Annotated in this window: 42 protein-coding genes; 23 read left to right on the forward strand and 19 right to left on the reverse strand. The window is 59.2% G+C overall.

The features are described 5' to 3' along the window. Positions 1-347: 347 nt before the first annotated feature. The 6 genes from tilS to glmM all read left to right on the forward strand — a co-directional run bounded on the left by tilS (position 348) and on the right by glmM (position 8350). Complete coding sequence (gene tilS / locus LAP85_22505; GenBank protein MBZ5499179.1) at positions 348-1751, forward strand: tRNA lysidine(34) synthetase TilS; 1404 nt, start codon at positions 348-350, stop codon at positions 1749-1751. Positions 1752-2077: 326 nt separating this feature from the next. Continuing rightward, the gene (gene ftsH, locus LAP85_22510) at positions 2078-4000 is read left to right on the forward strand and encodes an ATP-dependent zinc metalloprotease FtsH (protein MBZ5499180.1); all 1923 of its coding nucleotides are present in this window, start codon (positions 2078-2080) and stop codon (positions 3998-4000) included. A gap of 182 nt (positions 4001-4182) precedes the next feature. Further along, positions 4183-5055: a dihydropteroate synthase gene (folP, locus tag LAP85_22515; protein ID MBZ5499181.1), complete on the forward strand. Its 873-nt coding sequence runs from the start codon at positions 4183-4185 to the stop codon at positions 5053-5055. Between the two features lie 26 nt (positions 5056-5081). Further along, entirely contained in the window at positions 5082-5882 is an 801-nt protein-coding gene (cdaA, locus tag LAP85_22520) for a diadenylate cyclase CdaA (protein MBZ5499182.1), read from the forward strand. Between the two features lie 174 nt (positions 5883-6056). Beyond that, positions 6057-6998, forward strand: a complete 942-nt coding sequence (locus LAP85_22525) for a hypothetical protein (protein MBZ5499183.1) — start codon at positions 6057-6059, stop codon at positions 6996-6998. Beyond that, on the forward strand, positions 6998-8350 hold the full coding sequence (glmM, locus tag LAP85_22530; GenBank protein ID MBZ5499184.1) for a phosphoglucosamine mutase: 1353 nt from the start codon (positions 6998-7000) through the stop codon (positions 8348-8350). Before LAP85_22525 ends, glmM begins: the two co-directional genes overlap by 1 nt. Before the next feature lie 5 nt (positions 8351-8355). On the opposite strand, the gene LAP85_22535 is transcribed toward glmM, so the two are convergent. The 3 genes from LAP85_22535 to LAP85_22545 all read right to left on the reverse strand — a co-directional run bounded on the left by LAP85_22535 (position 8356) and on the right by LAP85_22545 (position 10266). Continuing rightward, on the reverse strand, positions 8356-8667 hold the full coding sequence (locus LAP85_22535; GenBank protein MBZ5499185.1) for a hypothetical protein: 312 nt from the start codon (positions 8665-8667) through the stop codon (positions 8356-8358). Continuing rightward, positions 8612-9103, reverse strand: a complete 492-nt coding sequence (locus LAP85_22540) for a DinB family protein (GenBank protein ID MBZ5499186.1) — start codon at positions 9101-9103, stop codon at positions 8612-8614. Before LAP85_22540 ends, LAP85_22535 begins: the two co-directional genes overlap by 56 nt. Positions 9104-9177: 74 nt before the next feature. Continuing rightward, positions 9178-10266: a hypothetical protein gene (locus LAP85_22545; GenBank protein MBZ5499187.1), complete on the reverse strand. Its 1089-nt coding sequence runs from the start codon at positions 10264-10266 to the stop codon at positions 9178-9180. Between the two features lie 21 nt (positions 10267-10287). Between LAP85_22545 and rfaE2 the strand changes: the two genes are divergently transcribed. The 5 genes from rfaE2 to LAP85_22570 all read left to right on the forward strand — a co-directional run bounded on the left by rfaE2 (position 10288) and on the right by LAP85_22570 (position 16884). After that, complete coding sequence (gene rfaE2 / locus LAP85_22550) at positions 10288-10794, forward strand: D-glycero-beta-D-manno-heptose 1-phosphate adenylyltransferase (protein MBZ5499188.1); 507 nt, start codon at positions 10288-10290, stop codon at positions 10792-10794. 81 nt (positions 10795-10875) lie between these two features. Beyond that, complete coding sequence (mfd, locus tag LAP85_22555) at positions 10876-14373, forward strand: transcription-repair coupling factor (protein ID MBZ5499189.1); 3498 nt, start codon at positions 10876-10878, stop codon at positions 14371-14373. 179 nt (positions 14374-14552) lie between these two features. Beyond that, complete coding sequence (locus tag LAP85_22560) at positions 14553-15527, forward strand: peptidylprolyl isomerase (protein ID MBZ5499190.1); 975 nt, start codon at positions 14553-14555, stop codon at positions 15525-15527. Further along, on the forward strand, positions 15524-16504 hold the full coding sequence (locus tag LAP85_22565; GenBank protein ID MBZ5499191.1) for a SurA N-terminal domain-containing protein: 981 nt from the start codon (positions 15524-15526) through the stop codon (positions 16502-16504). The genes LAP85_22560 and LAP85_22565 overlap by 4 nt, the downstream gene beginning before the upstream one ends. Further along, positions 16501-16884 carry a BlaI/MecI/CopY family transcriptional regulator gene (locus tag LAP85_22570; protein ID MBZ5499192.1) on the forward strand — a complete coding sequence of 128 codons (384 nt, stop codon included), beginning with the start codon at positions 16501-16503 and terminating at the stop codon, positions 16882-16884. The genes LAP85_22565 and LAP85_22570 overlap by 4 nt, the downstream gene beginning before the upstream one ends. Positions 16885-17347: 463 nt before the next feature. Here the strand turns inward: LAP85_22570 and LAP85_22575 are convergent, their stop codons facing one another. Next, a complete protein-coding gene (locus tag LAP85_22575; GenBank protein MBZ5499193.1) occupies positions 17348-18109 on the reverse strand; it encodes a hypothetical protein in 762 nt (253 codons plus the stop codon). 191 nt (positions 18110-18300) lie between these two features. On the opposite strand from LAP85_22575, the gene dusB reads away from it, so the two are divergent. Continuing rightward, entirely contained in the window at positions 18301-19272 is a 972-nt protein-coding gene (gene dusB, locus LAP85_22580) for a tRNA dihydrouridine synthase DusB (protein ID MBZ5499194.1), read from the forward strand. A gap of 75 nt (positions 19273-19347) precedes the next feature. Here dusB and tatC read toward each other — a convergent pair whose 3' ends face one another. Together tatC and tatA are read right to left on the reverse strand one after the other, a co-directional pair. Next, positions 19348-20145: a twin-arginine translocase subunit TatC gene (gene tatC / locus LAP85_22585; GenBank protein ID MBZ5499195.1), complete on the reverse strand. Its 798-nt coding sequence runs from the start codon at positions 20143-20145 to the stop codon at positions 19348-19350. Continuing rightward, on the reverse strand, positions 20142-20378 hold the full coding sequence (tatA, locus tag LAP85_22590) for a twin-arginine translocase TatA/TatE family subunit (protein ID MBZ5499196.1): 237 nt from the start codon (positions 20376-20378) through the stop codon (positions 20142-20144). The genes tatC and tatA overlap by 4 nt, the downstream gene beginning before the upstream one ends. A 213-nt stretch (positions 20379-20591) precedes the next feature. Here tatA and LAP85_22595 point away from each other — a divergent pair, with 213 nt between their 5' ends. The 4 genes from LAP85_22595 to LAP85_22610 all read left to right on the forward strand — a co-directional run bounded on the left by LAP85_22595 (position 20592) and on the right by LAP85_22610 (position 26906). Next, positions 20592-22274: a S41 family peptidase gene (locus LAP85_22595; GenBank protein MBZ5499197.1), complete on the forward strand. Its 1683-nt coding sequence runs from the start codon at positions 20592-20594 to the stop codon at positions 22272-22274. Positions 22275-22293: 19 nt separating this feature from the next. Next, complete coding sequence (locus LAP85_22600) at positions 22294-24177, forward strand: LysM peptidoglycan-binding domain-containing protein (protein MBZ5499198.1); 1884 nt, start codon at positions 22294-22296, stop codon at positions 24175-24177. A 167-nt stretch (positions 24178-24344) separates the two neighbouring features. Beyond that, positions 24345-25655, forward strand: a complete 1311-nt coding sequence (locus LAP85_22605; GenBank protein MBZ5499199.1) for an ABC transporter permease — start codon at positions 24345-24347, stop codon at positions 25653-25655. A gap of 3 nt (positions 25656-25658) precedes the next feature. Further along, a complete protein-coding gene (locus LAP85_22610; protein MBZ5499200.1) occupies positions 25659-26906 on the forward strand; it encodes an ABC transporter permease in 1248 nt (415 codons plus the stop codon). On the opposite strand, the gene recQ is transcribed toward LAP85_22610, so the two are convergent. The 8 genes from recQ to LAP85_22650 form a co-directional block, all read right to left on the reverse strand. Beyond that, positions 26897-28717: a DNA helicase RecQ gene (gene recQ / locus LAP85_22615; GenBank protein ID MBZ5499201.1), complete on the reverse strand. Its 1821-nt coding sequence runs from the start codon at positions 28715-28717 to the stop codon at positions 26897-26899. The two genes, LAP85_22610 and recQ, sit on opposite strands and share 10 nt — an antisense overlap. Before the next feature lie 526 nt (positions 28718-29243). Then, a complete protein-coding gene (locus tag LAP85_22620; protein MBZ5499202.1) occupies positions 29244-29660 on the reverse strand; it encodes a DUF59 domain-containing protein in 417 nt (138 codons plus the stop codon). Between the two features lie 5 nt (positions 29661-29665). After that, positions 29666-30118, reverse strand: coding sequence for an SUF system NifU family Fe-S cluster assembly protein (locus LAP85_22625; protein MBZ5499203.1), 453 nt, complete (start codon positions 30116-30118; stop codon positions 29666-29668). After that, on the reverse strand, positions 30118-31377 hold the full coding sequence (locus LAP85_22630; GenBank protein ID MBZ5499204.1) for a cysteine desulfurase: 1260 nt from the start codon (positions 31375-31377) through the stop codon (positions 30118-30120). Before LAP85_22630 ends, LAP85_22625 begins: the two co-directional genes overlap by 1 nt. A gap of 20 nt (positions 31378-31397) precedes the next feature. Beyond that, complete coding sequence (gene sufD, locus LAP85_22635) at positions 31398-32732, reverse strand: Fe-S cluster assembly protein SufD (GenBank protein ID MBZ5499205.1); 1335 nt, start codon at positions 32730-32732, stop codon at positions 31398-31400. A gap of 76 nt (positions 32733-32808) precedes the next feature. After that, positions 32809-33573, reverse strand: a complete 765-nt coding sequence (gene sufC, locus LAP85_22640; GenBank protein MBZ5499206.1) for a Fe-S cluster assembly ATPase SufC — start codon at positions 33571-33573, stop codon at positions 32809-32811. A 110-nt stretch (positions 33574-33683) separates the two neighbouring features. Then, complete coding sequence (gene sufB / locus LAP85_22645) at positions 33684-35129, reverse strand: Fe-S cluster assembly protein SufB (protein MBZ5499207.1); 1446 nt, start codon at positions 35127-35129, stop codon at positions 33684-33686. A gap of 33 nt (positions 35130-35162) precedes the next feature. Next, complete coding sequence (locus LAP85_22650; GenBank protein MBZ5499208.1) at positions 35163-35627, reverse strand: SUF system Fe-S cluster assembly regulator; 465 nt, start codon at positions 35625-35627, stop codon at positions 35163-35165. 228 nt (positions 35628-35855) lie between these two features. Here LAP85_22650 and trpS point away from each other — a divergent pair, with 228 nt between their 5' ends. Continuing rightward, positions 35856-36878 (forward strand): tryptophan--tRNA ligase, encoded by a 1023-nt coding sequence (gene trpS / locus LAP85_22655; GenBank protein MBZ5499209.1) that lies wholly within the window; start codon positions 35856-35858, stop codon positions 36876-36878. Positions 36879-37141: 263 nt separating this feature from the next. On the opposite strand, the gene LAP85_22660 is transcribed toward trpS, so the two are convergent. Continuing rightward, positions 37142-38551 carry an aminopeptidase P family protein gene (locus tag LAP85_22660; protein ID MBZ5499210.1) on the reverse strand — a complete coding sequence of 470 codons (1410 nt, stop codon included), beginning with the start codon at positions 38549-38551 and terminating at the stop codon, positions 37142-37144. Between the two features lie 438 nt (positions 38552-38989). On the opposite strand from LAP85_22660, the gene LAP85_22665 reads away from it, so the two are divergent. Further along, entirely contained in the window at positions 38990-40045 is a 1056-nt protein-coding gene (locus tag LAP85_22665; protein ID MBZ5499211.1) for a PLP-dependent cysteine synthase family protein, read from the forward strand. A gap of 91 nt (positions 40046-40136) precedes the next feature. Here LAP85_22665 and LAP85_22670 read toward each other — a convergent pair whose 3' ends face one another. Beyond that, positions 40137-42527, reverse strand: coding sequence for an EAL domain-containing protein (locus LAP85_22670; GenBank protein MBZ5499212.1), 2391 nt, complete (start codon positions 42525-42527; stop codon positions 40137-40139). Positions 42528-42939: 412 nt separating this feature from the next. Here LAP85_22670 and LAP85_22675 point away from each other — a divergent pair, with 412 nt between their 5' ends. Both LAP85_22675 and LAP85_22680 read left to right on the forward strand, forming a co-directional pair. Beyond that, positions 42940-43524, forward strand: a complete 585-nt coding sequence (locus tag LAP85_22675; GenBank protein ID MBZ5499213.1) for a porin family protein — start codon at positions 42940-42942, stop codon at positions 43522-43524. 106 nt (positions 43525-43630) lie between these two features. Continuing rightward, positions 43631-44230 carry a hypothetical protein gene (locus tag LAP85_22680; GenBank protein MBZ5499214.1) on the forward strand — a complete coding sequence of 200 codons (600 nt, stop codon included), beginning with the start codon at positions 43631-43633 and terminating at the stop codon, positions 44228-44230. On the opposite strand, the gene LAP85_22685 is transcribed toward LAP85_22680, so the two are convergent. After that, entirely contained in the window at positions 44170-44901 is a 732-nt protein-coding gene (locus LAP85_22685) for a hypothetical protein (protein ID MBZ5499215.1), read from the reverse strand. The genes LAP85_22680 and LAP85_22685 overlap by 61 nt on opposite strands. A 62-nt stretch (positions 44902-44963) precedes the next feature. Here LAP85_22685 and LAP85_22690 point away from each other — a divergent pair, with 62 nt between their 5' ends. Beyond that, positions 44964-45221, forward strand: a complete 258-nt coding sequence (locus LAP85_22690) for a hypothetical protein (GenBank protein MBZ5499216.1) — start codon at positions 44964-44966, stop codon at positions 45219-45221. Here the strand turns inward: LAP85_22690 and LAP85_22695 are convergent. Together LAP85_22695 and LAP85_22700 are read right to left on the reverse strand one after the other, a co-directional pair. Continuing rightward, positions 45218-45703: a pyridoxamine 5'-phosphate oxidase family protein gene (locus tag LAP85_22695; protein ID MBZ5499217.1), complete on the reverse strand. Its 486-nt coding sequence runs from the start codon at positions 45701-45703 to the stop codon at positions 45218-45220. The two genes, LAP85_22690 and LAP85_22695, sit on opposite strands and share 4 nt — an antisense overlap. Before the next feature lie 460 nt (positions 45704-46163). Further along, positions 46164-49970 carry a carboxypeptidase-like regulatory domain-containing protein gene (locus tag LAP85_22700; protein MBZ5499218.1) on the reverse strand — a complete coding sequence of 1269 codons (3807 nt, stop codon included), beginning with the start codon at positions 49968-49970 and terminating at the stop codon, positions 46164-46166. Positions 49971-50675: 705 nt separating this feature from the next. On the opposite strand from LAP85_22700, the gene LAP85_22705 reads away from it, so the two are divergent. Then, positions 50676-52220, forward strand: a complete 1545-nt coding sequence (locus LAP85_22705; GenBank protein MBZ5499219.1) for a YifB family Mg chelatase-like AAA ATPase — start codon at positions 50676-50678, stop codon at positions 52218-52220. A gap of 99 nt (positions 52221-52319) precedes the next feature. Then, positions 52320-52955 (forward strand): transposase, encoded by a 636-nt coding sequence (locus LAP85_22710; protein MBZ5499220.1) that lies wholly within the window; start codon positions 52320-52322, stop codon positions 52953-52955. The last annotated feature ends 154 nt before the right edge of the window (positions 52956-53109 follow it).

A 53109-nucleotide genomic window follows, 5' to 3' on the forward strand; every position in this document is an offset into this window, starting at 1 on the left:
CATCGGAATTGGGATCGCCATCGCAATCGGACCTCATAGCCGGCAAAAACCGATAACGACCGCGATAGCGATTGCGATATCGATCCCGATACCGACGTTCACCAACCGGATAATATGAGCTTTTCATGCGTCATAAGGTGCGCCATGGCGCATGGGGGACTGCCTCGAAAATAGACGTTGCCGGGCGCGGTCGGGCCGCCCGCGCCCACCAAGTGGGTCGCGTCTGGCAGCCGCGACCCTCCCCATGTCTCCCGACATCGTCCCGATTTTCGTGCGCTGCAGAGTGCGGCTATCCCGCGCACAAAGGCCACGGATGTGGTAAAAATGTAAAACACATGAGAGAAAGGATGAGATTTGCAGCACTGGAACTCCGGGTGCTCAGGACCGTTCGAAAGTTCGGGATGCTGCGGCAGGGGGAGCACGTGCTGGTCGCGGCATCGGGCGGAGCCGACTCGATGGCGCTGCTGCTCTGCCTGCACGATCTGGCTGTTCCTATGAACCTGAAACTGACCGTGGCGCATTTCAATCACGGCATCCGCGGCACGGAAGCGGATGAGGACGAGGAGTTCGTGCGCAGGGTGAGCGCGGACCTCGGCTGGCCTTTCCTCTCCGAATCGGCCGATCTGAAGTCGGTCGCTGCCGCCGGGAAGAGAAACCTGGAAGAGGCCGCCCGCGAGGCGCGCTATGAATTCCTGAAACGCGCCGCGGCCCGCACAGGCACGGACAAGATTGCGACCGGCCACAATCTGAACGATCAGGCCGAGACGATCCTCTTCCGCCTGCTGCGCGGCAGCGGGCCCGGCGGCTTCGAGGGTATCCGCCCCGTGATCGGCGGCCGTATTATCCGTCCTCTGCTCGAATGCTCCCGGCTACGGATTCTGGAGTTCCTGTCCGAGCGTAAAGCCGCCTACCGCGAGGATTCGACCAACCGGGACCTGCGCCTGCGGAGAAACCGCATCCGGAAGGAGTTGATTCCTTACCTCGAAGAGCACTTCAATCCCCGGCTGATCGCCACTCTTGCCCGCGAGGCTGCACTGGCACGCGCGGCTGATGAATTCCTCGAACACCATGCCCGCATGGAATTTGAAAGCATGCGCACCGTTTTGCCGGACGGGGTCTCGCTGCCGGCGCCCCGGCTTCTGCAGCTGGCTCTCCCCCTGGGGCGCCAGATCGTGCGCCACGCGCTGCGTGAAGTCCTTGGATCGCTGCGGGGCATTGAAATGGTCCACATCGAGGAGATCCTGCGCCTTTGCGGGCCGGCCCGGAGCGGAAGGCGCATCGAGTTGCCGGCCGGGATCGGAGCCCAGCGCATCCTGGATGAGCTCGAGTTGGTCCGAAGGAGCCGCGAGGCGTCGGTGAGCTTCTCATATCAGCTTGCCGTACCGGGGCGTTGTCTGGTCCCGGAGGCGGGATTGGAATTCTTCGCTTCTCGCGAGCCGGAAGCGAACCCGGCCGCATTGCCGCAGAGCGAGGGGATCGCCTGCGCGCTCCTCAATCCGGATAATTTGCCCCCGGTACTGACCATCCGCTCGCGTCTCCCCGGCGACCGCTACGGAGGTCCCGGTCACCGGAAAGTGAAGAAGATGCTGCTCGCCGCCCGATTTCCGTTGCCTGCACGCGCTGGGCTTCCCATGGTCGTAGTGGGGGAAGCAGTAGTCTGGGTACCGGGATTCAGGCCGGCAAAAACCTTTGCAGCCAAAGCCGGTTCCGGCCGATCTATCCGTATTGAGGCCAGACGGTTGCCGATCTAAGGGCTACCCCGGATCCAGGGAGCGGTGAAGCGATTCCTCGATGAGAATAGTGTCAGGTGGCGCTTTCCTCCTGTCTCCTGACTCCTTGTAAGCGAAACTATTTGGTGATTTTGGCGTCTATAAGGAATGTGTGGGCAGGTGGAAGCGGTTCAATATGCAATGACTTAAAAACATAGAGCCTTGCAGGGTTATCCTAGGAAACCTTTCCCGGCGTCTGGTATAATCTGGTTTGTGGGTTTCGCAGCCCAATTTCTTAGTCAGCTCATTCATAGTACGCAGTGCGGAGCTGTTGCGGGGCGCAAAGGAACCCATCGGAGGTTTTTGCTTTGAGTGCCAATCTGAAAAACATCCTGGTGTGGCTGGCGGTGGTGGTCTCACTGGTTCTGCTGTGGGAACTCTTTTACACAGTGCGTGATGGCAACATCGAGGAGCGCAATTTCTCGACTTTCTACCAGGACGTGACCGCGAAAAAAATCAAGTCCGTCACGATCTCGGGGGAGGACCTCGAGGGCGAAGACATCAATGGCAGGAAGTTCAAGACGATCGTTCCCGGCGATCAGCAGCTGGACCTGTCGAACAAACTCATTGACAATGGTGCGACGGTAAAGCTGGAGAAGACCAGCAGCTCGTCTTTGATGTACGTTTTCCTCTCTTCGTGGCTCCCTTTTATCCTGCTGATCGGCTTTTGGATTTTCCTGATGCGGCAGATGCAGAGCGGGGGCAACAAGGCCCTCTCCTTCGGGAAGAGCCGGGCGCGGCTGATGTCGAGCCAGCAAAAGAAGGTGACCTTCAAGGACGTCGCCGGGGTTGAAGAAGCCAAGGAGGAGCTCACGGAGATCATCGAGTTCCTCAAGGAGCCGCAGAAGTTCCAGAAACTGGGCGGCCGCATCCCCAAGGGCGTGCTGCTGATGGGGCCTCCCGGAACCGGCAAGACGCTCCTTGCGCGCGCGATCGCGGGGGAGGCGAACGTCCCCTTCTTTTCCATCAGCGGATCGGATTTCGTCGAGATGTTCGTCGGGGTGGGCGCCAGTCGTGTGCGCGACCTGTTTGAGCAGGGGAAGAAAAACGCTCCCTGCATCATCTTCATTGACGAGATTGACGCCGTCGGCCGCCATCGCGGCGCCGGCCTGGGCGGCGGCCATGATGAAAGGGAGCAGACACTCAACCAGCTGCTGGTTGAGATGGACGGCTTCGAATCCAATGACGGTGTGATCCTGATCGCAGCGAGCAACCGGCCCGATGTTCTGGACCCGGCGCTGCTGCGGCCGGGCCGTTTTGACCGGCAGGTGGTAGTGCCTCTGCCCGATATCCGCGGGCGGGAAGGCATTCTGAAAGTGCACACCCGCAAGATTCCGATCGCCGACGACGTGGATGTCACCGTCGTCGCCCGCGGCACCCCGGGATTCTCCGGCGCCGCTTTGGCGAACCTGGTAAACGAGGCGGCTCTGAATGCGGCGCGGTACAATCGCAAATTCGTAGTGATGTCGGATTTTGAAGGTGCCAAGGACAAGGTACTCATGGGCAAGGAGCGCAAGTCCATGGTCATCACCGAGAGCGACAAGAAAGTCACGGCCTATCACGAAGCCGGGCATGCGCTGGTGGCTTACCTGACCGCGGGAAGCGACCCGCTGCACAAGGTCACGATCATCCCGCGCGGCATGGCGCTCGGCCTGACCCAGCAGCTGCCCGAGAATGACAGGCACAACTACAGCAAGGAATTCGTCGAGGGGCAGATCTCGATCCTGATGGGCGGGCGCTGCGCGGAGAAGATGTTCCTCGATACGGAAACCACCGGCGCCGCCAACGACATCGAGGTCGCCACCGAACGGGCGCGCAAGATGGTGACCGAATGGGGCATGAGCCCGCTCATGGGGCCGCTGGCCTTTGGAAAAAAGGAGGAACAGATATTCCTGGGCCGGGAGATTTCACAGCACAGGGATTACAGTGAAGATACCGCCATACAGATCGACAGAGAAGTGAAGCGCATCGTGGAAGAAAGTTATACCCGCGCATGGAACTGCCTGGAATCCAACCAGGAGCACCTGATTCACCTTGCCGAAGCATTGCTCGAGCGCGAGACGCTCGACAGCTGGGAAATCGAGGCCATCGTCAAAGGCCTGCCGCTGGGAAAGCCGAAGCCGGCATCCGACAGCGACTCTGAGGGCAGCCCGGTAAAGGAAAAAGGCCCATCCCCCCACGGACCATTGCCGCAGCTCATCAATCCCAAAGGCAAACCGGCACCGGCTTGATATTTTGGGGAGTGCGGGGGCATGACGCCGCTTTCTATCAGCTTGGGAATGTCGACGGTCGTGATTTTCAAAGCGGCGTCATGACGCCGCACTTCAAAGTTACCGCAGCTCGAAGTTGTGACGTCAATTAATAATTGACCGCGACCTGGGGAAAGGGCGCGGGACATCGCCGAACAATACGCATGCCCTACGCCGGCTCCCGCAGGCATTTTCGAATCAGGGCCCGCGACACGGTCCTGGATCTCGGATCCAGAACCCTGATCATGGGTATTCTCAATGTCACGCCTGATTCTTTTTCGGACGGAGGTGCGTTCTTCGAAACCGCCCGGGCGGTGGAGCGCGCCTGGCGCATCGCGGAGGAGGGCGCCGACATACTGGATGTCGGCGGTGAATCGACGAGGCCCGGGTCGCAGGGAGTGAGCGCCGAGGAGGAGCTGCGCCGCATCCTGCCGGTGCTCGAGGCGCTGATGGAAAAGTATCCGTTGCCGGTTTCGATCGACACCTCCAAATCCGAGGTCGGCCGCGCCGCCTTGGAGAGAGGCGCCGTCCTGGTCAATGACATTACGGCCTTTGGGAAAGATCCCGCGCTGGGGGAGGCAGTGTCCTCCTTCGGAGCAGGCGTCATTCTCATGCACATGAGAGGGGAACCAGGCACCATGCAGAAGCTGCCGCCGAGCCCCGACATCCTCGGGGAGATCGAGGAGTGGGCGGGCCGGGTGTCGGACCGGGCTCAGGCACTGGGCGTGGCGCGGGACAGGATCATCCTGGATCCCGGGATCGGCTTCGGCAAGACAGTGAGCCAGAATCTGCAGATCATCCTCAACCTGGACCGCCTGGCTGCGGCCGGATTTCCGGTTCTGGTCGGCACCTCCCGGAAGTCGTTCATCGGCAGAATCCTGTCGGATCCGGCGGCGGACCGGATCTGGGGAAGCGCCGCAGCCGTGGCCGCATCCATTCTCAGCGGAGCTCACATGGTCCGCGTCCACGACGTGGCAGCGATGCGCGATGTCGCGCGCGTCACGGACGCGCTCCTCAGCGAAAGGGTGAGCGAGTGACCCCGTACTCTGACATCATCTCGGGATTGTCGCAGTACGCTCCCCGCACGTTCCGCGACCTCATCGACATCCTGATCGTTGCCTTCCTCATATACCGCTTCCTCCTGCTCCTGCGCGGAACCCGGGGCGCGCAGATGACGCTCGGCCTCGTTGTCCTGGTGTGCTTCTATGCTCTCACCAAGTACTACCGACTGCGTACCCTGGAGTGGCTCTTCACCAACCTGTTCACTTATGTGGTCTTCGCCATCATCGTGCTCTTCCAGAATGAAATCCGGCGCGGGCTGGCGGGCATCGGAAGGACATCCTGGTTCGGCGGACATCGCAGGAGCCCCGCCAAGGAGGAATTCGAGGAGATCATCCTCGCGGCAACAACCCTGGCTTCGAAAAAAATAGGCGCCCTGATCGTCGTGGAACGCGACATCGGATTGAAGAACTACGCGGAGAGCGGCATCGCCCTGGACTCCATACCGACCTATGACCTGCTGGTCACGATCTTCAGCCCGAACACGCCGCTTCATGACGGCGCGGTCATCGTTCAGCAGAACCGGATTATCGCCGCCGGGTGCTTCCTGCCGCTGACGCTGGATCCGCACCTCAGCAAGGAGTTGGGAACCAGGCACCGGGCCGCCATCGGCATCACGGAGGAGACCGATGCCGTCGCCATCATCGTATCCGAGGAAACCGGCACCATCTCCGCCGCAATCGAGGGGAAGATCACGCGCAACCTCGACGGCGCCGGTCTGCGCGACGTTCTGCTGGCGGCCATGCAAGGCAAGTCCGCGGGTGCCGACGAAGAACTTGTGACGGAACGGCAGCAAGTCGTATGACCCGGATTATTCATGAATGTGCGACCAAGATGCAGTTTTGGACGCGGAAAGACGCTGGCCGATGCCGACCGTTCGGTCTTGGCCGGCGTGCGATTCTGCTTCATGAATGATTCGGGATGAGTCATGAGTGATGAGTGTTCCTGCTTTTCCCTCATCCCTCATTCCCAAGAGAAAATGAGAGAAGCGTTCAGATTTATCAAAGACCTGATCTTGAAGAACTGGTGGCTGAAGCTGGCCGCAATCCTGTTGGCTTACGCGCTTTGGATCATGGTGCGCGGCGCCGAAGGGGAACGGGTTTTCACCGTGCCGTTGGTCGTGCAGATTCCCCGCGGCATGGAGATCGTGAACGAGCGCCCGAATTCCGTGGAGATTGCAGCGCTGGGCGCCCCCAATCTGACCGGCAGTCTGCCGAATCTGACGTACACGATCGATCTTCAGTCGGCGGGCGAAGGAGAGCAGACGGTGTCCTTGACTCCGGATGGAGTCCATGTCAGCCCGGGGTCTGGCCTCACGGTGATCCGGGTGAATCCGGCACGCGCAACGTTCGTCTTGGAGCGGGTCATCGCGAAGGATGTACCGGTCAGAGTCCCGATCCAGGGAAGTCCCGCCGCCGGGCTTGATATCTACACGGCGGCCTGCCGGCCGATTTCCGTGCATATCAGCGGGCCCCGCTCGGCCATCATTCCCATCAGGGGGGTGGAAACCGATCCCGTGTCCCTCGCGGGACAGAGACAGTCATTTCAGACGACGGTGAATCTGAATGTCCGGAATGCCGATATACATACCAGCCCGACTGCTGTTGAGGTGGATGTCGAGCTGGGACCGCACCGCGAGACGCGCACGCTGAGAATTCCGGTTACGGTGCTCGATGATGCAGGATATGATGTCAGCCCGCCGTCCCTTTCGGTGAGCGTGCTGGTGCCCGTGACTTTCAAGCGGCAGCTTGCGGCTGAGGATTTCAGCGCTACGGTATCGGTGCCGAACTCCGAGCCGCTCTCGAGTCGCATGGCCGCAAAGCCTGCTGTGGAGATTACCAAGGAACTCGGAACCGGGATTGTGATCAAACAGGTTAGCCCGCAGGAGGTTACATTGCTCCGGAGAGCAAGGAAGAAGTGATGGGGAGCTTATTTGGAACGGACGGGATCCGGGGCATTGCCGGAGAGCCGCCGCTTGATCGGGATGACGTGTATCGGATCGGCTACTGCCTGACGGGCTACCTCAGGTCGATGCACCTGCAGCCGAGGCTTCTGATCGGCCGGGACACGCGCATGTCGGGCCCCTGGATCGAGGGCCTGCTCCGGCACGCGATCGCAGATGCGGGCGGAACCGCCGAGATGTGCGGTGTGGTATCCACCCCGGCAGTTTCGTTTTTTACCAGGAAAACTGCGGCCCATGCCGGCATCATGATCAGCGCTTCGCACAATCCCTTCCAGGACAACGGAATCAAGATCTTCTCCGCGCACGGGATCAAGTTCAACGATGCGGTGGAGGAGGAACTGGAAACGCACATACTCACCTGCAGTCTCGCGGCACCGGCCGGGTTCAGCAGCGATCCCGGCGCCGTCGAACTCCAACTCTCCGTCGTACCGCGGTACCAGGATCTTTATGCGGACTACCTGAGTGCCTGCCTCGCTCCCGGTTTCAGCCTGACGCGGATGCGCCTGGTCGTGGACTGCGCCCATGGATCGCTCTCCTACATCGCTCCCTCGTTTCTGCGGGCCCTCGGCGCCGATGTGCATGCCATCCACTGCCAACCCGACGGGCGCAACATAAACCTCAAGGCCGGCACGCTCCACCTCGACGCGCTGCAACAGGAGGTTCAGGCGCGCAAGGCCGACATCGGCATCGCATTTGACGGCGATGCCGATCGGGCACTGTTTGTGGACTCCGCCGGACGGATCCACGATGGCGACGACGTGCTCTATCTGCTCGCCCGTTACTACGACCTCGAGGATGCGCCGCGCGTGGTGGTGGGCACCGTCATGGCGAACCTGGGCCTCGAGGTGGCGCTGGGGAACATCGGTTTCCACCTTGTGCGCACGGCGGTCGGCGATCGGTACGTGCTTGAAGAGATGCTGCGCCGCGGCGCCGTGCTCGGAGGCGAGCAGTCAGGGCACATCATCATGACGCGCCTGGCCCGTACCGGCGACGGCCTGCTTACGGCCTTGAAGGTTCTGGAAATCCTAGTAAAGCAGGACCAGGATTTTGCGGCCCTGTGCAGTCCTGTGAGACGCTTCCCGCAGGTGCTGCTCAATGTGAGCGTGCGCGAAAAAGTCCTCTTGGAAGACATCCCCGGCCTGCGCGACGCCGAAGCCGCCTGCAAAAAGAAGCTGGGCGCGCACAGCCGCATCCTGTTGCGTTATTCGGGCACCGAAAGACTGGCTCGCGTGATGGTCGAAGGTGAAAACGAACAGGCAGTGCAGCAAGCCGCACGACACCTCGCCGCCTTCTTCGAAAACATGCCTTGAAAATCTCACCGCAGAGAAAATAAACCGCGGATACCCCGCTCCGTGTACTCTGCATCCTCTGCGGCCTCAGCCTTGAGGCTTTGTTTCTCGTCTAATTTCCTGCCCGCGTTCAGATTGTCGAAATTCAGGATGGCGTTGAATACCAGGAAATAGCTGCCGTGGTTCGCGGCCAGGTCCGAAGTGTCATCGGAGCCGAGCAGCAGAGTGCCTGGCGTGCTCGTTGGTATGGGGATCCTTCGCTTCGTAAAGTTCTCCGAAATCTCAGCGGGCGGCGAGACGCTCGATCGCCGCGACGTGGTTCCGATCATGATCGACAAGATGGGTCACGATCTGTCGCAGGGTGAGTGCGCCGTAACTCGGGTGCTGTCCCCCTTTATTCCAGGCCGAACGCGGGAGCGATTTCAGCAACGCGATGTCGCCGGCGCGCAATACCTTGAAGCAGGCAAGCGCGCTCTTCATGGGCTGTTCCCGGTATTGAAGGTGTTTCGCCCATGCCTCCTGATCGAAGGCCATCAGGGTGGCGTGCGGCTCGGAAATTATCATGCGATAGCGCAGCCCGTACACCAGTTCGCAATCAGCCAGGTGGCAGACGATCTCTTTCGCCGACCATTTGCCGGGGGCAGGCCGGGCGGAGGCCTGCTTCGCGTTGAATCCCTGGGCGAGCCGGTCCAGGCGGCGTGGGGTGCCGGCCAGGCTCTTCAAAGCTTCGTCTATGGAATAGGCATGGTTCTTGTTGCACAATGGGCAGGACATATGCGGCTCCTTCGTCAGCATTTTGTCTTGAACGATATCATAAAAGCATTCTCTGCGCCCTCTGCGTTGAGAGGTCAGAGCGCCCGGAACCGGAAGACGCGGAGGCCGTCTTCGCCATCGGCCAGAAAGATGCGGATCGTGCCGCCAGATTCCGCTATGGCTTTCACGCCGAGGGATGTGCCGCGAGTCGGCACCTCCTTAACCAGGTGCGGGTGGCGGAGATCACGAATGTCGAGCACGGCAAGACCGCGCTTCCAATTGGCAACGAACAGGTAATTGCGGCACAGGGCGACGCCGTGAGCCCAGCCGCCGGTCTCCGGGTGAGGCGCATCCGTGGGATTGAGGCCGAGCGCGTGGCGCGCGATCAGGGAAGGGGTGCCGTCGGCGTCGAATGCCACGAGCGAGACGCCGCCGTGTCCCTCGGCAACCGCAGCGACGGTATTGCCCGCCGCTTCCCCAAGGGCGATGCAGATCGACGTCGCCGGCGAGGGGAGCGCAGCGATCTCCACCGGAGTTTCCGGCCGGCGCACGTCAACGACACGCAGCCCGTAGTTCCAGTCCGCCAGCAGCGCACGATCGCCCCAGAGCTTGACATCGTGAGACCACCCGGGTGTCGGCAGCTCGGCTAAGAGGCGGAGATCCGATTTGCCGAGGACCACGACGACCAGGCCGTGCGAGCCATAGGCGGCAAAGGCCAGTTCGTCCCTGGTCACGACGGCATTGGCGATGTCTCCGTTCGCAAACCGCGCCCGGACCGCCCCGGTTGGGGAGACAAGCACCAGCCCTTCGAAGCGGGCCGCAAGCAAAGGTCTGCCGGCATGGGGCGCCAGGGAGATGATATCCTGCACGGGGGCGAAGATCCGGGGTGCCGCCCAGCCTGCGGCCCAATCGAAAATCAGATAGCCGCCCTGGCGATCCGACACATACAGCAATTGCGATTCCACTGCGACATCGTGCGCCCACCCGGCCGTGTTATAGTGAGCAATCTCCTCGATGACCGGTCTGCGGCCTCCGGTGCATGCCGGCATCGCGCCGAGCACCAATGCTGCCGTCCAGATGAAAAATGACTTCATGGCACGAATCTTAACCACAAAGCCTGCGAAGACCTCAAAGAAATTACCATCATTCGTGGTTGTTCGTGGTTTGCTTTTAAAGAGGGGCATCTGCTATTCTCCAGCCTCGTCATGGCAATTCCCAAGCTGAAAACTCTCGATGAAGTGGTGCAGATCCGGAAGCGGCTGCGCCGCGAAGGGAAGAAGATCGTTTTCACCAACGGCTGCTTTGATCTCCTTCATGCAGGGCACGTGCGCTACCTCAATCAGGCGCGCTCCCTGGGCGACGTGCTGGTCGTCGGACTCAACAGCGACGACTCAGTCCGCGCTCTCAAAGGTGAGGGGCGTCCCCTCGTGCCCGAAGGGGAGCGGGCCGAGGTTCTTGCAGCGCTGGCGTGCATCGACTATATTTTTATATTCGATGATCATACGCCCGGGCGCGTCATCGATGCCATTGTTCCCGATGTTCTGGTCAAGGGTGCTGACTGGGGGGTCTCCGAAATTGTCGGCCGTGAAACCGTGGAGAACGCAGGGGGCACCGTCCACAGCATTCCTCTGGTAGAAGGCACCTCCACAACCGCCATCATCAGGAAGATCCTGAGCCGGTTCGGATCATCGAAAAAGCACACGAATGGTTGAAACCGCGAAGCACACGAAAGAAACGAAGACTCAATTCGTGGGTCTCGTATGTTTCGCGGTTTGTTTCCCTGCGGTCGGATCGTGCTTCATCTGAAGAGGGTGTTTGAGAGCGCAACGCAGAGCGGCGTGCTGCGAGACATGTCGGCCCGCCTGCAGCAGGGGATTCGCGCGCTCACGATCGAAGGGCCGGTAACCGGGGTCAAGGGACTGATCATCGCCCAGGCAGCCCTGGCCGAGCGGCGGTCCATGGCGGTCCTCACCGGAACGAGCACTGAAGCGCGCAATCTGGCGCAGGAGCTCGGCTTTTTCCTCGCTCTGCTTTCTTCGGCGCCGCCGCGCGTGGTTCTTCTGCCCAGCCTGGAGGTGGATCCCTATCGCGGGCTCTCGCCGCACCCCGATATTGCGGCGGCCCGCGCCCAGGCGGTCTGGCAGCTTCTGCAGGACAGCCCCGCGGTCGTGGTCGCCTCGGTGAGGGCTGCGGCGGTACGATTGCACAGCCCGGAACGTTTCCTCTCCTACTGTCTCGAGCTCGACAAAGACCAGCCCTATTCCCCGGAGCTCCTGCGCGACTACCTTCACGAAGCCGGCTACCTGGAGGATGACCCGGTTACCGATCCCGGCGAGTTTTCGCTGCGGGGCGGAATCCTCGACATCTACCCGCCCCACATGGAAAACCCGGTGCGCATCGAATTCTTCGGCGATCAGATCGAGTCGATGCGCCTGTTCGATGTGGATTCCCAGCGTTCCATCTCGGCGATCTCCAGGGTCGAGCTGATTCCGATGCGGGAGTATTGTGTGCGCCGCCCGCTCCTCGAACGGTGGGCGCAGGAAGCGCCGAAGCGCTGGGCCGGGCCTTTTCACAAGTTCCTGGAAGAGGAGCTGGCTCTGGCGCGCGCGGGGGAGCCATTCCCCGCGTTCGAGTTCATGCTGCCGGCAATCGATCCGCTCGACCGGACTCTTTTCGATTACCTCAAGGGTTACCGCCTGGTTCTGTCCGACCGCGACATTCTGGAAACGACGCTGACCAAATACCACACCGAACTCTACGAACGCTTCGTCGATCGGGTGGAGGCCTGCAAGCCTGTGCTCGCGCCGGATGAGATCTACGTTACCAGCGACGAGTTCCGCACTGCGCTGGGGCGCTTTCCGTGTCTGGCGGTCGAGGAGCTGAGCGTCGAGCGCAGGCTGGAGGAGGAAGCGCCGCTCTACTTCTCGTCTCAGGGCACGAGGAAGTATCACGGCAACATCCGCGACCTGATCGCCGACCTCGAGAAGTTCCGCGAAGCAGGGGAACGCATCGTCTTTCTCTTTGCCAATCCGGGCCGTGCCGAACGCGTTCGCGACATTCTCAAGGAGTATGAGATCCCGGCCCATCTGTGCCTGGGCGACGACGATGCCGGCGAAGCCCAGGTGCCGGCAGACGGCTCGGTTTTGCTGGGTGTGGGATCCGTGCATGCCGGCTTCTTCCTTCCCGCCCTGCCGCTGCGGGTGCTGACCGGGACGGACGTTTTTGACGAGTCGGAAGTAGCGGCGGCGCCGAAACGCGCGCGCAGCGCGGCCCGAATGTTCATTTCCGATTTCAGGGACCTGAAACCGGGAGACTGCGTGGTTCACATCGATCACGGCATCGGGCGGTTCCAGGGCCTGAAGTCCATCGACCTGCAGCAGGGGGCCAAGGAGTTCGTGCTGCTGACCTACCAGGACGACGCGAAGCTGTACGTCCCGGTCGAGCGGCTCGACCTCATCCAGAAATACAGCAGCGTGGACGGCGCGCACCCGACGCTGGACCGGTTGGGAGGAACCAGCTGGGAACGGACCAAGAGCCGGATCAAAAAATCGATGCGCGACATGGCGGGCGAGCTTCTGAAGCTCTACGCCGAGCGCCAGATGGTCCCCGGTTACAGCTACGCGGTCGATTCGGCCTGGCAGCGCGAGTTCGAGGACTCGTTCGAGTTCGAGCTGACGCGCGACCAGCTCGATGCCATCGGGGCGGTCAAAAACGACATGGAGGCGGCGCGCCCCATGGACCGGCTTTTGTGCGGCGACGTCGGCTACGGCAAGACCGAAGTCGCCATGCGCGCCGCCTTCAAGGCCGTCATGGACGGCAAGCAGGTGGCGATCCTGGCGCCGACCACGGTGCTCGCGTTCCAGCACTACAATACCTTCCGGCAGCGCTTCACCGCCTTTCCCGTACGCATCCAGCTGCTGTCGCGCTTCCGCAGCCCCAAGGAGCTGAAGCAGTCGATCGAGGATCTCGAAGCGGGGCGCGTAGACATACTCATCGGCACGCACCGGCTGTTGTCGAAGGATGTCGCGTTCAAGGATCTGGGGCTGGTGATCGTGGACGAAGAGCAGCGCTTCGGCGTCGCCCACAAGGAGCGCCTCAAGGCGCTCAAAACCCGCGTCGATGTGCTCACCCTGACAGCCACACCCATCCCGCGTACCTTGCACATGGCATTGATGGGACTGCGAGACATGTCCACCATCGAAACGCCCCCGAAGAACCGCCTGGCCATCCAGACCTCGGTGCTGAAGTTCAGCCCGGATGTGGTGCGCTCTGCAATCGAGCTCGAACTGGCCCGTAACGGCCAGGTCTATTTCGTGCACAACCGGGTGGAATCGATCCATTCGATGGCGGCCATGGTCCAGAGGCTGGTGCCGGAGGCCCGCATCGGTGTGGCGCACGGCCAGATGCCGGAGCGGGAGCTCGAGAAGGTCATGATGCGCTTCGTCGGGGATGAGGTCGACATCCTGGTCGCGACCACCATCATCGAAAACGGACTGGACATTCCCAGGGTCAACACCATCATCATCGATCGTGCGGACCTCTACGGCATGGCGCAGCTCTACCAACTGCGCGGCCGGGTCGGCCGGTCGGACCGGCGTGCTTACGCCTACCTCCTGGTGCCTTCCGATGAGGTGCTGTCCGACGTGGCGCGCAAGCGGCTCGCCGCCATCCGGGAGTTCAGCGATTTAGGCACCGGCTTTCGCGTGGCCGCCCTCGACCTCGAAATCCGGGGTGGGGGAAACATGCTCGGCGGGGAACAGCACGGGCACATCAACGCCGTGGGCTTCGACCTGTACTGCCAGCTGCTCGAACAGACAGTCGAGGAGTTGCGCGGGCAGAAGCCTGAGGTGGAGATCTCTTCCACCATAAAGCTGAATCTCGACATCCGCATCCCTGAATCCTACATCGCCGACGAGAGCCAGCGGCTGCGCATGTACAAGCGCATCTCATCCGCGCGCAGCCGTGACGAACTCGATGCCCTGCGCCAGGAAATGATCGATCGTTTCGGGCCCTATCCGGAGCAGGTGAACCACCTCTTCCGCTATGCCTCGTTGCGGCAGGAAACGCTCGCGCTCCAGATCCAAGCCATCGAACGCAGCCGAAGCCAGATCTTTTTCCGCTTTGTGGATCAGTCGAAAGTCAGCGCGCAAAAACTCCTCCAACTGGTATCGCGCAACAAGAACGCTTCCTTTTCACCCCAGGGCGTGCTGACCATCGAGACCGAAGAGTTGCCGCCCGAGAACTTGTTCGATTCCATCCACAAGATCCTCGCTCAGATCCGGGCTTCCTGAAGTCCATCCTGCGGTGATATTTTGAGTCCATCTGCCTGCAGTTATCGTTTATCATTAGTGAGATGTGCCGTCGGCCCCGCTGAGGTTTTCGCTGCATAGGGTGTGTACTTTGCCCGATCCATTCGATATCATTTTGATTTTGTCTGTGGGTGCCGATGCCGGGATTAGGAGAATCAGCCATGCCTGCCAAACGGTGGCACATGCTCGGCGTGATCTGCCTGCCAGCACTTATCTGCTTCGAAAGCTGCGGTTTGAAGGATAGAGCGCAAACGGAAACTGATCCCGTCGTCGTGCAGATAGGCAAGTGGAACTATAGCAAGGCTGATCTGGAGCAGTTCTTCGACAGCCGGTTGAGTGAATTTCGCGGCCCTGCGGCTACCGACGAGGAGAAGTCGGCCATGCTCGATTCGTTCATAGAGGAGAAGCTGCTGCTTCAAGAGGCGGAGGAGTTGAAGATAGAGCCCAGTCCAAAGACTCTCGATTCGATGCGCGACAAGCTGTCAGCCAGCGGCGGCGGAAGCAGCAACGACCTGAAGCGCGACAAGGATGTCGAGCAAAGCATGGCAGACAGCCTGAAGGTGCAGGCCTACATGCGCGATCACCTGTTCAAGGGCGTGTCGGTGACCAAAGAAGAATGCGAGGCTTACTACAAAGAGCATCTCGGCGATTTTGTCAGCAATGATGTCGTTCATGTACGCGAGATCCTTGTAGATAGTGCAGAGGAGGCGCAGAAGATCCAGGCCCTGCTCAAGGCGAATCGGAACAGGAATTTCAAGGATTTGGCCCGTCTGTACTCGAAAGCCCCGACTGCGTCCGACGGCGGCGATCTGGGAACATTCCAAAGGGGCGAACTGCCCGAGGAGTTTGAGAAAGCCATCTTTCCCCTGGCGTCCGGCACCATCAGCAGGATCGTAAGCTCGCAGTACGGGTATCATACGTTTTTTGTGGAAGAGAAAATTCTGGCCCACCAGCAGAAGTTTTATGAAGTAGAAGGCCAAATTCAGGAGAAACTGCTGCAGCAGCGGCAGCGGGCGGCGCTCGAAAAGGAACTGGAATCCCTGGCGCAAAAGGTTCCGATCCAGGTGGATCACGAAAAACTGGATTTCAAGTATGTCGGCGCCCGATTCGCCCCCCGCGGAGGGAAATCTCAATGATAAGATCCGTGTGGCTTGTAGCCTCGATGCTGATCTTCAGCTCGGGTTTACAGCCGCAAACCAAGCCCAAGGTGGTAGAGCGCATCGTTGCTCAGGTCAACGACGACATCATCACCCTGTCCGATCTCAACCGGGAAATGGCCAAACGCCGGCAGGAGCTGGCCGACCAGTACACCGGCGATCAGCTGGAACAGGAGCTGAAGAAAACAGAGGACTCCGTGCTCGAAGACCTGATCCGGAAAAGGCTGATTTTGCAGAAGGCCACGGAACTTGGCATGGGCTCGGGCATGGACGTCCAGGTGTCGGCTTACATCGAACAGCTGCGCAAACAGAATGGTATCAAGGACATGGACGAATTTGAACGCGCGCTCGAGCAGCAGGGCATGACACTGGCCGGCTTTCGCGAAGATATAAAAAAGGAGATGATCATTCAGGACGTCAAGGGTTATTTTGTTGACTCGCGGATCACCATCCTTTCCGAAGAGATCGAACGCTACTACAAGGATCACACCAAGGACTATTCGTCGCCGGAAGAGGTGACGCTCAGCGAGATCGTGGTCCCCAGCAACGGCCCCGATCCCCAGGCGGAAGCCCTTGCCAACGAATATCGCAGGCGAGCGCTTCAGGGGGAATCGTTCGCGACGCTGGCGAGCCAGTACTCCAAGGGGGGCACCGCCGGCAAAGGCGGCGGCATCGGCACCTATCAGGTAATGAAACTCAAACCCGACATCGCCAACGCTGTCACCGCCGTGAAGGAAGGAGATGTCTCGCTGGTAGTCAAGATCGCCGAAGGGTATGCGATCTTTCGCGTGGATGCCCGCAAACCTTCGGTGGTGCGTCCGTTCGGGGAAGTAAAGGACGATATCAAGAAGCTTCTTTACCAGCAGAAGTTCGTGCCGGAATTCGAGAGGTTCATTGCGCAGCTGAAAGAAGATGCCTACATTCAGAAATTCCCTGAGCTGGGTATCGGCAAATGAAGAGATCCGCGCATCTGACTCCCGGCGAGTTTGAATTGATCGAGATCCTTTGGCCGTTGGGAGAGGCAAGTGTCAAGGACGTGTGGACGCGAGTGAATCCCGATCGGGGCCTGGCCTATACCACAGTTATGACCGTCCTGGAAAAAATGTATCGGAAGGGGATCCTCACTCAGAGCAAAAGAGGGAAGGCTTTCCGCTACTCAGCCGCCCTGAGCCGGGAGCAGGTGCTCAAGGGGATCGTTGAGCACCTCTGCGAAGTCTACTTCGCCGGTTCTTACGCCGAACTCGCCAACTTCGTCAGCAAGCAGTACGCCGCGAGCGCCCAATCCAAGCCAGCCATCGAGAAGGAACAATCCAAGTCAGACGATCCGACGGCTTGACTTGCCTGGAGATGAAACAGCAAAGACCTCCAGAACCACAAAGAATCTCTAACCATCCCTTTGAGGTTCTGGAGGTCTTCGCGTTGGTTAATGTCGCTTATTTGCCAAGCTCAGTCTCGAACCAATTCGGCATCGCTTAGGAATTCCCTGGCATCGCGGGAAGGGACCGCGAAAAACTCCTCTCCGACACGATTCGGTTCCGAGACCGAGCTTGGATCACGGGAAATTACCACTGAATACTATGCATTTCGCATGCCAACCCCGGCTACGCCCATATTGTCGGTCTGAAATGCCTCATTTACTGAAGCTTATCACCATTCTTCTCCTTCTCCTCAACCAGCAGATCAGTCCCGCAAATTCAAATAGTTGAATTCGGTGTCGAGATTTTTTGAACCAAACTGTGAATTCGGTGACGGGATACCTATTTCCTGATTTCATTTGTGGCACCTGCTGTCGCAAGATCTTAATCGGGGATGATTTCGTCGAGGTGGGTGGTCAGGAGATGGCCGAGCTCGAACAGGCGGCAGAAGCCATTGCGAAGCTTCAATTGGAGGTCGGGCGTCTGATCTTCTTCTTTGAATCGGGTAGCGATCTGCTGAACCTGGTCCTTCAGTGCGACATCCGACAGAGTGACAAAAAGCTGCATCATTTCCACCAGGCGGTAAAGCGCATTCAGCAGATGATCCACGTCGGTGCCGGCGCGGCCGGAAGCGGCAGCGAACCGCTCCTCCACCTGCCTGATGGCGTCGGTTGCCGGTGATCCTCCACCCAGAACGAGTGTCATCAGGCTGAGCAGCGGGAAGGCCGCGCGCAGGGCCGCCGCGGAACGTGCGAGCTGGCAGGCCTGCTGGACCCGCGCGCGCACCTGTTCGTCGACGCCCCGGATGAGACTTTCGGCAGAATCGTTGCCGGCAGAAAACTGGTGGCACAGTGTGTTCATGTGGTTATACAGCGCGAAGGTGGCATTGACCAGGCGATCATCAAATATCTCGGCCTTGCGCGAACCTTCCTGGAAGGTTTCCAGCCGCTCCAGAATCAGGCTTCTGAGTCTGCGATCACGGTCAAGCGACAGCGACAGAAACCCGAACAATTCCGCAGCGTGGTAGGAGGCGACCACGATCTGAGCCTCGACATCACCCTCGTGCTCGGCAAACTGCTCGAGGTAGCGGCGCCACAACTGCATCAGGTATTCGCCTGACTTGCCCTGTCCGGGTGGGTAGACCATGGGCTTAATTATTCATCACGGGGTGCTGCGGCACAACTCATAGTGCTGAGTCATGAGCGATGAGTACTGAGTCATGATTCATGAGACCGCGATCATGAGTGATCAGTACTGAGTGGCCGATGGCCGAGCCTTCGTCGGCATATCGCATTTCTCGATTACTCATCACTCAGTACTGCTATAATGTCTTGCCCATGTTCAAGATCCGAGACATTGCAATCGATCCGCCCCTGGTGCTTGCCCCAATCGCCGGGCACACGGATTCCCTTTTCCGCCAGGCAATCAAGTCGTTGGGAGGCTGCGGTCTGGTCGTTTCCGAACTGGTCAGTACCGAGGGGATGACTCGCAACCAGGACCGGGCCTTCCACCTGACCCACTTTGAAGATTGCGAGCGCCCGGTTGCGATCCAGATTTTTGGTTCCGATCCGATTCGGATGGCGGAGTCGGCGGCGATGGTGCAGGAAATGGGCGCCGACATCGTCGATCTCAACATCGGGTGCCCGGTCAAGAAAGTAGTAAAGCAGGGGGGAGGCAGCAATCTCCTGCGCGATCTCCCGCTGCTCGAGAGGATTTTCAGGGCCGTCCGCGAGGCCACGAGGATCCCGCTCACCGCCAAGATCCGCATCGGTTGGGACCGGAGCAGCATCAATGCGGTCGAAGTCCTGAAGCTCGCGGAAGGTTGCGGCCTCGAAGCCCTGACCGTGCACGGCCGGGTGCGCTGCGACCTGTTCGCGGGTCAGGCCGACTGGTCGGTGATTGCCCGCGTCAAGGAAGCAGCCGTCATCCCGGTCATCGGGAACGGAGATGTCTTCCAGCCTGACGATGCCGGACGCATGTTCCGTGAAACCGGGGTGGACGGGGTGATGATCGGGCGCGGTGTCCTGAGCAATCCCTGGCTGATACGCCAGTGCTACGACTTTCTGTCCGGGATTGCCCTACGCAAGATCAGCTTGCAGGAAAAGGCTGATTTCATGCTTTCCTTCCTCCTGCGTTCCGCGCAGGGCCTGCCCCCGGCCGTCGCAGTCGGAAAAATGAAGCGAATGGGCGGATATCTCTCGAAGGGCATTCCCGGCGGTGCAGGCCTGCGTGCCGGGATCCACTCAGCACGGACATGCGAGGAAATCCTCGATCTGATCAGGGACCACTTCTCGAAAAATTCATTTTGACTGAGACCCCAACGCAGTGGGCGCGGACGTCAGAGGTCTCTGCGTTCTCAGCGGCCTCTGCGTTGATCTTTGGCGTTACGCGGAATTTTCGCGCTTCTTGCGGCGCCAGCCGAAGAGTGCGGCAACGCCAATGCTGAGGAGGTAGAGGACGATCATCGGCGCCGACCAGATCATGAGGTTGAAGGCATCACCGGTTGGCGACAGCACAGCCGCGAGGGCAACCATTCCAACAATCGAATACTTGAACTTGCTCCACAGGAAATGGGCGGACACCAGTCCCCAAATGGACAGAAAGGCCACGATTACAGGCATCTCGAAGATCAAACCAAAGCCCAGGAGCATCATCAGCGTCAGGTCATAGTACTCGGTAATCGTGATCATGGGGGTGAAATCGGCTCCGAATCCGATGAGAAACCGGTAAGCCTGAGGAAGGACGTAAGCGTAGCAGAAGGTCGCGCCGGCCGCAAAAAGAACCACCGAGGAAACCATGAACGGAACCACATATCTCTTTTCGCGCCTGTAAAGACCGGGGGAGATGAACTTCCAGACCTCGTAGAGTGAAAACGGAATCGTCAGAAAGATGCCCGTGACGAATGCGATCTTCATGTAAAGGACAAACGCTTCGGTCGGGTTTGTGAAGACGAGGTTGACGCCGGGCGGGAGCTGTTCGCGAAGCGGCTTATCGAGGAAGTGGAAGATCGCCTTTGAGAAATACCAGGATGCTATAAACCCAATACCGAGGTAGGCGATGATCCGGACGAGGCGCTTCCTAAGCTCATCCAGGTGCTCCAGGAACGACATCTTGCCGGACTCTTCTTCTTCCGGCTCGGGCTGGCCAGTCTCGCTTTCCAGCTCTGTTGTGGCGTCCTTCATTGAATTTCTTTGGAACCGACAGAGGAGTCTTTAAGGAGTTCTTTCATCGCTTCCTTTTCCTTATCCAGCCGGACTTCCTCTTCCCAAGTTTGCTTCAGATCGTTGGAGGCTTTTTTGAACTCCTGGAGTCCTTTCCCGAGAGACTTCCCGATCTCAGGCAGTTTTCGCGGCCCAAAGATGATAAGAGCCAGAACGAAAATGACGATAATCTCTTGCATTCCCAAGGAGCCCATGTTCTTACCTGCTTTCTGACGCTCGCGTCCCGAGCTGCTCAATGGTATGAGTCTAATTTAGGGTCAACATCAAGTCAAGCAATGGAACCAGCAGCGCCGATAAGGTATCTGGGGTCCGACGTCTGAGGCCTGAAGCATCTGCCCTTGCTCGCCCCCAGGCCCCATGTTATACTCGACTAGTTTTGCTATTGGTTGATTTGGAGCCATCCCGTTATGAAGCATAGATTTGCAGCCTTTGTGATCCTCGTGGTACTGACGTCCTCCCTCGCCGGCGGGCTTTTCAGTGGGAGGGTTGCGGCGGGTTCCGCACCTGCACCGCAGAACGCCAACAATGAGTTCCTGCGCGAGTTCACAGAAGCAGTTGACGTCATTCAGAAAAACCATGTCGACAACATCGGCGCCGACAAGCTGATTTACAGCGCGATCAAAGGCATGCTCCGCACGTTGGATCCGCATTCCAGTTTCTTCGATCCGAAGGAGTTTGCGCGCCTCCGGGAAGAGCAGCACAGCAAATACTACGGGTTGGGAATACGCGTCCGGGCCCTTATCCCGAGGGGTGACGCTCGCGGCCGGGTTGTGATCGTTGAGCCCCCTGCCGCCGGCTCTCCTGCCCAGAAGCGGGGCCTGCACGCCGGCGACGTGATCACCAGAGTCAACGGTGAAAGTATCGACGACTGGACCCAGGATGAGGTGGTGGATCACTTGCGTGGCCCGCGCGGGACAACGGTGGATGTCACGATCGAGCGGCCGGGGGTCCGCGCTCCTCTGCAGTTCAAGGTCGAGCGCGACGAGATCCCCATCATCACGGTTCCCTACGCGTTCGAGGTCAAACCGGGCGTGGGGTATATCAAGATCGATCGCTTTTCCGAGTCGACGGCCGATGAGTTGAAAAAGAAACTGGACAAACTGGAGGCAAGCAAGCTTTCCGGCCTGATTCTGGACTTGCGTGACAACCCGGGTGGCCTGCTCAACCAGGCTATTGATGTCACGGATTTCTTTGTGCGCAAGAGCGAACTGATCGTATCGACCAAGGGTCGCCTGGCGAGCTCGGCCCACCAATATACGGCTCCCAGCCTGGAAAAGATCCAGGTCCCGCTGGTCGTGCTGATCAACAAGCACAGCGCGAGTGCCTCCGAAATCGTGGCCGGCGCATTGCAGGATCACGACCGGGGGCTCATCGTGGGTGAAACCAGCTTCGGGAAAGGCCTGGTTCAATCCGTCTACAACATGGAAAACAATACGGGAATGGCCCTGACTACGGCGAGGTACTACACTCCCAGCGGGCGCCTGATCCAGCGCGATTATCAGGATTCAGCCTTCGACTATTACAACCTTCCCGATGCCCCCGGCAACGAGAACCGAGAGCGCGAGGTGAAGACCACCGACAGCGGTCGCCAGGTGCTTGGCGGCGGCGGCATCACCCCGGACGTGAAGGTGTCGTTGCGCGAACTCAATCATTTCGAAGCCCTGCTCAGTTCAAAGTATGTCTTTTTCGATTACGCACGCCGCCTTGCCTCGGGGCAGGTGCCGGCGGCCAGCAATTTTCGCCTGCCTGTCAAGAACGACGAGGTAAAAACCCCCTCACAACGAGAAGACGCGGCGTCGGCCTCCAAATTCGAAGTGACCGACGCGATGCTCGATGATTTCGAGGAATACCTGCGCAGTCAAAAGGTGGAGTTCACCGATCAGGACATCAAGGACAATATCGACTTCATCAAGCGACACATCAAGCAGGAAGTCTTTAATACCGCCTTCGGGCTCGAAGAGGGCTGGAGGGTGGCAATCCAGGGTGACACGCAAGTCATGAAGGCCCTGGATATGATGCCCGAAGCAAAGGTACTGATGACGACCGGACGCTTGACTTCGACCGCCCAAGTCCAGGAAATCAAAAAGTAGCCGGTCCGACTGCAAAACCATGAAGCGCCTTCTGCCTGTTCACGCTTTCGCTGGACTGTGCGCGTTTTTTGCGCCTGCGCTGGTTCTCTGCCAGCCTCAAAGCGTGATCCTCGGGGCAGCCACCTCGCTCGCAGACGGCAAGAATGCAAGCAATATCGCCGCGCAGCTGCCCGACGATCCGGACATCCCCCCCAAGATGCTCGACCTCATGCGCAGCTGCGAGACGCGCTATCTCGACGGATCGAGCCTGATCAAGGCCGGTGATTCCGCGAAAGCCCGGCTCGCGTTTGATGAGGCAGTCGACCTGCTCCTGAGATCCGAGTGGGAGATCACTTCCACCCCGGTGCTCAACCGCTATTTTCAGGATCTCATTCAGCGCATTCAGCGGGATGAGTCACGCTATCTCCGGCCCGAGGAGGACACCGGGGAAAAGCCGGAGCGCGCAGTCGTCGATGAACTCGAAAAGTTGGATCTGATCCCGATTCAGGTCGACCCGTCGCTCAAAGACGCCGTGGATGCCGACATCCTGAACACCAAGTACGACATCCCCATCCGGGTCAATGAAAGTGTCTACAAGGCACTCAATTTCTGGGTCAGCCACGGCCGCAAATTCTTCATCGATGGGATGACACGCTCGGGCCGGTACCAGGAGATGATCGAGCGGGTCTTCCGTGAGGAATCGGTGCCTCGCGATTTGATGTACCTTGCGCAGGTCGAGAGTCTTTTCATGCCCAATGCCCTGTCGCGCGCTTTGGCCAGGGGAATCTGGCAGTTTACCAAGGGAACGGCAACCCGGTATGGGCTGAAGGTCAACAAATACATCGACGAGCGCTCGGACCCGGAGAAGTCTACGCGCGCGGCCGCACGCTATCTCAACGACCTCTACGCCATGTTCAACGACTGGAACCTTGTGCTGGCGGCGTACAACTGGGGCGAGGGAGCGGTTCAGCGGCTGGTCGACAGGAGCGGTCTTAGCGACTTCTGGCAATTGGCGGATCTGAAGCGGAAGATGCCCGCGGAGACCAAAAACCATGTTCCCCTGATCATGGCGAGCATAATTCTGGCGCGTAACCCGGAAAAATACGGCCTCCCCATCGAAATGGACCCCCCGCTCCGCTACGACCAGGTGCAGATCCCGAAGCGCGTCAATTTGAAGGCGGTGGCCAAGGCTCTGGACGTGCAGGTCGACGTGTTGACCAGGCTCAATCCGGCGCTGAAGAGCTACAATACTCCGCCTGACAACCCGGATTTCGTGCTTAATGTGCCGCTGGGGATGGGCGAGAGCTTCAGCGAGAAGCTGGCGGCTTTGTCCTCCGGCGATCTCAAAGTGGATCCTGAGTTCAGTGGCCGCCACAGGGTCAAGCCAGGGGAGACTCTAACGGCAATTGCCTCACAATACGGGGTTTCGGTTGACGAACTCCAGGTAGCCAACAACATCGCGTCTCCTAAGCTGCTGCGCGCCGGAGCCTGGCTGCTGGTTCCCACAACCAGTGCAGCCGCCCGATCGGCCGGGAGGCCGGCACGATCCGCAGCGTTCAGCGGCAGCTATCAGGTGCAGCCGGGGGAAACACTGTCGGAGATCGCAAAGCGATACTCCGTCCCGGTCGCCTCGCTCGAGAAAGCAAACGGCATTAAATCTGCCGAGTCGCTGCGCGCCGGGGCCTTGCTCAAAGTGCCTTCGACGCCGGCAGTTAGTGAATCCGCTTCAAAGGCTGGTGAAGACCGCCGGCACGTGGTCAAGCCCGGCGAAACTCTGAGTTCGATTGCCGCCATTTATGGCATCACCGTTGCTGCTCTTCAGAAAGCGAACGGCATCCGCTCGCCCAAATCCCTGCAAGTCGGTGCAATGCTTCAGATCCCTCCCCCGGCGACCCAGAGGGCCTCGATTTCGAAGAAAGGTTAGCATCCCGACGAACTGAGTCGCATAAAATCTCAAGGCAGAAGGCGCCGAGAGCGCTGAGAAGATGGAACGAAATTCGCGCTCTGCGGGATCTGCGCCCTTTGCTTTGATCTGTCGGGCACGTAATGATTTCCAGAACCTTGGACCCCGTTTATTCGTATCAATGAATCATGAATGCGACCTATAACGAACTTAACGCTCCCATGTTGACAGCCCAGGTTCTCGCACCGTCTGCGCCTCGCGTCCGACGACCGCTCGTGACCGTCTGGGAAGCGTTTGTCATCGCTGCTGACTCGATCTGGTCCCACAAGCTCCGGTCGGTGCTCACGCTCCTGGGAATCATCATCGGCGTAGCATCGGTTGTTGCGGTGGGCGGCGCCATCGAAGGGCTCGGCTTTTACATCAAAGACCGCCTGACCTCCACGTTCGGAAGCAACACGTTTATCGTGGCCCGGATTGCCCGGGTAAACATGTCGGAGGAGGAATACGAGAAGGTGATCAAGCGCAACAAGCGGCTCTACCTGGACGACATGCGCGCCGTCGAGGAGCGCTGCGCTGACTGCGCGGCCATCAATACCAACATGAGCCGGACTGCCGACGCCAAGGCGGGAAACCGCACCTTCTACGACGCCAACATCAGAGGAGTAACCGAAGACGCCCCCAAGATTCAGGAACTGATTGTTGCAGAAGGCCGATTCATTTCATCGTTCGATACCCAGCACTCGAGGCCCGTGGCCGTGCTGGGAGAGGCGATTCGCAAGGAACTGTTCGGCCCTGTCGATGTCATGGGGAAACAGATCAGGATCGGCCCGGATTCCTTCAACGTCATCGGGGTGGAAAAGGAGAACGGCACATTCTTCGGCCAATCGCTGGATAACAACATCTACATCCCGTACACGGCGTTCATGAAGATATTCGCCCAACGCTCCGTCAACTTCCAGGTGAAGGCCCCATCAGAGGAGGACCTGGTATCTACACAGGATCAGGTGCGTGTGGTGCTGAGGTCGCGCCATAAGCTGCACCCGAACCAGGATGACGACTTCGACATCCTGGGGAGCGAGGCGATACAGAACGCCATCGGCCAGTTCACCGGAGCGATCGCCGCAGTGGTAACACCGATCACCCTGATTTCGCTGGTGGTCGGGGGGATCGTGGTCATGAATATCATGCTGGTGACGGTGACGGAACGGACTGTGGAAATTGGAATGCGGAAAGCGCTGGGAGCGCGGCGCCGCGATATCCTCTTGCAGTTTCTGATCGAATCCTCCCTGCTCGCTTCTCTCGGGGGTGCGCTCGGGCTGGTTCTCGCTTACGTGATCGCTGTCATCATCAGGGGCACGACACCGATCCCGATGACCATAACCATCGGCTATATTCTGCTCGCTCTCCTGGCCTCGGGGGGGATCGGGCTGATCTCAGGCATTTATCCGGCCCATCGGGCAGCAAAGCTTGATCCTATTGTCGCCCTTGCCAGAGAGTAAGGTATGAACGGCTTTCAGCAGAAAGAAAACGTGACCATGGCGTTGCAGACGCTGATGGCCCACAAATTCCGGTCGTTCCTGACGGTACTCGGAATCATCATCGGTGTGCTGACCGTCGTGGTCATCGCCTCGATACTCACCGGGATGCGTCAAAGCATCATCAGCATCGTCCAGGAGTTCGGTACCGACAACGTGTTTGCGTTCCATCTCGGCATGGGACCGCGCATTGGAGGCCGCCGGCCCAGAGACGAGATGATGCGCAAGCCCTTGACCGTCGCCGACGCGCTGGCTATCAAGGAGCAATGCGTGTCGGTGAAGGACGTCACCTGGCAGGGATTCCCGCGCCAGACCCAGGTCTCGATCAAATACCAGGGGAATGTCGCCCGCAATTTCTCGTTCACCGGTGTACCTGCCAATTATGCAGACGTTTCCAATACATCATTGATCAATGGGCGCTTCTTTACCGAAACCGAGGATTCTCACGGCGTCAATGTCGTTGTGCTCGGTCCCGACATCAAGGATGCCCTGTTCCCCCAGACCGATCCGATCGGTAAGCGGATATTGATCAATGGCCATCCATTTACCGTCCTGGGAATTACGGAGAAGAGCAAGGCGGGAGCGATGGGGGACAACTCGAGGGACTACGCTGTCCTCGTTCCCTACCGATCCATGATGAAAATGATGCCATGGGAGGATTGGAACTTCCTGCTAATCCAGGCGCAGGAGGGGAAGCTCTCCACCGCTCTTGACGAGGTCGAAAGCCTGTTGCGGCGTCGGCGCGGCGTGAAGCCCAACGAAGCGAACAACTTCGACCTCTCAACCGCGGACCGGTTGATCCAGCAGTTCGACGCCATCACGGCTTCGGTGGGGCTCATTGCCATTGCCATCTCGAGCATCGGCCTGCTGGTCGGCGGTATCGGGGTCATGAACATCATGCTGGTCTCGGTCACGGAAAGGACGAGAGAAATCGGGGTGCGCAAAGCCGTTGGCGCGACACGCCGGGACATCATCTTCCAGTTCCTCGTCGAGGCCATGACTCTGACGGGCGTGGGCGGCATCTTCGGCGTGGTCCTTGCGATAGCAACGAGTTACATAGTCATGGCTCTGGTACCGTCACTGCCGGCGAGCATTCCTCTGTGGGCGGTGATCACCGGCTTTGTCGTCTCGGTCACGATTGGACTGGTCTTCGGCGTCTGGCCTGCACGCAAAGCCGCCTACCTCGATCCCATCGACGCGCTCCGCTACGAATGATCCATGTCGAGGGAATTGGCTAGGCAGTAGTGGCGGATGGCGCTTAACATCGCTTCTCCGTACTGTTCGAGTTTCTTCTCCCCGACACCGGAGACACGCAGGAAAGCCGCGGACGTGGAAGGGCGCTTCCGGGCCATATCCCGCAGGGCGGCGTCACCGAAAACAATGTAAGCGGGCATGGCCCGCTCCTGCGCCAGTTTCCGGCGCAGCAGGCGCAGCTCATCGAACAACCCTCGATCGACACCTTCCCACGAATCCTTCGCCGGAGCAGGTTTGGGCGTCGGCTTCTTCTTTGCTGGTTCGAGCAAAAGCGGCTGCTCCTTGCCCTTAAGAACGCGCCGCCCCTTGTCGGTGAGCTTGAGCACCCCATACTCGCCGACCCGCTCTACGCATTCCTGCTCCACGAGCTGTTCGATCCAGTCTCTCACGGCGGATTTGCTTTCTTTGGAGAGAAGCCCATAGGTGCTCAGCTCGTCGTGGTGATTGGCCACAATCCGGTCTTCACGGGAACCTGTCAGCACGCCGGCGGTGTAATCCGCGCCGAAGCGCTCCCCCTGGCGCAGCACGCTCGACAGTATCTTCTGCGCCACCACCAGCGCGTCCGGAACCCCTTCGATCTCGCCGAGGCAGATATCGCATGCCTGGCAGCCCTGCTGGTCGAGATCCTGTCCGAAGTAGTTGATGATCGCCTTGTGACGGCAGGAAACTCCGCTGCAGTAACGGTACATCTGGCCAAGCTTGTGTGCGGCGATATCGTGCACCTGCGGTTCCGACTCCTCCAGAATGCGCTTCCAGGTCAGATAGTCGGCGCCGGAATAGAAAAGGAGGCACTCGGCATCCAGGCCATCGCGTCCGGCGCGGCCGCTCTCCTGCTGGTAGTGCTCAAGCGACTTGGGCATGCCGGCGTGGATGACGTATCGGACGTTGGACTTGTCGATGCCCATACCGAAGGCGACGGTGGCGACGATGATGTCGACTTTCTCATCAATAAAGGCGTTCTGGCTCTCTTTTCTTTCTTCGTCTGTCATGCCGGCGTGATAGGGCGCCACAATGTAGCCGCGATCGGTCAGCTGCCGGCTCATTTCGTCCACGTCGGCGCGCCGGATGCAATAGATGATCCCGGATTCGCCCCGATGACGCTCCAGCACGTCGCTGATTTGTCTGGACGAGTTGGCGCGGCGGCGGACGCGATAGAGGAGATTCGGCCGGTCGAACCTGCCGACAAATATCTCGGGGCGATCCAGACCCAACTGTTCCGCAATGTCGCGGCGCACGTGCTCCGTCGCCGTGGCGGTGTAGGCTCCGATGGGGATTCCCGGCAACGCATCCCTCAGGATGCGCAGCTGGCGGTACTCAGGCCTGAAGTCGTGGCCCCACATGCTGACGCAGTGCGCTTCGTCGACCGCGACCGAGGAAATGCCGCCGGCCTTGAGAAAATCGAGAAATCCTTCCATCATGAGTCGTTCCGGCGACACATAAAGAAGCTTCAGTTTGCAGCCTCGCAACCGGTTGTAGATCTCGATCTTATCGGCATTGGAGACGGTGCTGTCGAGACGGGCCGCCGGGATGCCGTTCTCGAGCAGCGCATCCACCTGGTCTTTCATCAGCGAAAGCAGCGGCGAGATGACGAGCGTCAGCCCGGGCAGGACCAGCGCCGGAGCCTGAAAACAAAGCGATTTCCCCCCGCCGGTAGGGAGGACCACGATCGAGTCGCGTCCTGAGCAGACGCTGGTCATGGCTTCTTTCTGGAGCGGCAGAAAGCCTTCAAACCCCCAGTATTTTCGCAATACCTCTTCCACACCCTCGGGCATTCGCTGACCTCAAAAACGACTCATCGCCATATGGCTGCCCGTCAGCCGGCAGTCACAACAGGCCTGCGCGCGCGATAGCGCTCACCGAGCCAACCCCGAAGCCAGGCGCACGGCATGACCATTATCACAGTGCCTCCCTTGGCTTTCACCATCAGTGTTTCAGAACGGGGCTGATTATTTCACTTTGATCGAAAACTGGAAAGCTAAAGCGCCGAGAATACAGATCTGAAAGCGCGGAGACGGCAGAATATCGGAGGTCCCTGCCCGCCGGACGAGGATCGATGCAACAACTGGGGTACTGTCTGTCATGCCCGGGTCCACCCACCTGCATGACAAACTCATGTATCTCTGGTTGGCGAGCGTCGGGATCGGGATCGCAATCGCTATCGGCTCTGGCCGGGTAAGGGTTCCGATTGCGATGCCGATTTGTCTGTTGCAGAACCGAAAATCCTCTGCGGCCTCTGCGCCCTCCGCGTTGAGGCTTTAGGTTGCGGATATTCCGCGACGTGTATTTCGTGGCCTGTTTCTAGAAGATGCCCAACTGGAGTTTGGCGGCTTCGGACATCATATCCGGGTTCCAGGGGGGATCCCAAACCAGCACCACCTTGGCACCGGAGACGCCCGGCACCAGCTGGACCTTGCCTTCGATTTCGGGCACGAGCGATCCGGCGACCGGGCAGCCCGGGGAGGTAAGAGTCATGCGCACCACGACCTTGCCGGCTGCGTCCACATCAACGTTGTAGACCAGCCCGAGCTCATAGATGTCGATGGGGATTTCGGGATCATAAACGGTGTGCAGGACCTCAATCACGGCCTGTTCGATTTCATCGGCGTTGAACACCCTCGCGGTTTTTTCCTCAATCGGAGCCGGCTCTGCCGCAGGAGCATCCGCCACGGGAACGGCATCCGGCTTTTTCCGCCCGAAAAGTCTGCGAAAATTCATAAGCATCACTCCGTCGCGACGGTTTCCTGGCTCCCCTCCAGAGCCGCGCGCATGGTGTGCCAGGCGAGGGTTGCGCACTTGACCCGGACGGGATATTCACGCACGCCGGAAAACACCGCGAGTTTGCCGAGGCCCGCGCTGTCGGCGTCTGCAGGACTCCTTCCGGTAACCAGATCGTGGAAGCGCTGAAAGATCTGCGCCACTTCGGTTTCAGACTTGCCTTTGAGGCTCTCGGTCATCATCGAAGCCGAAGCCGTCGAAATCGCGCAGCCGGACCCCTGGAAGGCGATGTCCCGAACAATCCCGTTTTCCATGCGGACGAAAACGGTCACTTTGTCTCCGCACAGGGGGTTGAACCCATCGGCATGCTTGTTCGCATCTTCGGGCCTGCGGAAGTTCCGCGGCCGCTTGTGGTGGTCGAGTATGACTTCCTGGTAGAGCTCGCGAAGGTCGGGCATCAGGCAAATACCTCGGATACTTTTCGAATTCCGGCCACCAGGACGTCGATCTCCTCGCGGGTATTGTAGAAGGCCAGCGAGGCTCGGGCCGTGGCCGGCAGGTTGAAGAAGTCCATCACCGGCTGGGCGCAGTGATGGCCCGTCCGGATGGCGATACCCTCCTGATCGAGGATGGTGCCGACATCATGCGGATGGACGCCGTCGACGACGAAAGAAAGCACGCCGGCCTTTTCCCTAGCAGTTCCGATCAGCCGCACACCGCCGAGGCCCGAGAACGCCTCCGTGGCGTACTGCAGCAGGTCGTGTTCGTATGCGGCGATCCGGTCCATGCCGATTTCCTGCAGGTAGTCAATCGCGGCGCCGAGAGCAATACCGGCCGCGATGCTCGGAGTGCCGGCTTCGAACTTGTAGGGGAGCCGGTTGTAAATGGTCTTCTCAAAAGTGACCGAGCTGATCATGTCGCCGCCGCCTTGATAAGGGGGCATGGCCTCGAGCAGGCGGGCTTTGCCGTAGAGCGCTCCGATGCCCGTGGGGCCGTACATCTTGTGGCCCGAGAAGGCGTAGAAGTCGCAGTCGAGCCCGGCCACATCCACTTTCGTATGCGGCACCGCCTGAGCCCCATCGATCAGCACCGGAAGGTTGCGCTGGTGGGCCAGGTCTATCATGCGGCGCACCGGGTTCACGGTCCCGAGAGCGTTCGACACGTGAGCAACGGACACGAGCCGCGTACGCGGTGTGAGCAGCGCTTCATATTCATCCAGCAGCAGTTCGCCGTGCCGGTTCATGGGGATAATCCGGAGGCGCGCGCCCTTTTCCTCGCAGATGATCTGCCACGGGACGATGTTGGAGTGGTGCTCCAGGGCGGAAATCAGAATTTCGTCTCCCGCCCCGAGGCGCGGCCGGGCGTAGCTCTGCGCCACCAGATTGATCGCCTCCGTCGCCCCGCGCACGAAGATGATCTCCTTGTCATCGGCAGCGTTGATGAAATGCCTGATCTTGGCCCGGCTGTCCTCGTAAGCCTTAGTCGCGCGTTCGCTGAGGAGATGTACCCCACGATGGATGTTGGAGCAGTCGTTGGTGTAAAACGCGACGAGTGCGTCGATGACCGCCTGGGGCTTCTGGGTCGTGGCGGCATTGTCCAGGTAGACGAGCGGCTTGCCGTAAACCTTCTGCCTCAGCGCGGGGAAGTCGCGGCGAATCCTCTCGACGTCGAACTCGAGGCGCTTTTCGCTCTGGTAAATCTCACCGGCGGTCTTCATAGCAGCACATCACCCCCTTTTCATCCCACTCCTTCGACTCTCGACATGCGCGCGAGCAGAGCCAGGTCGAGCTGGCACTGGAGAGGCTTGATCTTCACCGTTGCGATGATGTCGCTGGCAAATGCATAGGTCAGCAGGGCGCGGGCGGCTTCTTCGCCTATGCCCCGGCTGCGCAAATAAAAAAGTGCCTCGTCGCTCAGTCGGCCGATGGTCGCTCCGTGCGTGCACTTGACGTCATCGGCGAAAATCTCCAGCTGTGGCGTGGTATTGACCAGCGCGTCCTGCGACAGAAGAAGGTTCTTGTTGGTTTGCTTGGCGTTGGTCTTCTGCGCGTTCGGCCGAACCAGGATTTTTCCGTTGAAGACCCCGCTCGACTGGTCGTCGAGAATGCCTTTGTACATTTCCCGGCTGTTGCAGTGAGGCTTGGCGTGGTCGATGCCGGTGTGGTTGTCGACATGCTGGCGGCCCCTGGTGACGTACAGGCCGTTGAGGGACAGCTCGCCTCCCTCCCCGTTCATGACGGCGGTGATGTCGTTGCGCGTCAAGCTGCCGCCCATGGAGATCGAGTGGGAGGACACATCCGCATTCTCCTCCTGGAGCACATGAAGGGACGCCACGTGGTAAGCGTCATCGCTTTCACGCTGGAGCTTGTAGTGCGCGACGGCGGCGCCGTCTCCGGCAATGATCTCGGTCACGGCATTCGTGAAGTAGACTCCGCCTTGCGGTCCGATATAGCTTTCGACCACACTCACCTGGCTGCCGCCGCCGACCACGACGAGATTTCTCGGATGGCTCACCGTCGCCTGCGCCTCCGAGGTGGAGACGAAAAGCAGATGGATGATCTTTTTCAGGATCGTTTCCGGAGGAAGGTAGATGAAGCCGCCGTCGAGCATGAATGCCGTGTTGAGCGCCACGAAGGCGTTCTTCCTGCAGCTTGCGTGGCGGGCGAGATATGGCTCCACTTTCTTGGGTTCAGATTGCAGCACCGCAGCCAGGCTCCCGGTTCTCACCCCTTTGGGCAGAGCCCCCGGCGTGGAAAGATCAGGTGAGTAAAAGCCGTTTACGAAGACCAGATTGCTGCAGTCGATGTCGCTGAAGATGAAATTGCCCAACTTCCCCGCGGTGATGCCGTTCGTTCCCGGCCTCGACAGCTTGAACGAGGCGCCGGCGATCTCAGCGACGTTGGTGTGGCGCCATTCTTCGTCGCGTGTGGTTGGAAATCCCGACTCGGCAAAGCACCCGGCGGCCTCTTTGCGGATGGCAACCAGCCACGGATAGCTCTTCCCAGCCGCGGCTTTCTCAAACCGGGCAAAATCCGACAGGTAGGCGTTCAGTTCCCCTTTGATCTCGATCATTCCGCCCTTTCAGCAACCAGGAAACACGCGAACACACGAAACCTTTTTTGCGTGCGCTGAGCGGTTTCATTCAGTCTCATTTCGCAACCGCCTGCTTATTCTCTTCCTCGATCCAGCCGTAGCCTTTCTCCTCGAGCTCGAGTGCCAGCTCCTTGCCACCGGTCTTGACGATCCGTCCGTCCACGAGCACATGAACCTGGTCGGGGACGATGTAGTTGAGGAGCCGCTGATAATGGGTCACCAGGAGAATCGCCCGGTCTGCGCCGCGCAGGGTGTTGACGCCGTGAGCGACGATTCTGAGCGCATCGATGTCCAGTCCGGAATCGGTCTCGTCGAGGATGGCCAGTCTCGGCTCCATCACGGCCATCTGGAAAATCTCGTTGCGTTTCTTCTCCCCGCCGGAGAATCCTTCATTCACGGCGCGGTTGATCAGGCTCTCCTCCATCTCCACCAGCTTCATCTTGTCCTTGGCCAGCAGGAGAAAATCCATGGCGTCGAGCTCTTCTAGCCCCCGATGCTTCCGGACGGCATTCAGCGCCGTCTTCAGGAAGTACATGTTGCTCACTCCGGGTATCTCGACCGGATACTGAAAGCCAAGAAAGATTCCTTCTCTGGCGCGCACTTCCGGCAGCATCTCCAAGAGATTTCTGCCGTCGTAATAGACCTCGCCTTCGGTTACGACATAGCCGTCGCGCCCGGCGAGCACGTTGGCGAGAGTGCTCTTGCCCGAGCCGTTCGGTCCCATGAGGGCGTGGACCTCGCCCGCGGTGATTTTGAGGTTGATTCCGTGCAGGATCTCGTTCCCCTCAACTCTGGCGTGTAAGTTTTTGATCTCCAGCATTGTTCCTCTCAGGGGCAAAAAGAAAATACTCCTGCTTTCCAGCTTGAGCGCAGCCCATCACAACGGAACGGATTCAAAGGCCGAAAAACAGGAATGTCGCTCGGTGCCGATTATCCGACACTCCCCTCCAGACTCACCCCCAGCAGCTTCTGGGCTTCGACGGCGAACTCCATGGGCAGCTCGCGAAATACCTCCTTGCAAAAACCGTTGACGATCATCGAAACCGCGGCTTCGGCATCGATGCCTCGCTGCTGGCAGTAGAAGATCTGGTCTTCACCGATCTTCGAAGTGGAGGCCTCATGCTCCATCTGTGCCGTCGGGTTCTTCACTTCGATGTAGGGAAAGGTATGGGCCCCGCATTTGTCGCCGAGCAGGAGCGAATCGCAGCGCGAGTAGTTCCGGGCATTGGCCGCTCCTTTGAGGATTTTGACCATGCCGCGGTAAGTGTTCTGCCCATGGCCGGCAGATATACCTTTGGAGACGATCGTGCTTCGGGTGTTCTTGCCGATGTGGATCATCTTCGTACCCGTGTCCGCCTGCTGATAGTTGTTGGTCAGCGCGACGGAGTAGAACTCGCCGATCGAGTTGTCACCCATCAGGAGGCAGCTCGGATACTTCCAGGTGATCGCTGAGCCGGTCTCGACCTGGGTCCACGAAATCTTCGAATTCACCCCCAGGCACTTCCCGCGCTTGGTGACGAAATTGTAGATTCCCCCCTTGCCTTCCTTGTCCCCTGGATACCAGTTCTGCACGGTCGAATACTTGATGCGCGCATTATCCAGAGCCACCAGTTCCACCACGGCCGCATGCAGCTGATTCTCGTCTCGCATCGGGGCGGTGCAGCCCTCGAGGTAGCTGACGTAGGCGCCTTCGTCCGCAATGATCAAGGTGCGCTCGAACTGGCCCGTCGCCTTGGCATTGATGCGAAAGTAGGTGGACAGCTCCATCGGACAGCGCACCCCCCTCGGGACGTAACAGAAAGAACCATCTGAAAAAACCGCCGAGTTCAAAGTCGCGAAGAAATTGTCAGTGTAGGGAACCACGGTTCCTAGGTACTGCTGGACCAGGTCGGGATGATCCCGGACCGCATCGGAGAAAGAGCAGAAGATGATTCCCAATTCGGCCAGCTTTTCCTTGAACGTCGTCGCCACGGAAACGCTGTCGAAGACGGCGTCGACAGCCACACCGGAGAGTAATTCCCTCTCTTTCAAAGGAATTCCCAGCTTCTCGTAGGTTTCCAGCAACTGCGGATCCACCTCGTCCAGGCTCTTGGGCTTGGTCTTCTGCCTGGGGGCTGAATAGTAGCTGATGGCCTGGTAATCAATGGCAGGATAGTGAACGTTTGCCCACCCCGGCTCCTTCATGGTCAGCCAGTGCCGGTAAGATTTCAGGCGCCAGTCGAGCATGAACTCGGGCTCCTCCTTCTTGGCGGAGATCAGGCGGATCACGTCCTCATTCAGCCCGCATGGCACGGTATCGGAGTCGATCTCGGTTACGAAGCCGTACTTGTATTCCCGGCTCGCCAGCGCATTGATGTTGTCCGTGCTGCTGCTCATAAAGCTACTCCCAAGGTCGGGTGTTGCCTTCCGTCACAGAACCTGAAACAGGCCCGCCGGCGCAGAATCGGTGAGTTTCACTAAGTGTCGCCCTAACGGTTGCGTCATTTCCGCGAGCGTGATCTTCTCCAGCGCCTGATAGATGGCTTGGTTAATCAGGTGCCAGTTCGTGCGCACCGGACACCCGGTCTCCAGCCCGCAGTCGCCGCGAACGGTGTCGGTGCATTCCGTGACCGCGATCGGCCCTTCCAGTGCCCGGATGATCTCCGCGACTGTGATCAGTTCCGGCTTCCGGGCCAGGCCGTAGCCACCCTTGATTCCTCGGTGCGATCCGAGCAACCCGTTTCGTGCCAGCAGCTTGAGGATCTTGCTCACCACCGGCAAAGGCAGCCTGACCTCATTCGCAATATCCCGGGCATTGTAGGTGGCCGCGCTGTGCCCTGCGAGGTGCGTCAGGATGACAATCCCATAGTCAGCGAGCTTCGTAACCCTTAGCATAAGCTACTCACACCGTTAATCAGGACTATTATAGTCTTAAATACCCCAGCAGTATAAGAGCTATGCTCTTGCTTGTCAACGACCTGGGATGGATTTTATGGGGGGGTCGGATCTGCAAGATTCAAAACCGCTCGAGAGATCTTGACTACTGCAGACCCGACCTCCTTCCAGCCTGGTTTGATTCCCATTGCCAAGCGGGGTCAAGGCAAATAGAATGACTGGTTTTGGATGGGGAGAGGAGAACAGAAAGTGGTGCAATCAGTTTCCAGCAGGGGAAAGCCGGTGGTGCTCTCCGGGATTCAGCCTTCGGGCAATCTTCATCTCGGGAACTACTTCGGGGCGCTGCAGCAGTACCTGGAGTTCATGACCAAAGGGTACCGGTGTTACTATTTTCTGGCTAACTACCACGCACTCACTTCTTTGCGTGATCGCGACCGGATCCTTGAACTGACCCGGAGCGCCGCGCTCGACTATCTGGCGCTCGGTCTCGATCCGGAGCGCTGTGCCATCTACCGGCAGAGCGACCTGCCGGAAGTGTGCGAGCTGCAATGGATTCTCACGACCGTGACCCCGATGGGTCTGCTGGAGCGGGCGCACGCCTACAAAGACAAGGTGGCGCAAGGAATTCCGGCTGATCACGGGCTCTTTGCCTATCCGGTGCTCCAGGCAGCCGACATACTGATTGTGCGCGCCGACTTCGTCCCGGTCGGGCAGGATCAGAAGCAGCACATCGAGATTACACGCGACATCGCGCAGTACTTCAATACGGCCTACGGGGAAGTGCTCACGCTCCCGGAGCCTTATATACCTGACGCCGTGGCGGTGGTTCCTGGACGCGACGGACGCAAAATGTCCAAATCCTACAACAACACGATCGAGTTGTTCGCAAGCGAAGAGGACCTCCGCCGCCAGATCTGGTCGATCGTCACCGACTCGGCGACGGTCGCCGAGCCGAAGGATCCGGATCGAAGCGCGCTTTATGCCATCTTGAAACTTTTCTGTACTCCCGAGGAACAGGCGGAGTGGGCACATCGTTTCCGCAGCGGCGGGCTGAGCTATCGCGACGTCAAGCAGGCAATCTTCGATCACTTCATGCAGCTGCTCGGTCCTGCGCGCGCGCGCCGCAAGGAACTCGAGAGCCAGCCGGACTACGTTGAGGAGGTGCTGCGCCGCGGAGCCGAGCAGGCCCGGATGGTCGCGCACCCCCTCATGCAGGAGGTCCGCAACGCCGTCGGGGTCCGCAATCCCTGATTACAAAGAGCAACTGGGACTTCCGCGGCCTCAGCGTTCCGTTTCGAAAATAGGCAAGTCGGCATCGGAATCGCAATTGCTATCGCAATCGGAACTATTAGCCGGCAAAAGCCGATCGCGATCGCGATACCGATCCCGACGTTCGCCGACCAGAGATGCATGAGTTTTCCATGCGCGTGGGCGCGCCCCGGCGCATGAGAGACTGCCACGAGACACTTGGGATGCGCCTGAACCTCGCCGTGTCCCTGGCGGCTACGAGCCCTCTATTTCCTTCCCATCGCGGCTTCGACTTCGCCGATGGTCTTGGGGATGCCGGGACCCAGAACACGCGCGCCGGTCCCGGTAACCAGCACGTCATCCTCGATGCGGCAGCCGCCGAAAGCGCGGAAGGCTCCGAGTTTGTCGTACACGATGAAATCCTTGTGCTGTTTCTCCTCTGCCCAACGATCGATCAGTGCGGGGATGAAATAGATCCCGGGCTCGACGGTCAGTACGAATCCTTCTTCCAGAGGACGGCTCATGCGGAGGAAATTGAGACCGAACTGGGAGCTGCGTGCCTCGCCCTTCGGATACCCGACGATGTCGCCCAGGTCTTCCATATCGTGCACATCGAGACCCATCATGTGCCCGAGCCCATGAGGGAAGAACAGTGCGTGGGCGCCCGCTTCCACGGCGGAAGACGGGTTGCCCTTCATCAGTCCCAGGGAAATCATCCTCTCGGCCAGGATCCGGCAGGCCTGAAGGTGAACGTCCCGGTACCGGATGCCGGGCTTGATCGCTTCGATCGCGCCCAGCTGCATGCTCAGGACCGTTTCGTAAATATCCTTCTGCGCGGGGCTGAATCTGCCGCCGACCGGAAATGTGCGCGTGATGTCGGCCGCATAACCGTTGGGTGACTCGGCGCCCGAATCGTTGATCATGAGCTGGCCATCCTGGAGGATGTTGCCATAGGAGTGGTTGTGCAATACCTGGCCGCGCACCGTCACGATGGGCGGGAAGGCCATCTGGAAATCGGAGCGCAGAGCCACGGCCTGGATCTCGCCCGCGACCTCGTACTCGTAGATTCCCGGTCGTGCTACAGCCATGGCCCTGCGATGCATATGGTCGGTGACTCGGAGCGCATCCTCGATCTCCCGGATTTCGAGGTCGGTCTTCACGTTACGCTGGCGTGCCACCTCTTCCTTCAGACGTTGGGAAACACCGGCGGTGACGTCGGTCGGCTCGATGACGAGGAGCTCGGCAATCCGGAAAAGCGACGAGGCCTGGTAGGGGGGAAGGTAGTGGACCGTCAACCTCTGGCTCTGGGCCTTGGTCAGGTAGACACCCAGGCGGCCGATGTCTTCGAGCGTCTCGATGCCTGCCTGCCGTGCCATGTTCATCCGTTCCTGGCTGGCTCCGCTCCAGATGATGTCGTCCATCGTGGTCGGCCTCGAAAAGAGCACGTCGTAGTCCCGGTCAGGATAGGACAGAACCGCGAGATCCGGCTCGGCCAGCCCCGTGTAATATAGGAAATGTGAGTTCTGGCGAAACGGGTAGGCGTTATCCGTGTAGTTGCGGGGTTGCATCATGTGACCCAGCCAGAGGATCACGCCGCCTCCGACCGCTTCGCGCATCTTGTTGCGTCGTTCGCGATAGATCTCTGCACTCGGACCTGCAGCTTGTTTGTTGCTCATAATCGCTCCCTTCCTCCATTGAATGATGGCCTGGGTTTAATGCACTACCTTACCACCGGCGCGGCATTTAACCAACTTGGGAGTGTGGAGAAGACTCGCACGGGTTCGGATACGGTGTCGGTTCGAGCGACCGGCGGCGAGGGCACGTTCTCCTATGCGAACCCCTGCCGGCAGCCTGAGTCGAGCGATTTTTTTGCACGCTTTCCCGGCAATTCTGGGTTATTGTTTTGGGTCGCCGTCGAGCCGCCGGCTGCCGGGTATGCGTGCACCTGACGCGAGCGCAGTCAGGCCCTGATCCCGGAGCTTGTTTATTGCGGAGAGGACGGCTTGCCTCAAGCGGAATACAGGAGGATTCACAAAGTGAGTAGTGACCATCAGCGCCGGATTCGCGAATTGGCGCCCCTTATAGGCAATACCCCTCTGCTGGCAATTGAATTCATGTTCGGGGGCCAGAAACGCACCCTTTATGCCAAAGCCGAGAACCTGAACATGACAGGGAGCATCAAGGACCGGATGGCATTTTTTATTCTGCAGCAGGGTTATGCCCGGGGGCTCCTCAAGACCGGGGATCTCATCGCCGAGGCTACCAGCGGCAACACCGGCATTGCCTTTTGCGCCATCGGCAGGGCGTTGGGGCATCCTGCCGTCATCTTCATGCCGGACTGGATGAGCGCGGAACGGATCAACCTGATCAAGAGTCTGGGCGCGGAAATCGTCCTGATAAGCAAGGAACAAGGGGGATTCCTGGGCAGCATCCGCCGCTCTGAGGAATTGGCCGCATCAAGAAGCGATGTCTTCCTTCCCAGGCAGTTCTCGAACCAGGACAACATCGAAGCGCATTACCGGACCACAGGACCGGAGATCTGGTGGCAGTTGCGGTGGCATTCGCTTTACCCCGATGCCTTTGTAGCCGGCGTGGGAACCGGCGGGACCATTATGGGAGTCGGGCGTTTTCTCAGAGAGAAGCGGCCGGCGATAAGACTGTACCCCCTCGAGCCAGCCAATTCGCCGACCATGTCCACGGGCCACAAAGTCGGCAAGCATCGCATCCAGGGCATTTCCGACGAGTTCATCCCCCCGATCGTGAACCTGGATTCACTGGACAACGTGGTCGCCGTCGATGACGGTGACGCGATCCTGATGTCCCAGAAACTTGCTGCTGAACTCGGGCTCGGAGTTGGGATTTCCTCCGGAGCGAACTTCCTGGGCGCCCTCATGGTGCAGAACGACCTGGGCAAAGACGCGGTGGTCGTCACGGTTTTCTCCGACGACAACAAGAAATACCTCAGCACCGACCTCCTGCGCCAGGAGCGGGTGAAGGATGGCTTCCTCGCACCCGACATCAAGCTTCTGCGGGTTCATGCGTTCAAAAGGGTGTGCCAGACCTGTTGCAACCCGGAAGAATGCGCGGAGCTCATCTATCAGGGCATGGCGCAAGAGATACCTTCGCTCTCATGTCCCTTGAGGCAGCCGGCGACCCCTGCATCCGCTTGAAAAAGGCCTGAGAACAGAATCTCAACGCAGAGTGCGCCGAGGGCACCGGAGAGCTCAACAGGCCTCAGCGCAGCGCAGTCATCGATTATTGTCATTTCAAGGCGGCATCCGGGCGGAGCCTCGAGATGCTCTGAACGATGGCCCTGAGCTGGGATCGATTTTCCTCCTTACTGTTGGCCGCCGCTGATTTGAAGTGGTAGGTTTTGGGGCCGGCCTTAATCGTCAGCTGGTCGTCTTCCAGGAGATAGGAACACTCAGAGTACTTGAGATCAAAACTATCCTTCTCCTTTTCGGAAACAAAGGAAAGAGAGTTCTGGGAGATCTTCAAAATCCCCTGACAACTTCCCAGAAGATGATTGTGGAGAACCGAGTAACTGTATGAAACCGGTTTCTTTATTGGAGGTCTCGCCGAGACAGGCGGCTGGGTCGTAGTGGCATCGCGGGACAACGGACTTCGACTCTCCTGTGGGGCAGGATTCTCGTCGGTCTTTCCCGCGGCCGCCGTCTTGCCGGGTGTTTCTTCCGGGCCTTGCAGGAAGGGCGCAGAAGAATAGGCGACAGGTGGCAAGGTCAAACGGTCAAACCTGGCGAGCAGACCTCCCATCAGGAGCAGCACCAAGGCTGTCAGTCCTATGAACAGGAATCCCTTCTTCCGTGTAGACCATCCCTCTATCTGCTCGATCCGCGGTCCGTCCGCCCCGGGATGTGCGGCAAGAGGCACTGCAAGTTCCTCGAGGGGCGGGTCTGTCGTTGCAATGGTCTCAGGCTTCTCTTCTTTTTTATCAGCCTCCGCCCCCGGCACGTGAGACAGGCCCTCTCTCAACAGTGCCTCCGCCCGTTCTCTGTTGATTGCTTTGGAAAAGTAAAATCCTTGTCCATAGTCGCATTTGAAGGATCGGACCAGGTCCAGCTGTCCCGCGTTCTCAATGCCTTCGGCGATCACATGCAGGCCCAGTTGATGCGCCAAACTGCAAATGGTGCGGACGATCTCCAGACTGTCCTGGCTGGTTCCGAGACTGCGGATAAACGAATGACCGATTTTCAGAAAATCCACTGGGAATCGGCGCAGGTAGCTAAGCGAAGAATACCCCGTGCCAAAATCATCGATGCCGATTCGCGTCCCGGTGACGCGCAGTTTCATCAGCAAGCTGCTGGCTGCCTCAGGATTTTCCATCAGCACACCTTCCGTCAACTCCAGCATCAGGCTGGATGGATGGAGCTGGACATCACATAAAACCTCTCGAATCTCCTCGGACAGGGAGGGCTGCATGAATTGCTTGCTGGAGAAATTGACTGAAACCCACAGGTCTCCGGGAATCCTCGGGTCCTCCTGCCAGACTTTTAGCTGGCGGCAGGCTTCATGCAAAATCCATCGGCCCAGCGGAACGATGCATCCGGATCTTTCGGCGATTGGGATAAATTCCTGCGGCGAGATCATGCCCCATACGGGATGATTCCATCGCATGAGGGCTTCGAAACCGGCGATCCGACTCGTGGCCAGGGACACAATCGGCTGGTAGCAGACCGAAAGCTCCTGCCGTCCCAATGCACCCTGGAGATCGGCTTCCAGCTGAAGGTGTGATTGCGCAGAGTCGAGGATGGCTGTATCAAAGACTTCGCAACGCCCTTTTCCGAGTGACTTGGCCCTATACAGGGCGGTGTCTGCATCGCGCAGGGCCTCTTCAGCATGCCGGTACCCGGTAACGCTCAGTGCAATTCCGATGCTGGCCGTAAGGAAGACCTCACGGCCATCGAGTCCAAACGGGGCGGAGATCTCCTTGAGCAGACGCTCTGCGACAATTTTCGCCTCGCCGACCTCGTTCAGGCCCTCGAGCAAAATGATGAATTCATCCGCCTCGGAGTGCGCCACGACGTAACCGCGTCCCAGGCGGGCCACGCCGTCTCCGGCATGGAGAGAGGTTTCCAAACGCCGGGCTGCTGAGATCAGCAACAGATCGCCGGCCGCCGCTCCGATGCGCTCAATGAGAGCGTCAGACCGGTCAAGATCCAGGAGGAGGACGGCAAACAGGAAGTCATCGTGCCGTTTGGCGCGCTCGAGCGAACGAGTCAGGCGATCCAGAAGGAGGAGGCGGTTCGGGAGCCCGGTCAGCGCGTCAACCACTCTTTCCGGAGTGATGTCCGAATGGGAACCTGCGATTCGGAAAGGATGCCCGCTTTCATCGCGCGTGATCACGGCGCGGGAGCACATCCAACGGTAGGTCCCGTCTTTGTGCAGCATGCGGTGTTTATTTTCAAACTGAAGGGAGTCCCCAGCCACATGGGCGTCGATCCCCCGTTGAAGCTGTTTCAGGTCTTCAGGATGGACTCTCCGAAACCACTCGTCGGGAGTGTTGCCGACCTCGCATTCCTCACAACCCAGCAGGGAGGCCCACCGCGAAGAAAAGTGGATCCGGCCGGTCGTCAGATTCCAATCCCAAAGCCCGTCATTATCTATGCGGGCGGCCAAGTCGTATCGGTCCACGTTGGTGCAAGACCTCCCTCTGCATTCAGGGCATTTTCCCAACCGGGTTACGAGCCTAGGGCGGGCCCGGCTGTCTTACTTGCGACGGACACAAATAGACCTTCTCTTATCTGCTTTTCGGAAGGAATAGTGAGGAGATTAGTGTTGAATGATCTTCTCACTCCCGGATGATTGCACTCATGATGGCGGCAGGCCGAAAGACCAGAGCCATAAGCCCTCGGTAAGTCATGTCAATTGCCAACACCTGCCTAGATGCGGGGCACTCGAGCGGGAGATGTCGGCCCGCAGCGCAGTTTCAGACGAATCCAGGCTCAGTCTACTCACCCTCAGGTTTTGCGTAACATCAAGAGGATGCTATGCTTTGATTAAATGGATGGAATGGATACTTCAAATAATGAAAAGGAGTTTGATCATGTCGATTAACCAGTATTTCCGAGGTACGCTTGTTTTTCTTGGCGTCTTCCTTGCGTTCTCTGCGCAGAGTTTTGCCCAGAATTTTCACTTTTCAGTTTTCGGCGGGTGGAACAAGCCGGGGAAGGTGACCCTGGCCAACGTGCGCACCGGATTAAATGGCAACGGCATGGTTGGGGTGCGCCTTGAAGCGGATTTTGCCAGGATCATCGGGTGGGAAAACACGTTTGCTTATAGCCCAAACTTCGGTCAACCCGACATCCTTGCAACAACCAGCGACTCGCGGGCGCTGATTTACAGCTCGAATCTGGTGCTAAACGTGCCCATAAAGCACATCGTGCCGTACGCAACGGTAGGCGTGGGTTTGATCACCTCCAAGCGCATATTGCTCGCGCCTTCGCAGCTGGTGAATCCTCAGGAATTCGGCACGGAGTTTGCGGTCAACTACGGCGGAGGACTGAAGCTCACAAAGCTGGCCGGTCCCGTGGGTCTGCGCTTCGACGTCCGCGGCTATACTCTGCCCGACGTCATTTCGCAGCGTCTGAATATTCTTGAAGTCAGCGGCGGAATCATGTTCAGCTTCTAAAACTAAATACAGTAAGAAGCTACTCTTTCACCAGTTGTGCCGCATCCCCGCAATTGGATTGCCGGCGGGAATGGGTGAAAGAGCAGCCTGGCATCGAATTTGGATTGTGTCTAAAAAGACCTTGGTGATGTTCGCGGTCAGCCCCTTATCAATGGCGTATCCGCGCAAATCGTATTTCCCCGCCGGGTTCGTGCTCTCCCGCAGATTGATGACTCCGATAAACTTCTATTGGTTCCCGCTGTTGCTGAGCCTATCGATCCTTCAAGCGCAGCCACAACCGCCGGCTCAAGCGGGCAAACCTCTGCCCGATCTGGAGGATTTTCTCAAAGGCGTGCGCTCCCATCTGCGCAGCGATCGTCTGCTTTTGAGCCAGTACACCTACACCGAAAAAGACCTCATTCACGAACTCGACAAAAAGGGGAACATTAAGTCCGGCCACGAGCTGGTTTACGAGGTCTATCCGTCACTCGAGGAAGGCCTGTCCTACCGGCGCCTCATGTCCAGGGATGGCAAGCCCACCGGCAAGAAGGACCAGGACAAGCAGGACCGGCAGCACGACAAGAAATTGATGGAGCCCAAGCGGGCCCTCGAACGCGAAGGCACCGATGAGCGCGCGCGCCGGCTGGCCAAGGAAGCCGAGGAAAATCAGAACACATATCCGCCCTCGCCGAGGGCGACAATGTCTTCCGCCTCATCGAACCGATAGCCTTCGGTGAAGGTGTCCCTGTGAAGAAGGATGCGCTCCCGACCCAGGCCGCTGTGGCTGTAGAAGACGACTTGCGGCAAGCCCTCGGGATCCCGCCGGACGACGGGCCGCCAGTCGCGGGGTTTCACCGTTTTCCATTTCCAGCGCTGTTTCGCGATCTGGGCGGCGGAAGTCAACACTTCATGGGTAGACCACGAGCTGCCGTGCCAGTGGGCTCCCATCTCGCGCAGCTCGCGCATGAAGATGGAGGCCTGAAAATAGGAGTGCGGAGAACCGTCCCCTTCGAGATAGCGTTCGACATCGGCGTGCGCCCACTCCGGCAACGGCGGTTCAGAGGCCTGGAAGACCGGCGCCCCCGACGGAGACCAGTCGAAACTCAACCCATCCTCCGGCGGATCGGGCAGCCACCGCCGGGCGGGAATCGCGAACACAAAACCGTTGCCGTTGCCCCCTTCGTAATACTGGTACCCCGCCAACTGGTGCCCGTCGCGCAATTGCAGGAGCGGGAAGGCGTCCAGGAGGATGTTGGGGTCAAAGGACGCCAGGCTCCATCCCTGCCTCGGCGCCTCCAGGCTCCGGTCGATCTGGCGTGCGAGCCGCCGCGCCTCGCGCATCAGCTTCTGAACAGCCCGGGCGGCGATGACGTATTCCGTTTTCCCTTTTTCATTCATGACCGCACATCCACGAACCTGACGGCCCGGCCTCCGCAATCTTACCTGGATGCCGCGACATCGTGGACGGCGCTGTAGATGAACTCCACGAATTTTCCCATGCCGTCGATCGAAAGGCGCTCGTCGTGGCCGTGGACGCGCGCCCTGTCGTCGTCGGTGGCGACGCCGCCCAGTCCGTAGGCCTGGACGCCCTTGGCACGCAGCTGCGCCGAGTCGAAGTCCTGTCACAGCTTTGTGCCTCCGCCGGCGATTGTATAGAAAAAACCGAAACCCGTCCCGGAGTTTCTGGCCCCTGGATCAAACCGCGGCCGCGCCGCTAAGCGCCGACCGGGGCGCGCCCGCACGCCTGCTCGGGGTGTCTCATCGTCATCAACGGCACACCTACGCCGTAAGTGACAAAATCACCGGCGGGCGCTACGCGCAGGATGCAGACACTGGCCTTGGCTTTGGCGTCGAGTTCGAGGCCGCGGAACAGGGATCGCTGCACCTGGCCGGAAGCTTCGTCCAGGCCGCAGACGGCGGCCTTGCCCTGGAAGGTCACCGTCGCGGGTGGGATCTTGATCCAAGGCATCAGCGGTATCCGCTTCGCGATGGTCACCGTGAGGGAGACGTGCGGGTTCTCCTTGATGTGGCGCGCCTTCCACGACTCGCGTTCGGTGGCGATATAGATTTGACGGTCGCGCACGGTGTAGACGATCCCGGCGGTGCGCGCCTCGCCGTTCTTGGAAACAAAACCGAGCACGGCGAAAATCTGCTTGTCGATTACTCTCCAGACCTGTTCCGTTGAAGGTGTTGCCGGCATGTTTTCTCCTCCCGGTTTGAAAAGCAGGGCCGCGGCGGATCTGCTGGGCTGATAGGCGCGGCGGATTCAGGTTTCATGCTGCCGTTTTCGGGGCCGGGCCGCGGGGGCGAGAACCGGAGCGGCATCCGGAATCGGGCGAGGAGTGAACATGCCGGACAAAGGACTTTCCGCGGCTGAGCAGGCCGAGATCCTGAGAGAGAAGCAAAAGTAACGCGAGTCGATCCTGTCCGGCAGTTGGATAGAGCATAAAGGGGCTACTTCGCGCCATGCTCTTCCGTGTCCAGTCAGCCGCCGTCTTCGGGATCACAGTCTATCCGATTTCCGTCGAGGTCGACCTCATCAGCGGAAGCGGTTAATTTCGGAACCGGAATCTTGGATTTTGAGACCACAAATACACGAACCAAACGAAAAAATTTTCGTGTGGTTCGTGTATTCGTGGTTCCTATGCCCAGGAGCGTGCTTACCACCGCAAGTACGCGCGAATCTGAACGTTTCGCGGGCTGTTCGCAGTGCTGCCGAGCTGGCCGAACGAGGTCGAATTGATGGAGAGACTGCCGAAACCAAAGACCGGATGGTTAAGGAAGTTCATCGCTTCCACCTGAAGGGTGAACTGCACGCGCTCTGTGATCCGCACGTTCTTGTTGACCGACATATCGGCGTTCCAGTACATCGGCCCGTAGAGGTAAATGAATTGCCCAAACTTCCCTGGGGTAGTCGGAATTGCCAGGAAATTCGGATTAGCGCGGCCATCCGCGCCGACCAGCGATGGATCCGCACTGGAGAGCGTGGTGCCCGCCGGACCGTTTCTATACCTTTGCATCATATCTGTAAGCTGCGACACGGTCAGGCCGTTGAGCACAACACCGGCATCCTTGCCGTAGTTGACGTTGACGGGTTGCTGGCCGCCGGTCAGCATGGAGAGGCGGCCCGAGGTCATCCTCAGAATTCCTGAGATCACCCAGCCCCCGACAATCCGGTTCACTACGCCATTCGTGATCGCGAAACGGCGGCCGTTCCCGACCGGCAGCTCATACGTGCCGTAGACCGACAACGAGTGCCGGATGTCAAAGGACGAGGGCGCCTTGTCAATCTTAAGGTTGCGAATCGTCGTGTAGTAATCGGTCAGAGTGTTGCTGTCGGACATGTCGCTCAACGCATGCGCAAGGGCATAGTTGGCTGTCAATGTTAGACCATTGCGCAAGCGACGCCTCAAATCCACCTGCAACGCGTGGTACGTGGAATAAGAGTTGTCATCGGTGATCGTCAGATCCCCAACATACGGGTTCGGGACGAAAAAATTGATCGGGTACGGCCCCGGAGCGTTATAACCCCGGTCCGTGCATGGGCCGAAATTGCTGCCCACTATGCGGCAGTAGTATGTCGGGCTCGATGGCCCGGCCAGAATGGAGGCCAAAGAACCCGCGTTCCCCTGCGTCAGCGGGTTGATGAAGGTGTTGCTGGTCCATGACTGGCTGGCGGAGAGAGACGGCATGGATCCGCGGGCGCCAAAGGCCGCCTCAAAGATGGGAAGCGCCACTTGGCCAGGGAGGCCGCGATTCTGGAAGCTGTTCACGCCGGCTGCCTTGCTGATGGCGAGGTTGTTCTGGGCGTTGATGAACTCGGTGAGAAAACCGTTCTCGAAGATGTTCACTTCCTGAACCCCATAGAGGTGCCACTTGTGTGTCGTTCTGTTCCCCACATAACGCACCTCGAGCACGGTTTCCTTGGCGATCTCGCGCTGAATGCCTAGAGTCCAGCTTTGCACATAAGGATTCCGCAGGGTAGGCAGTTCGCTGGCGCCGTTGCGCTTTCCGGCCGTGGTGCCTACGTTGTAGTTCTGAAACGCGAACTGGTACTCGGAAAAGGGCGGCGTAAATGACTTCGGCGCCACCAGGAACGCCGGATCCGGCGACTGCAGAGTGAGCGCGCCCGGAGTGTATTCAGAGCCTGCGCTGGCCGAGACCGATCGCCAGTTGCCGGCGTTGGTGTTGATCCAGTAATAATCGTTCAGCCCTTCGTCAAAGTAGCTGAGGCTGTAACTGCTGCGGACGACCGTTTTGTTGTCGCCGAGAAGTCTACCCAGCAGGCCTTTCCCACCGGTCGGGCTCCACGCAAACCCGAAGTTCGGCGCGGGATTGATCCGATCGGGCGTGTAGGTAACCGATCGCTGCCCTATGACCGGGATGTGATTCGCATCCAGGATCCCTGGTTGGAAGTTGGCGAAAGAAGGCGCCAGCACGTCATTCAACGTCGGCGACATGAACGTATTGTTCGTATTGGTCATGTTGCCGGTGAACTCCCAGCGCAAACCGTAGTTCAGAGTGAGCCGGGGATGCACGCGATAGGAATCCTGGAAATAGAGGCCCCAGGAGGCATAGTTTTCACGGTAGATGAGGGGCGCAAATTTGGCGTACTGCCGCGCCTTCTCGTCGATGTTCTCGTAACCCTGGATTTGCCGCACCCGGCCCGTGAGAGTGGCATAGAGCTGGGACGCCGTGCTGACGTCCTGCGTGCGTATGAATGGGATGTTCGCGGCCGTGAAAACGGAAGCGATGGGGTCGTTGCTGGAGATGCCGAGGGTGTAATTCAATACGCCCGAGTACTGATAGTAATCATTCTCGTAAAAACTCGTGCGCAGCAGTTTGCCGCCGAACTTCATCGTGTGCTTGCCCTTCATCCAGCTCAGGTCGTCGGACAGGCTGAACGCGGGATTGGCACGGATCAGCGGCGTGGCGTTGGGAATGAACGACGAGATCCCTGAGCCGAAGCTGACGCGCTTGTCGCCCTGTGCTGCCCACTGGTGCACTGAATTTCCGATATTGCTGCCCGAGACGCTGCTCTGAATCCCGAACTTCAACGAGTTGAAGAGTCTGGGCGTAATGGTATAGTCCACGCCGTTTGAAAGAGCGTATCGGGTGAACTTGCTCTCGCCGGACTGTCCCGGGAGGCCTGGATAGGAGGATCCGGTCGGGTTGACGTGCTCGTGCTGGAGGTTCCACGTGCCGTGCCAGGCCAGATTGTTCGTTATCTGATAGTCCAGGCGTGCGGTCGGATACATGTCGCGTGAACCGGTGGTATATTTCCAACTCATCGTTTGTTGATAGTAATTGCTGCTGCTCGGAACCACGCTGTTGCTGCCGACGGTTCCATTGATGACCTTGAGCACGCCCGCGACGGTAGGGTCAATGGCGCTCTGGTAACCCGCGGTGCTGGCGAGTTGAAGCACGTTAACGGTATGCTGTGCTCCATCGGTTCCAATAAAGCGGAAAACCCCGCTCTGCGCCTCCGGCGTCAGCAGTGTTGCGGTCCTGGTGCTTGCGCCCGGCCGCGGAGCGTCCTCGTAGTTCGCGAAAAAGAACAGATTGTTCTTAAGAAAACCGGCGAAGGGAATCTTGAGCGGGCCTCCGATGCTGCCGCCGAAATCGTTCATCCGCACCTGCGGTCTGGGGCGGACCGGAGAGCCGTCTGCTTTGCGGCCATACATGTTGTTGAAGAAGTCGTTGGCGTTCAAGGCGTCGTTCCGAAATTGTTCGTACACGCTGCCGTGATACTGGCTGGTTCCGCGCCTGGTTGCGAACTGAATCGTCATCGCGCCGCCGGCAGCAGCATCGGCCTCCAAGCCCGTAGTTGAAACGGTAACCTCCTCGATAGCGTCCAGCCGCAAAGGCACCAGAGAAGAAAAACCACTGCCGCTTTTCATTCGGGTGTCGTTGACGTTCGTCCCGTCCAGACTGATGTTCAAGGCTGATTGGAAGAGTCCGTTGAAGGTCCCACCCGCATAACCCGGCGTCAGCGCCGCGAACTGCAGCGTGTCGCGGCCGGAGAGCGGGAGGTCTTTGATGTAGTCGTTGCTGATGGTGGCCGCGACTTGATTGGATGTTACCTCCAGCATTGCCGCCTGGCCGGTCACTTCCACCGTTTGGGTTATCGCACCGATGGTCAACTTCACCGGCAGATCCGTAATACGACCTGTTTCAACGATGATCCCGGAGTAAACGGATGTCTGGAAGCCTGGTGCAGTTGTCGACACATCGTATTTCCCTGACAACAGATTCGGGATCAGGTAGATGCCGTCCGATCCCGAGGTCGTAGTGTAGGTGAGGCCGGTAGCCAAATCCTTTGCGGTTACGGTGGCCTTCGGCACAACGGCGTTGCTGGGATCGAACACCGTGCCCTTGATTTCACCGGTGGACTTTTGCGCAAAGGCCGCCCCGGCAAAGAGCAGGAGGAGAAGCAGAATAAGCAGTCTGACTAAGATCCTTTTCATAAACGCCACCTTATGGTCTGTTGGTCGGATTCGCCTGGCAGATTCTGCGCAACCTGACCACTGAAGCCCATGCTGAGGGATCTCGCGGGAGTTTCTAATGCCGCCGCTGGCCCGCCCGATTCGATTCATGCCCAAGGAGATTGGAATGAGGACTCACACTGCACTACCACCCGCATCTGCAGGATTCCTTCCGGGGCAACTTCTCTGAATCAAAAAAAACCTTCTCAGTAAGGGGTCCTGGGTTTGTAAGGTTTCTTAATTAATCTATACTTAGAACACATACTGCGTTTTCAAACGCTGCTCTGTCAAGCATTTTCGCGCTGAGAACCAACTCAATTGAGAAGCAGAAGAACCATGGACTGCCCGGCGCGGCAAAGCGGCAACCGAACGACTCGCCTGTCCTTCGCCAAAACCGCGGCCATCCGGTTTCTGGGGGGCGGCCTGCTGGCCCGGGCTTGCACCACCATCTCTTCATATGCGAAGCCCAAGCGCGCGGTGCACCGAGTCGTTAGAATTGCCGTTCTCGGGCACGACGTGCCTGCAGCATGATCTGAGGATGCAGGGTACAGGCGCAGCGGCGGAGGCACGAGGAAGTCTTCATGCGCCTGGGCGCGCCTCGGCCGGGGCGGGACTGGGGTGAGATTTTTTTTCGCTCAAGAATGGTGTCCGGCAGTTGGATAGAGCATAAAGGGGCTACTTCGCGCCATGCTCTTCCGTGTCCAGTCAGCCGCCGTCTTCGGGATCACAGCCTACCCGATTTCCGTCGAGGTCGATCTCAGCAGCGGTCAGAAGCTGAACCTGATGACCGTCGGCCTGCCGGACACTGCCGTCCGGGAGAGCAGCGAGCGGGTGAAGGCGGCGCTGCGCAATTGCGGGTATCCGCTTCCTCCGCAGCACATCACGATCAATCTGGCGCCGGCAGATGTAAAGAAGGAAGGTTCGGCCTTCGATCTGCCCATGGCGGTCGGCATCCTGGGCGCCTCGGGATGCGTCCGTGCGCAGAATCTTTCAGAGTTCCTTTTTCTGGGCGAGCTGTCGCTGGACGGGTCGGTTCGGCCGGTCAAGGGGACGCTCTCGATGGCGGTGATGGCGCGTGAACGGGGCATCGGCCATCTGATCGTTCCGGAGGCGAACGCGCGCGAGGCCGCCGTCGTGGACGGCGTGCGTGCGTATGCGGCGCGTTCGCTGTCGCACGTCGTCGAGTTGCTCAACGGCAGGGAACCCTGGATCCCTCTCATTGTCGACCGCAAACAGCTTCTGGCGCAAAGCAGCACCTACGGCATCGATTTCAAAGACGTCAAAGGACAGTACCAGGCCAAGCGCGCCATGGAGGTCGCAACGGCGGGCGGGCACAACATCATACTCATTGGCCCGCCCGGTTCGGGCAAGACGATGCTGGCGCGCCGGCTGCCGACCATACTGCCGGCCATGGGCTTCGACGAGGCCATCGAGACCACCAAGATTCATTCCGTCGCCGGCTTGCTCTCGGAGAAAGACGGGCTGATCGGCACGCGGCCATTTCGCTCCCCGCACCACACGATCTCCAATGCCGGGCTGATCGGTGGCGGTACTTTGCCGCGCCCGGGCGAGGTCAGCCTGGCGCACAACGGGGTTCTGTTCCTGGATGAACTGCCCGAGTTCCAGCGCCACGTGCTCGACGTGCTGCGTCAGCCGCTAGAGGACGGCGAGGTCACGATCAGCCGCGCCTCGATGTCGCTGACTTTTCCGGCGCGTTTCATGCTCGCGGCGGCAATGAATCCCTGCCAGTGCGGCTTTTTCGGTGATCCGCTGCACCAGTGCACCTGCACGCCGCCGCTGATCCAGCGCTACCTGGCGAGGATATCCGGGCCGTTGCTCGATCGCATCGATCTGCATATTCAGGTCCCGGCGGTGAAGTACAAAGAGCTGGCCGAGGACGAGAAAGCCGAGGAGTCGGCCGTGATCCGGGAGCGCATCCTGGCCGCGCGCCAGCGCCAGCTCCGGCGCCTGGAGCCCTTCGGCCAGTTCTGCAACACCCAGATGACGCCCCGCACGCTGCGCCGCTTCTGCAAGCTCGACGCCGAGTGCGAGAAGCAGATGGAGAATGCCATCACCAGGCTCGGTCTTTCCGCCCGAGCTTACGACCGCATCCTGCGCGTCTCGCGCACCATCGCCGACCTGGAAGGCTCCGACAAGATCCAGGCGCGCCACGTCTCGGAAGCCATCCAGTACCGCACCCTCGACCGCACCTACTGGATCCAGGGACTGTAAAGCAGGAATCTAAATGGGGACGTCAACCTATTTCTTTCTGTAGAAAAGGGCCTTATGCCGAGAATGGCGAGAGTTGTTGTTCCTGGAGTTCCACACCACTTGACACAGCGAGGCAATCGCCGCGAAAACGTTTTCTTCTGTGATGATAACCGCCAGCGGTATCTTCACCTACTGCTGGAATATGCCACCAAGTACGAGTTGCTGACGCTGGCGTATTGTCTCATGACTAATCATGTCCATCTTGTCGCGATACCCCTGCGCGCTCAATCCTTGGCCCTGGTCTTTATGCCTTTGGATCTGCGCTATGCCCAGTACATCAACTGGAACCTGGGAATCAGCGGCCGATTGTGGCAAGGGCGATTCTTTTCCTGCCCGCTGGATGTTCCGCACTTCTGGGCTTCCATTCGGTACGTCGAACGAAATCCCGTACGCGCACGCATCGTCTCGAGGGCCGAGCATTACCCCTGGAGCAGCGCCGCTGCCCACTGCGGCCTGCGCAGCGACCCGTTGCTGTCTCCCTTGCCGTCACCACAGCCAGCCGAGACATCAGATTGGTCGGCGTGGCTCGCTGAAAGTGAGGATGAAAAGACGCTCGCCACGCTTCGGCGAAACACGCGCACCGGGCGTCCTGCAGGAGGGGAGAAGTTTGTCGCTGATCTCGAATCCCGCCTGGGCCGCATTCTGCGCGCGCACCCCATCGGCCGGCCAAGAAAAGGGAGTTCGCGGATCGCTTGAATCCCGGTCAAAAACGGGTGGCGTCCCACTGCTGTCCCACTGAGCAAATTTAGAAATCTAGCAACCCACAGTGTTCCATTGAGTTGCATCAAGAAACGACCGTAATCGATTTGAATTGCGATCTACACTTCGGCCTTCCGACTTTATGCAGAAA

The organism is Terriglobia bacterium, from assembly GCA_020072565.1.
In the GTDB taxonomy this organism is placed as follows: Bacteria; Acidobacteriota; UBA6911; order UBA6911; family UBA6911; genus JAFNAG01.

Bases quoted from the DNA above. Each gene is read 5' to 3' on its own strand.
- LAP85_22560 (MBZ5499190.1), top strand. From the start codon at position 14,553: ATGCCTGCCAAACGGTGGCACATGCTCGGCGTGATCTGCCTGCCAGCA.
- folP (MBZ5499181.1), top strand. From the start codon at position 4,183: ATGCCCTACGCCGGCTCCCGCAGGCATTTTCGAATCAGGGCCCGCGAC.
- tatA (MBZ5499196.1), bottom strand. From the start codon at position 20,378: ATGGGCTCCTTGGGAATGCAAGAGATTATCGTCATTTTCGTTCTGGCT.
- LAP85_22665 (MBZ5499211.1), top strand. From the start codon at position 38,990: ATGTTCGGGGGCCAGAAACGCACCCTTTATGCCAAAGCCGAGAACCTG.
- LAP85_22685 (MBZ5499215.1), bottom strand. From the start codon at position 44,901: ATGAATGAAAAAGGGAAAACGGAATACGTCATCGCCGCCCGGGCTGTT.
- sufB (MBZ5499207.1), bottom strand. From the start codon at position 35,129: ATGAGCAGCAGCACGGACAACATCAATGCGCTGGCGAGCCGGGAATAC.
- LAP85_22620 (MBZ5499202.1), bottom strand. From the start codon at position 29,660: ATGAATTTTCGCAGACTTTTCGGGCGGAAAAAGCCGGATGCCGTTCCC.
- LAP85_22700 (MBZ5499218.1), bottom strand. From the start codon at position 49,970: ATGAAAAGGATCTTAGTCAGACTGCTTATTCTGCTTCTCCTCCTGCTC.
- LAP85_22595 (MBZ5499197.1), top strand. From the start codon at position 20,592: ATGAAGCATAGATTTGCAGCCTTTGTGATCCTCGTGGTACTGACGTCC.
- LAP85_22570 (MBZ5499192.1), top strand. From the start codon at position 16,501: ATGAAGAGATCCGCGCATCTGACTCCCGGCGAGTTTGAATTGATCGAG.
- LAP85_22630 (MBZ5499204.1), bottom strand. From the start codon at position 31,377: ATGAAGACCGCCGGTGAGATTTACCAGAGCGAAAAGCGCCTCGAGTTC.
- LAP85_22545 (MBZ5499187.1), bottom strand. From the start codon at position 10,266: ATGCCCCTCTTTAAAAGCAAACCACGAACAACCACGAATGATGGTAAT.
- LAP85_22575 (MBZ5499193.1), bottom strand. From the start codon at position 18,109: ATGGTCTACCCACCCGGACAGGGCAAGTCAGGCGAATACCTGATGCAG.
- LAP85_22625 (MBZ5499203.1), bottom strand. From the start codon at position 30,118: ATGCCCGACCTTCGCGAGCTCTACCAGGAAGTCATACTCGACCACCAC.
- LAP85_22525 (MBZ5499183.1), top strand. From the start codon at position 6,057: ATGAGAGAAGCGTTCAGATTTATCAAAGACCTGATCTTGAAGAACTGG.
- trpS (MBZ5499209.1), top strand. From the start codon at position 35,856: ATGGGGAGAGGAGAACAGAAAGTGGTGCAATCAGTTTCCAGCAGGGGA.
- LAP85_22565 (MBZ5499191.1), top strand. From the start codon at position 15,524: ATGATAAGATCCGTGTGGCTTGTAGCCTCGATGCTGATCTTCAGCTCG.
- sufD (MBZ5499205.1), bottom strand. From the start codon at position 32,732: ATGATCGAGATCAAAGGGGAACTGAACGCCTACCTGTCGGATTTTGCC.
- tatC (MBZ5499195.1), bottom strand. From the start codon at position 20,145: ATGAAGGACGCCACAACAGAGCTGGAAAGCGAGACTGGCCAGCCCGAG.
- dusB (MBZ5499194.1), top strand. From the start codon at position 18,301: ATGTTCAAGATCCGAGACATTGCAATCGATCCGCCCCTGGTGCTTGCC.
- LAP85_22660 (MBZ5499210.1), bottom strand. From the start codon at position 38,551: ATGAGCAACAAACAAGCTGCAGGTCCGAGTGCAGAGATCTATCGCGAA.
- glmM (MBZ5499184.1), top strand. From the start codon at position 6,998: ATGGGGAGCTTATTTGGAACGGACGGGATCCGGGGCATTGCCGGAGAG.
- recQ (MBZ5499201.1), bottom strand. From the start codon at position 28,717: ATGCCCGAGGGTGTGGAAGAGGTATTGCGAAAATACTGGGGGTTTGAA.
- rfaE2 (MBZ5499188.1), top strand. From the start codon at position 10,288: ATGGCAATTCCCAAGCTGAAAACTCTCGATGAAGTGGTGCAGATCCGG.
- LAP85_22705 (MBZ5499219.1), top strand. From the start codon at position 50,676: ATGCTCTTCCGTGTCCAGTCAGCCGCCGTCTTCGGGATCACAGCCTAC.
- LAP85_22675 (MBZ5499213.1), top strand. From the start codon at position 42,940: ATGTCGATTAACCAGTATTTCCGAGGTACGCTTGTTTTTCTTGGCGTC.
- LAP85_22605 (MBZ5499199.1), top strand. From the start codon at position 24,345: ATGAATGCGACCTATAACGAACTTAACGCTCCCATGTTGACAGCCCAG.
- LAP85_22610 (MBZ5499200.1), top strand. From the start codon at position 25,659: ATGAACGGCTTTCAGCAGAAAGAAAACGTGACCATGGCGTTGCAGACG.
- LAP85_22540 (MBZ5499186.1), bottom strand. From the start codon at position 9,103: ATGTCCTGCCCATTGTGCAACAAGAACCATGCCTATTCCATAGACGAA.
- LAP85_22650 (MBZ5499208.1), bottom strand. From the start codon at position 35,627: ATGCTAAGGGTTACGAAGCTCGCTGACTATGGGATTGTCATCCTGACG.
- LAP85_22695 (MBZ5499217.1), bottom strand. From the start codon at position 45,703: ATGCCGGCAACACCTTCAACGGAACAGGTCTGGAGAGTAATCGACAAG.
- LAP85_22600 (MBZ5499198.1), top strand. From the start codon at position 22,294: ATGAAGCGCCTTCTGCCTGTTCACGCTTTCGCTGGACTGTGCGCGTTT.
- sufC (MBZ5499206.1), bottom strand. From the start codon at position 33,573: ATGCTGGAGATCAAAAACTTACACGCCAGAGTTGAGGGGAACGAGATC.
- tilS (MBZ5499179.1), top strand. From the start codon at position 348: ATGAGATTTGCAGCACTGGAACTCCGGGTGCTCAGGACCGTTCGAAAG.